Genomic DNA, 57,247 nt, shown 5'->3' on the forward strand with positions numbered 1-57,247 from the left:
AGGGAGCGAGAAGGCATTCGCGGCCGGCGCGGACATCGGCATGATGGCGACCTACTCCTATATGGATGTTTACCGGGGCGACTACATCACGCGCAACTGGGAGACGGTCCGCGAGATCCGCAAGCCGATCATTGCGGCGGTTTCGGGCTTTGCGCTGGGCGGCGGCTGCGAGCTCGCAATGATGTGCGACATCATCTTCGCGGCGGATACGGCCAAGTTCGGTCAGCCTGAGATCAAGCTGGGCATCATGCCGGGTGCTGGCGGCACGCAGCGGCTGCCGCGCGCGGTGTCGAAAGCGAAGGCGATGGACATGTGTCTGACCGCACGTTTCATGGATGCCGCCGAAGCCGAGCGTGCTGGGCTCGTGTCGCGCGTACTGCCGGCCGACAAGTTGCTCGACGAGGCGCTTGCTGCTGCGGCGACGATTGCCGAGTTCTCGCTGCCGGCGGTCATGATGGTCAAGGAGTCGGTGAACCGGGCATACGAGACGACGCTGGCCGAGGGTGTCCACTTCGAGCGCCGGCTGTTCCATTCGCTGTTCGCGACCGAAGACCAGAAGGAAGGGATGGCGGCATTCGTCGAGAAGCGCAAGCCGGAGTTCAAGAACCGCTGATCGGGCTGCGCCACGGCAGGTGTCCGAAGGCTGTTTGGCGCCTGCTGTAAGTACGGTCGCCCGGCCCGTCGAGCCCAAAGCCCTCGTGCGCGTCAGCGCACGAGGGCTTTTTCAAATATTTTTCACAAAGGGGCTTGCGTAGATCGGGGCAGATGCATAGAATCACGCCTCTTTCGCGCTAACGGAAACGCGGCGCGAGAGGAAGGGAAGCGGTGCTGTTGAGGCAGGTAGTACGGGCCTCGGCGGTGCAGGAAGTTGAGCCCCGCAGTCGCAACGATGTAGTAAAAAAGTTGTTGACGAACTGCGAAACACGGTTCATAATCTCGCTTCTCTGCTGCTGAAAACGCAGCGCTGCCGGGAAACACGAAGTTCCTCGCAGATTGCTCTTTAAAAATTAACAGCCGATAAGTGTGGGCGCTTGATGGAAGCGAGCTGATCCTCGGATCAGATAGCGAAAGTATCAAGAGTCTCACACTAAAGTAAGTCAGGTTTATGAAGTGATTCATATTCCTGTCAGCTTTGAGTGAGCGACCGGTTCTTAACTGAACCGAAAACAGTAACAGGTTTAAACTGAAGAGTTTGATCCTGGCTCAGATTGAACGCTGGCGGCATGCCTTACACATGCAAGTCGAACGGCAGCACGGGTGCTTGCACCTGGTGGCGAGTGGCGAACGGGTGAGTAATACATCGGAACATGTCCTGTAGTGGGGGATAGCCCGGCGAAAGCCGGATTAATACCGCATACGATCTACGGATGAAAGCGGGGGACCTTCGGGCCTCGCGCTATAGGGTTGGCCGATGGCTGATTAGCTAGTTGGTGGGGTAAAGGCCTACCAAGGCGACGATCAGTAGCTGGTCTGAGAGGACGACCAGCCACACTGGGACTGAGACACGGCCCAGACTCCTACGGGAGGCAGCAGTGGGGAATTTTGGACAATGGGCGAAAGCCTGATCCAGCAATGCCGCGTGTGTGAAGAAGGCCTTCGGGTTGTAAAGCACTTTTGTCCGGAAAGAAATCCTTGGCCCTAATACGGTCGGGGGATGACGGTACCGGAAGAATAAGCACCGGCTAACTACGTGCCAGCAGCCGCGGTAATACGTAGGGTGCGAGCGTTAATCGGAATTACTGGGCGTAAAGCGTGCGCAGGCGGTTTGCTAAGACCGATGTGAAATCCCCGGGCTCAACCTGGGAACTGCATTGGTGACTGGCAGGCTAGAGTATGGCAGAGGGGGGTAGAATTCCACGTGTAGCAGTGAAATGCGTAGAGATGTGGAGGAATACCGATGGCGAAGGCAGCCCCCTGGGCCAATACTGACGCTCATGCACGAAAGCGTGGGGAGCAAACAGGATTAGATACCCTGGTAGTCCACGCCCTAAACGATGTCAACTAGTTGTTGGGGATTCATTTCCTTAGTAACGTAGCTAACGCGTGAAGTTGACCGCCTGGGGAGTACGGTCGCAAGATTAAAACTCAAAGGAATTGACGGGGACCCGCACAAGCGGTGGATGATGTGGATTAATTCGATGCAACGCGAAAAACCTTACCTACCCTTGACATGGTCGGAATCCCGCTGAGAGGTGGGAGTGCTCGAAAGAGAACCGGCGCACAGGTGCTGCATGGCTGTCGTCAGCTCGTGTCGTGAGATGTTGGGTTAAGTCCCGCAACGAGCGCAACCCTTGTCCTTAGTTGCTACGCAAGAGCACTCTAAGGAGACTGCCGGTGACAAACCGGAGGAAGGTGGGGATGACGTCAAGTCCTCATGGCCCTTATGGGTAGGGCTTCACACGTCATACAATGGTCGGAACAGAGGGTTGCCAACCCGCGAGGGGGAGCTAATCCCAGAAAACCGATCGTAGTCCGGATTGCACTCTGCAACTCGAGTGCATGAAGCTGGAATCGCTAGTAATCGCGGATCAGCATGCCGCGGTGAATACGTTCCCGGGTCTTGTACACACCGCCCGTCACACCATGGGAGTGGGTTTTACCAGAAGTGGCTAGTCTAACCGCAAGGAGGACGGTCACCACGGTAGGATTCATGACTGGGGTGAAGTCGTAACAAGGTAGCCGTATCGGAAGGTGCGGCTGGATCACCTCCTTTCCAGAGCTCTCGCAAAGTTGAGCGCTCACGCTTATCGGCTGTAAATTAAAGACAGACTCAGGGGTCTGTAGCTCAGTCGGTTAGAGCACCGTCTTGATAAGGCGGGGGTCGTTGGTTCGAATCCAACCAGACCCACCACCGTCTTGTGTGGCGGTACACACCTGAGGAATATCTGTACATGGGGGCATAGCTCAGCTGGGAGAGCACCTGCTTTGCAAGCAGGGGGTCGTCGGTTCGATCCCGTCTGCCTCCACCAATCACCAATGACAAGCGTTCGACTTGGGTCGAATCTTTGTCATTGGCGATTGAGCCAGTCAGAGTGATATAACGTATCGGCTGTCGTTCTTTAACAATCTGGAAGAAGTAAGTAATTTGGATAGCGGAAGCGTCTTGAGATGGACGTGAAAACTATCCGGGTTGTGATTGTATCGATGTATCTCAAGATGATTCGAACTCTATGTTTGACTCAATTGGAATACGGCACAACGCGAGAACTCAACCTGTAGCGACTGTCGATGAGACAGACTCGTTATAGGGTCAAGCGAACAAGTGCATGTGGTGGATGCCTTGGCGATCACAGGCGATGAAGGACGCGGTAGCCTGCGAAAAGCTACGGGGAGCTGGCAAACAAGCTTTGATCCGTAGATGTCCGAATGGGGAAACCCACTCCTTTTGGAGTATCCATGGCTGAATACATAGGCCATGTGAAGCGAACGCGGTGAACTGAAACATCTAAGTAACCGCAGGAAAAGAAATCAACCGAGATTCCCAAAGTAGTGGCGAGCGAAATGGGATGAGCCTTGTACTCTTTATTTGTATTGTTAGCTGAACGCTCTGGAAAGTGCGGCCATAGCGGGTGATAGCCCCGTAAGCGAAAACAGTATGAAAGAACTAAGTGTACGACAAGTAGGGCGGGACACGTGAAATCCTGTCTGAAGATGGGGGGACCATCCTCCAAGGCTAAATACTCGTGATCGACCGATAGTGAACCAGTACCGTGAGGGAAAGGCGAAAAGAACCCCGGGAGGGGAGTGAAATAGATCCTGAAACCGCATGCATACAAACAGTCGGAGCCTCGTAAGGGGTGACGGCGTACCTTTTGTATAATGGGTCAGCGACTTACGTTCAGTAGCAAGCTTAACCGTATAGGGCAGGCGTAGCGAAAGCGAGTCCGAATAGGGCGTTCAGTTGCTGGGCGTAGACCCGAAACCAAGTGATCTATCCATGGCCAGGATGAAGGTGCGGTAACACGTACTGGAGGTCCGAACCCACTAACGTTGAAAAGTTAGGGGATGAGCTGTGGATAGGGGTGAAAGGCTAAACAAACTTGGAAATAGCTGGTTCTCTCCGAAAACTATTTAGGTAGTGCCTCGTGTCTCACCTTCGGGGGTAGAGCACTGTCATGGTTGGGGGGTCTATTGCAGATTACCCCGCCATAGCAAACTCCGAATACCGAAGAGTGCAATCACGGGAGACAGACATCGGGTGCTAACGTCCGGTGTCAAGAGGGAAACAACCCAGACCGCCAGCTAAGGTCCCCAAATATAGCTAAGTGGGAAACGAAGTGGGAAGGCTAAAACAGTCAGGAGGTTGGCTTAGAAGCAGCCACCCTTTAAAGAAAGCGTAATAGCTCACTGATCGAGTCGTCCTGCGCGGAAGATGTAACGGGGCTAAGCTATATACCGAAGCTGCGGATGCGTGCTTTGCACGCATGGTAGGAGAGCGTTCCGTAAGCCTGCGAAGGTGCGTTGAAAAGCGTGCTGGAGGTATCGGAAGTGCGAATGCTGACATGAGTAGCGATAAAGGGGGTGAAAGGCCCCCTCGCCGTAAGCCCAAGGTTTCCTACGCAACGTTCATCGGCGTAGGGTGAGTCGGCCCCTAAGGCGAGGCAGAAATGCGTAGCTGATGGGAAGCAGGTCAATATTCCTGCACCATTGTTAGATGCGATGGGGGGACGGATCGCGGAAGGTTGTCCGGGTGTTGGAAGTCCCGGTCGCTGCATTGGAGAAGGCGCTTAGGCAAATCCGGGCGCGTATTCAAGGGTGTGGCGCGAGCTCCTTAGGGAGCGAAGCAATTGGAAGTGGTTCCAAGAAAAGCCTCTAAGCTTCAGTCTAACGATGACCGTACCGCAAACCGACACAGGTGGGCGAGATGAGTATTCTAAGGCGCTTGAGAGAACTCGGGAGAAGGAACTCGGCAAATTGGTACCGTAACTTCGGGATAAGGTACGCCCTTGTAGCTTGATGCCCCTGCGGGCAGAGGGTGAAGGGGTTGCAATAAACTGGTGGCTGCGACTGTTTAATAAAAACACAGCACTCTGCAAACACGAAAGTGGACGTATAGGGTGTGACGCCTGCCCGGTGCCGGAAGATTAAATGATGGGGTGCAAGCTCTTGATTGAAGTCCCGGTAAACGGCGGCCGTAACTATAACGGTCCTAAGGTAGCGAAATTCCTTGTCGGGTAAGTTCCGACCTGCACGAATGGCGTAACGATGGCCACACTGTCTCCTCCCGAGACTCAGCGAAGTTGAAGTGTTTGTGATGATGCAATCTACCCGCGGCTAGACGGAAAGACCCCATGAACCTTTACTGTAGCTTTGCATTGGACTTTGAACCGATCTGTGTAGGATAGGTGGGAGGCTATGAAACCGGAACGCTAGTTTCGGTGGAGCCGTCCTTGAAATACCACCCTGGTTTGTTTGAGGTTCTAACCTTGGCCCGTGATCCGGGTCGGGGACAGTGCATGGTAGGCAGTTTGACTGGGGCGGTCTCCTCCCAAAGCGTAACGGAGGAGTACGAAGGTACGCTAGGTACGGTCGGAAATCGTGCTGATAGTGCAATGGCATAAGCGTGCTTAACTGCGAGACCGACAAGTCGAGCAGGTGCGAAAGCAGGTCATAGTGATCCGGTGGTTCTGTATGGAAGGGCCATCGCTCAACGGATAAAAGGTACTCTGGGGATAACAGGCTGATACCGCCCAAGAGTTCATATCGACGGCGGTGTTTGGCACCTCGATGTCGGCTCATCTCATCCTGGGGCTGTAGCCGGTCCCAAGGGTATGGCTGTTCGCCATTTAAAGAGGTACGTGAGCTGGGTTTAAAACGTCGTGAGACAGTTTGGTCCCTATCTGCCGTGGGCGTTGGATATTTGAAGGGGGCTGCTCCTAGTACGAGAGGACCGGAGTGGACGAACCTCTGGTGTACCGGTTGTCACGCCAGTGGCATCGCCGGGTAGCTATGTTCGGAAGAGATAACCGCTGAAAGCATCTAAGCGGGAAACTCGCCTTAAGATGAGATATCCCTGGGGACTAGATCCCCTTGAAGGGTCGTTCGAGACCAGGACGTTGATAGGTCAGGTGTGTAAGCGCAGTAATGCGTTCAGCTAACTGATACTAATTGCCCGTAAGGCTTGATCCTATAACAAGTCTGCCTTGTAGATCGGCGCCGTGCGCAAGCACTGGCTGCAAGATCCAAGCGACAAGTTGGATTCTCGTGTGTGATACACACAACTCAAAAATTACTGCTTCTTCCAAGATTGGTTGTGCTGCGAAGCAGCGCAACAACCCTCTTTGCCTGATGACCATAGCGAGTCGGTCCCACCCCTTCCCATCCCGAACAGGACCGTGAAACGACTCTACGCCGATGATAGTGCGGATTCCCGTGTGAAAGTAGGTAATCGTCAGGCTCCCTAAGCCAGAAACCCCCGCCCGAAAGGCGGGGGTTTTTGCATTTGAGCGGCAGAAATGTGCGCGGAGCCAAGAGACGCCATTGGAGCCGTCTAAGTCACCCCTCCAAAAAAACAGTGCGGTGCCAAATTCTCCCGCTGATCGATATCAGACGCGATTTATCAGCTTACTGAGCCCATCATCGATCAAAATTCGCGCTCCGTCCTCTCCGCTTCTCGCCAAGCACCGCAGTGTGTAATCGGCCTCCCGTTCTCCACGACTCCCCGAGTCATCAGTTGATCTTCGGTCAGATAACCCACGATCCGAACGAAATGAACGCTTTATTCGGCGTGTCCACGTAAAATTTGCGAATCCCCCTCTCTGCATTCAAAACGATGAACGCCGCCACACAGGTAGCCCGGGCCGTTTGCCCGCACGATTGTCCGGACACGTGCGCGATGCGCGTGACCGTCGAGAACGGCAAGGCGATCAAGGTCACGGGCGATCCCGACCATCCGCCGACGCAAGGCGTGCTGTGCACGAAAGTCAGTCGCTACGCCGACCGTGTTCATCATCCCGATCGCCTAACGGTTCCGCTCAAGCGAGTCGGCGTGAAGGGGGAGGGGCGCTTCGTGCCGATCAGCTGGAGCGAGGCGTTCGACGAGATCGGCCGTCGTCTCGGTGAAATCGCTGCACGTGCGCCGGAAGCGATCGTGCCGTACAGCTACGCGGGGACGATGGGGCTCGTGCAGGGCGAGGGCATCGCCCAGCGGTTCTTCCACAAGCTCGGCGCATCGCGGCTCGAGCGAACGATCTGCGCGGCAGCTGGCGCGGCGGGGCTGCGATACACGTATGGCGGCAGTCTCGGCATGCACCTCGAGCACTTCGAGGAAAGCGAGCTGATTCTTATCTGGGGCGCGAATCCGATCGCGTCGAGCCTGCACTTCTGGACGCGCGCGCAGGAGGCGAAGCGCCGCGGCGCCCGTCTCGTCGCGATCGACCCGTATCGTTCGCTGACTGCGGAGAAATGTCATCAGCACATCGCGCTGAAGCCCGGTACCGATGGCGCATTTGCGCTCGGCATGATGCATGTGCTGATGACCGAAAACCTGCTCGATCACGAATACATCGCCAGCCATACGCTTGGTTTCGATGCGCTCAAAGAGCGCGCAATGTCCTATCCGCCGGAACGCGTTGCGCAGATCTGCGGTATCGATGCGACCGAGTTGGTGGATCTTGCGCGTCGCTACGGCGCGACCCGCAAGGCGTCGATCCGCCTCAACTACGGCATGCAGCGCGTTCGTGGCGGCGGCAATGCCGTGCGCGCGATTGCAAGCCTGCCGGCGCTGACGGGCGCGTGGCGCGATCGGGCTGGCGGGCTGTTGCTTTCGTCGTCGGAATCCGCGCCGGTCAACCAGGCGGCGCTGCTGCGCCCCGATCTGATGCCTGGTTGGCCGCACAAGCTGCCGCGCATCATCAACATGAACGCGATCGGCGACGCGCTGCTGCACGCGGGTGATGCGACGTTCGGGCCGAAGGTCGAGGCGGTGATCGTGTACAACTCGAACCCGGTAGCGGTCGCGCCGGACTCTTCGAAGGTCGCCGAGGGTTTTGCTCGCGAGGACCTGTTCACGGTCGTTCTCGAACATTTCAAGACGGATACCGTCGATTTCGCCGACATTGTGTTGCCGGCGACCACGCAGCTCGAGCATCTCGATATTCACAAATCGTACGGCCATACGTACGTGATGGCGAACCTGCCGTCGATCCCGCCGGTGGGTGACGCGCGGCCGAACACGGAGATCTTCCGTGGCATCGCACGCAGCATGGGGCTCGACGAGCCGGCGCTGTATCACAGCGATGAAGAGGTCGCGCGCGTCGCGCTCCGCTGGGATGACCCGGCACTCGACAGCGACTGGGAAACGTTGAAGCGGGAAGGCTGGCTGAAGCTCAAGCTGCCGGATGCGCCCTTCGCGAATGGCGGTTTCCGCACCCCGTCAGGCAAGTGCGAGTTCTACAGCGCGCGGCTTGAGCAGATGGGCATGGACCCCGTTCCCGACTACCTGCCGCCGTTCGAATCGGCCGAAGCCGCGCCCGAGCTCGCTGCGCGTTATCCGCTTGCGATGATCTCGCCGCCGGCGCGGCACTTCCTGAACAGCACGTTCGTAAACGTCGACAGCCTGCGTACGACGGAGGGCGAGCCTCATCTCGACATCCATCCGTCCGACGCCGATGCGCGCGGCATCGCCGAGGGCGACGTCGTGCGCATCTTCAACGACCGCGGATCGATGCAGGCGCTCGCGCGAATTACCGATCGCGCGCGTGCGGGCCTCGTCGTCGGGCTGTCGATCTGGTGGAAGAAACTGTCGCCGGATGGCCGGAACGCAAACGAGGTGACGAGCCAGGCGCTGACCGATCTCGGCAATTCGGCGACCTTTTACGATTGTCTTGTCGAAGTTGAGCGAATTTGATCGAATATCGCTTTATGATCGGACGAATGTCCTCGGAAGTTCGAAGTGGACATCTAACTCTGTTGTCTCGGGGCGGGGGAGCCGTTACGATGCGTTTTAGCACGACCATTCGAAAATCTGTGAGGAGACGCGCAGTATGGATAAAATTTGGCTGAAATCGTACCCACCCGGCGTTCCAGCCGAAATTGACGCGTCCCCCTATCCTTCTGTCCCGGACCTGCTCGACGAAAGCTTCCGGCAATATCGCGATCGCACCGCGTTCGTCTGCATGGGCAAGGGCATCACGTACGGTGAACTCGACAAGCTGTCGCGGCAGTTCGGCGCGTGGCTGCAGTCCCGTGGTCTTGCGCGTGGCGCGCGCGTCGCGATCATGATGCCGAACGTGCTCCAGTATCCGGTGGCGATCGCCGCGGTACTGCGCGCCGGTTACGCCGTCGTCAACGTCAACCCGCTCTATACGCCGCGCGAGCTCGAGCATCAGTTGAAGGACAGCGGCGCGGAAGCGATCGTCATCCTCGAGAATTTCGCGTCGACGCTGCAGTCCGTCATCGCCAATACGGCCGTCAAGCACGTCGTCGTCGCATCGATGGGCGACCTGCTGGGCATCAAGGGATGGCTCGTCAATTACGTGGTGCGCAACGTGAAGAAGATGGTGCCTGCGTGGCATCTGCCATCGTTCACGCGCTTCAAGGCTGCGCTGTCGGAAGGCGCGCGGCAGGCATTCAAGCCGCAGAAGATCGGCCCCGACGACGTCGCGTTCCTGCAATACACGGGTGGGACAACCGGCGTTGCGAAGGGCGCAACGCTGTTGCACCGGAACATCGTGTCGAACGTGCTGCAGGCCGGCGCCTGGCACCATCCGGCTCACGCGAAGTACCCGGACGTGAAACAGTTCGTGACGGTCGTCGCGCTGCCGCTGTATCACGTGTTCGCCCTGACCGTCTGCGGTTTCCTGACGATGCGTACGGGCGGCATGGGCATCCTGATCCCGAACCCGCGCGACATCGCCGGCATGATCAAGGAACTGAAGGGCTATCAGATCTCGACGATTCCGGCGGTCAACACGTTGTACAACGCGCTGCTGAACCATCCCGAATTCAACCAGCTCGATCTGTCGAAGCTCGTGATCGCCAACGGCGGCGGCATGGCGATCCAGGAAGGTGTCGCGAAGCGCTGGTATGAAAAGACCCATACCGCGATCATCGAAGGATACGGGCTGTCCGAAACGTCGCCGGTGGCGACCTGCAACCCGGTGACGGCGACCGAATACAGCGGGACGATCGGCCTGCCGCTACCGTCGACCGAGGTGGCGATCCGCGACGATGCCGGCAACGACGTGGCGCTCGGCGAACCTGGCGAGATCTGCATCCGCGGGCCGCAGGTGATGGCAGGCTACTGGAACCGGCCGGACGAGACCGAGAAGGTCATGTTCCCGGACGGCTTCTTCAAGACGGGCGATGTCGGCGTGATGGACACGCGCGGTTACGTGAAGATCGTCGACCGGAAAAAGGACATGATCCTCGTCTCCGGCTTCAACGTGTATCCGAACGAAGTCGAGGACGTCGTGGCGTCGCATCCGGGCGTGTTCGAGGTGGCGGCGGTCGGCGTGCCTGACGAGCATTCCGGCGAAGCCGTGAAGCTGTTCGTCGTGAAGAAGGATCCGGCGCTCACCGACAAGGACATCCTGGCCTACTGCAAGGAACGGCTCACCGGCTACAAGCGGCCGAAGCTGGTCGAATTCCGCACGGAACTGCCGAAAACGAACGTCGGCAAGATCCTGCGGCGCGAACTGCGTGACGGACGCGCGTAAGTCGCCGCGAGGTTGAACGGAAAAGCCCGGCCGACGCCGGGCTTTTTTGTTTTCGTCTCGGGCGGATCGGGAGCGGCCGTGTTCCGCCGCGAGCCATGTGCGGCCGGTCGCGTGTCTCGACACGACGGACGCACACGGCGCACCGGTGGCGCTTCCGCCACGATCAGCCGGCCGATTCCCGGCGCTTCGGTCTTGCGTTGCAGCCGCACCGGAAAAGAAAAAGGCGCCCGAAGGCGCCTTCAATATGCTGCGGCTTGTCAGGCAAGCTGATTAGAACTTGTGACGGATACCGACGCGCGCTGCGACCTGGTTGGCGGAGCTCGAACCGGCGAGGCCGTTGATCGCTGCCGTTGCCTTCAGGACGTCGCCGTTCGCGTCGAGCACGCTGCCCGAAGCGTGTTGATACACGCCGATTGCGTAGACGTCCGTGCGCTTCGACAGGAAGTAGTCGACGCCCAGCGAGCCTTGGTGGTACTTGGCTGCCGAGTTGCCGTCGATCTTGCTGCCTTGCGTGTAGTCGTACGCTGCGCCGAGAATCAGCGCCGGGGTCAGCTGATACTTGAAGTTGATTTCGCCGTTGTTGAACGTCGCGGTCTGGTTCACGAACGGGCCTGCCGAGAAGCCCTTGAACTTCGTGTTCGAGTACGTCGCGCCAATCGTTGCTGCGCCGAACGTGTAGGCGCCGCCTGCACCGATGACCTGGTACGTGTTCGCGTTGTTCGCGTACGCGCCGTAGATCGGCGACGAAACCGACGACGATGCCGAACCGTTGTTGAACATGCCGCCGAACTGGTTCGGCGTACGTGCGTTCAAGTAACCGACGCCGAGGACCAGCGGGCCGTTGTTGTAGCCTGCGCCGAGCGACCAGACCTGGTTCTTCGAGAACTGGCCTGCCTGGCCGCCGAAGCTGTACAGGCCGCCGAACGTGAAGCCGCCGTAGCTCTGGCTCGTGAACTTGACTGCGTTGTTCACGCGATAGGCGTTGTTGAAGTTATCCAGGTCACCCGGGTGAGCGGCGATGTAGCCACCCCACTGGTCGCCTGCCTCGAGCGGGCCGACGAAGTCGACGACGGAGTCGTACTGACGACCCAGCGTGACCGTGCCGTACTGGCTCGACAGGCCGACGTAAGCCTGACGACCGAACATCAGGCCGCCCTGACCGAGCTTGCCGCTGTTCACGTCGAAACCGTTTTCGAGGGTGAAGATCGCCTTGAGGCCGCCACCGAGGTCTTCGGTGCCGCGCAGGCCGAACCGGCTGCCTTGCATCACGCCGCTGGCCATGCTGTACAGATGCTTGCCGCCTGCGTTGTTGTTGAAGAGCAGGCCTTCATCGATGATGCCGTAAAGCGTCACGCTGCTTTGCGCTTGGGCAGCGCCAGCGAACGCGCCCAGCGCGACGAGCGCGAGAAGCGACTTTTTCATTAACGGATCTCCAAGAATCACTGAATTTTTTTGGCGGGGCAGATAGTTATGTTCTGTTGACGGGCCCCATCAACTTCGCAAGAAGTCGGACGTAATGTAGCAAAACCGGTTTTTGCCACAAAGCGAAATGCCGTGGCGCAAGGCCGCCATGTTTCCTTTATGCAACAATGGTTAAAATCACGGGTTAACCGCAATTTCCGCTGAATAATCAAGTCGGTTACGCAGCGGACTCGTGCCCTTGCCGCTCGCGGCGGCACCTGCAGCCAGGAGAACAGGAACGTGTTGGATGAACTGATCAGCGAATTCGATCGCGGCTTGCGATCGCTGACCGGCATTAGCCGGATGAGCCGCCCGGTGCCCGCGCCGGCCGAGGCGCCGGACGTCGAGTTGACGCCCGCGGAACGGACGCATGCCGCCGGGCTGATGCGTGTGAACCACGTCGGTGAGGTCTGCGCGCAGGCGCTCTACCAGGCGCAGAAGCTCACCGCGCGCACGGCGTCGGCGAAGGCGATGTTCGAGGAAGCCGCGCGCGAGGAAGAGGATCACCTCGCGTGGACCGCGCACCGCCTGAAGGAGCTCGATTCGCGTCCGAGCCTGCTGAACCCGCTGTGGTATGCCGGCGCGCTCGCGATCGGCGTGGCGGCCGGCACGCTCGGCGACAAGGTCAGCCTCGGCTTCATGGCCGAGACGGAGCGGCAGGTCGAGAATCATCTCGAAGGCCATATGTCCGAGCTGCCGGCGGCCGACGTGGCGTCGCGCGCGATCGTCGACCAGATGCGGATCGACGAGGTGAAACACGGCAAGGCCGCGACCGACGCAGGCGGGATCGAACTGCCGCTGCCCGCGCGGATGCTGATGCGCGCCGCGTCGAAAGTCATGACGAGCACTGCGTACTATCTCTGAGATTTGCGCCGGGGCGACGCGTGACGTCGCCCCGGTTCGCCGCCCCCGATACTGCCCGCCGCCCCCTCGTTTTCCCACCCCCAAAAGCCCCGTCCGCACGCCAGTCTGGCCCGTCTTTCTCACGTATCACCTTCACAAGTTGCACTAGCTCTTTCATTTATAACGGTTTTTGGAATGAGGGGCCGCATGAGCATGTGCGCGTAAGTCCTTGTTCTAACTAACAAAATTCGTCAAAAAAGCGGGCCGCTCCCTTGACCGTGCCACACCCTTCCTCTAAAGTGGGAGACAGTGTGAGAAAGTGTATTTTTGTGTGATTTAGCAGGCTATTCCGGCTAAATTCTCAGCATTGAGCGGGTGCTTCGGTGCCCTGAACGGGAGAGCGGATCGTGTTCCAAGGGGCGTCGGCGCTGACGCTCGATGCGAAAGGGCGGATGTCGGTGCCGTCTCGCTATCGCGAAGCGCTGCAAGGACAGGCAGAAGGACGGGTGACTGTGACCAAGCACCCGGACGGCTGCCTGTTGCTGTTTCCGCGCCCCGAATGGGAAGTATTCCGCGCCAAGATCGCCGCGCTGCCGATGGACGCGCACTGGTGGCGGCGAATTTTTCTCGGCAATGCGATGGACGTCGATCTCGACAGCGCGGGCCGGATTCTTGTATCGCCCGAGCTGCGCATGGCAGCCGGACTGGAAAAGGAAGTCATGTTGTTGGGAATGGGTAGTCACTTCGAGCTGTGGGATTCGCAAACCTACAACGCGAAGGAGCAGGCAGCGATGGCGCAGGGCATGCCCGATGCGCTGAAGAATTTCACGTTCTGATTGCGGTGACGGAGACGCCCGCGATGGGAAATGAATTGCGGCATCGGACGGTGCTATTGGATGAAGCGGTCGAGTCGCTCGTGACGCGGCCGGACGGCGTGTACGTCGACGGTACGTTCGGGCGGGGCGGTCATAGCCGCGCGGTGCTCGCGCGGCTGGCGCCGGCCGGACGGCTGATCGCGTTCGACAAGGATCCGAGGGCGATCGAGACGGCGCAGGGCATCGAGGATGCGCGCTTCTCGATCGTGCATGACAGCTTTGCATCGATGCGCGACGCGCTTGCGGCGCGCGGCATCGAGAAGGTGTCGGGTGTGTTGCTGGACCTGGGCGTGTCCTCGCCGCAGGTGGACGATCCGGCGCGCGGCTTCAGCTTCCGCGCCGATGGTCCGCTGGACATGCGAATGGATCCGACGCGTGGCGAGTCGGCGGCCGAATGGCTCGCGCGGGCTTCGGTGCAGGAATTGACGGAGGTGATACGGGATTATGGGGAAGAACGGTTTGCTTTTCAGATTGCAAAGGCGCTTGTTGCTCGCCGGGCAGAGTCCGACCGTCTTGGGCCTCTCGACACCACGGGCGAGCTTGCCCAAATCGTGGGTCACGTCGTCAAAACCCGTGAGAAGGGCAAGGATCCGGCAACCCGCACCTTTCAGGCTATACGGATTCACGTCAATCAAGAGCTTGCGGACCTGCAAGTCGTACTAGACGCGGCACTGTCGTTGCTGGAGCAAGGGGGGCGGCTGGTGGTCATCAGCTTTCATTCACTCGAGGACCGGATCGTCAAGCGATTCATGCAGGCGCACGCGAGTGCGCCTGCGGTCGATCGTCGCCTGCCGATCCGCGCCGTCGACCTCCCGAGCCCGCCGCTCAAGATCATCAGCCGCCAGTTTCCGAGTGAAGCGGAAGTCGCCGCGAATCCGCGCGCGCGCTCGGCCGTGATGCGCATTGCGGAGCGCATCACGCCATGAGCCGCTTCAATATCTTCCTGCTGATCATCGTGATGGGTTGCGCGCTGTCGGTCGTCAACTCGACGAACCAGCAGCGGCAGATCTTCATCCAGTTGCAGCGCGCGCAGTCGCAGGAGCGTCAGCTCCAGCAGGACTACGCGCAGCTTCAATATCAGCAGAGCGCGCTGTCGAAGACGTCGCGCATCGAGCAGCTCGCGAACGATTCGCTGAAGATGCAGCCGATCTCGACCGGCCGCACGCAATACCTGACGCTGCCGCCGGGCGCCGCGAAGGCGATCGACGCGCCGATCCCGGCTTCGGCCGACACGGCAGGCAAGGGCAAGGGAGGCGCGCGATGAAGCCGTCCCAGAAGCGCCAGAACGTGAAGTTCTCGTCCAGCCCGGTGCTCGGCGTGCATCTGCCGATGTGGCGCTCGAAGTTCGTCGTGTTCCTGCTGTTCATGGCGTTCGTCGCGCTGGCCGCACGGGCGTTCTGGATCCAGGGGCCCGGCAACGCGTTCTATCAGAAGCAGGGCGAGAGCCGCTACCAGCGCACGCTCGAATTGCCCGCGACGCGCGGCAAGATCCTCGACCGTAACGGGCTCGTGCTCGCGACGAGCCTGCCCGTGCGCGCGATCTGGGCGATTCCCGACGCGGTGCCGGACGATCTCGACGCCGACAAGGTCAACCAGCTCGGCAAGCTCCTCGGCATGACGCCGAAGGAACTGCGCGTGAAGCTGTCGGAAGACAAGGGGTTCGTCTACGTGAAGCGCCAGGTGCCGCTCGACGTCGCGGACAAGGTCGCCGCGCTCGACATTCCCGGCATCTACCAGCGCAACGAATACAAGCGCTTCTATCCGGAAGGCGAGATCACCGCTCACCTGATCGGCTTCACGAACGTCGAGGACGAAGGGCAGGAAGGCGTCGAACTCGGCGACCAGAAGATGCTGTCCGGCACGTCGGGCGTGCGTCGCGTGATCAAGGACCGGATGGGGCACATCGTCGAGGACGTTGCCGAGCAGATCCCGCCGCACAACGGGACCGACGTCGACCTGTCGATCGACAGCAAGATCCAGTACATCGCGTACGCGAACCTGAAGGCGGCCGTCGAGAAGTTCAAGGCGAAGGCCGGCGCGGCGATGGTCGTCGACGTGCGTACCGGCGAAGTGCTCGCGCTCGTCAACTACCCGACGTACAACCCGAACGACCGCTCGCGCATGACGGGCGAGCAGCTGCGCAACCGGATCATGACCGACGTGTTCGAGCCGGGCTCGATCATGAAGCCGTTCACGGTGTCGCTCGCGCTCGACCTGCACCGCGTGACGCCGAACACGCTCGTCGAAACGGGCAACGGACATTTCGTGCTCGACGGCGCGCCGATCACCGACGATGCCGGTTTCGGCACGCTGACGGTTGGCGGCGTGATCCAGAAGTCGAGCAACATCGGCGCGACGAAGATCGCGATGACGATGCGGCCCGAAGAAATGTGGAATATGTATACGAGCATCGGCCTTGGCCAGGCGCCGAAGGTCGGGTTCCCGGGCGCGGTGGCCGGCCGCCTGCGTCCGTGGAAGAGCTGGCGCCGTATCGAGCAGGCGACGATGTCGTACGGCTACGGCCTGTCGGTGTCGCTGTTCCAGCTCGCACGCGCGTACACGGCGATCGCGCATGACGGCGAGCTGATGCCCGTGACCATTTTCAAGACCGACCCCAATCAGCCGATCGCGGGTACGCAGGTGTTCAACCCGACCACCGCGCGCGAAGTGCGTGCGATGCTCGAGACGGTGGTCGCGCCGGGCGGCACGTCGCCGGATGCGGCCGTGCCGGGCTATCGCGTCGGCGGCAAGAGCGGTACCGCATACAAGCATGAAGGTCACGGCTACACGCGCAAGTACCGCGCGTCGTTCGTCGGAATGGCGCCGATGCCGAATCCTCGCATCGTCGTCGCGGTGTCGGTCGACGAGCCGACCGCCGGCAGCCACTTCGGCGGCCAGGTGTCCGGCCCCGTATTCTCGGCGATCGCCGGCGACACGATGCGCGCGTTGAACGTCCCGCCGAACATGCCGATCAAGCAGCTCGTCGTGTCTGACGATTCGCCGGCAGCACCGGCTGCAACGGGGCCGCAAAAGCTGGCCGCGGGAAGCGGCGCGAAGCATATGATCGTGTCCAGCACGACGCGTAATTCACCAGGAGTTGTTCGATGAGCGCCGCCCGCAGTTCCCATCCGGCGCATCAGCAGATCGCAGCCGCGCTTGCGTGGCTGCGTCAGCATGTGGCCCCCGCGGCGCAACTGCATGCCGACACGCGCAGCCTCAAGGCTGGCGACGTGTTCGTTGCGTATGCGGTCGACGGGGCAGACAACCGCGCTTTCATCTCCGCCGCCGTCGCACAAGGCGCGGCCGCCGTGCTGTATCAGCCGGAAGGGCTGGCCGCAGCGCCGGCCGTACCCGTTGCGCTCGCGGTGCCGGCGCTCGATCAGCTCGCCGGCGAGATCGCCAGCGGCTGGTACGGTGATCCGAGCGACAGCCTGCTCGCGGTCGGCGTCACGGGGACGAACGGCAAGACGTCGTGCACGCAATGGATCGCCGCCGCGCTGACGGCGCTGCACCAGCCGTGCGCGGTAATCGGCACGCTCGGCACCGGGATGCCCGGCCAGCTCGTGCCGACCGGCTTCACGACACCCGATGCGCCGCAGCTTCAGCGCAGCCTTGCGCAATTGCGCGACGCGGGCGCGAAGGCCGTGGCGATGGAAGTGTCGTCGCACGCGCTGCATCAGGGCCGCGTGAACGGCACGGCCTTCGATATCGCGGTATTTACGAACCTCACGCAAGATCACCTCGACTATCACGGCACGTTCGATGCGTACGAAGCCGCGAAGGCGAAGCTGTTCGCGTGGCGCGGCCTGCGCACGGCGGTGATCAACCGCGACGACGTGGCCGGTCAACGTCTGCTCGAGAAGCTGGCCGGCCGCGTGCGCACGATCGCGTACGGGATCGGCGACGCGCCGGCGCCCGAGGCCGATCGCGAACTGGTCGCGCTCGACGTGCGCGCCACCGCGACCGGCACGGCATTCCGCCTGCGTTCGTCGTGGGGCGACGCGGACGTCGAGGTCGGCACGCTCGGCACGTTCAACGTCAGCAACCTGCTTGCCGTACTCGGCTCGCTGCTCTCGGCCGACGTGCCGTTCGATGCGGCGCTCGCCGAGATCGAGCGGCTCGAGTCCGTCAACGGCCGGATGCAGCGGCTCGGCGGCCGGCTGCAGAACGACGAACCGCTCGTCGTGATCGACTACGCACATACGCCCGATGCGCTCGAAAAGACGCTGGATGCGCTGCGCCCGATCGCCACGGCGCGCGGCGGCCGGCTCGTCTGCATGTTTGGCTGCGGCGGCGATCGCGACGCGACGAAGCGCCCGCTGATGGGCGCGATCGCGGAGCGGCTCGCCGACGAGGCGGTCGTCACGAGCGACAACCCGCGCAGCGAAGATCCGCGGCGCATCATCGACCAGATCGTCGCGGGCATGACCGCGCCCGATCACGCACGTCGCATCGAGGATCGCGCAAGCGCGATCCTGCAGGCCGTGCGCGGCGCCGCACGCGAGGACGTCGTCGTGCTGGCCGGCAAGGGCCACGAGGCCACGCAGGAAATCATGGGCAAGAAGCGTACGTTCTCCGACCAGGATCACGCGCGGCTCGCGCTGGCAGCGCGCGCGACGCACGGCAAGGGAGGCGGCGAATGACGATGCTCAGTCTCGGCGAAGCCGCCCGCCTGATTCCCGGCGCAACCGTCCACGGCGACGCGGGCGTCACGTTCGATCGCGTATCGACGGACAGCCGCACGGCCGGCCCCGGCGACCTGTTCGTCGCACTGAAAGGCGAGCGCTTCGACGCGCACGACTTCCTCGGTGACGTCGCCGCGCGCGGCGCTGCCGCGGCGCTCGTCGCGCAGGTGCCGGCCGGCGTCGCGATGCCGGCGATCGTCGGCGGCGAAACGCGCGCCGCGCTCGGCGCGCTCGCACACGGCTGGCGCAAACGATTCGCGTTGCCGCTCGTCGCGGTGACGGGCAGCAACGGCAAGACGACCGTCAAGGAAATGATCGCGTCGATCTTCGCGGCGGCGGTCGGCGCCGACGCACGGCTCGCGACGGCCGGCAACCTGAACAACGATGTCGGCCTGCCGCTGACGCTGCTGCGCCTGTCGGCCCAGCATCGTCTCGCGGTGATCGAGATCGGGATGAATCACCCGGGCGAGACTGAAGTCCTCGCGCGCCTCACGGCGCCGACGGTCGCGCTCGTCAACAACGCGCAGCGCGAGCACCAGGAATTCATGGCGACGGTGGAAGCCGTCGCGCTCGAACATGCGGCCGTGATTCATGCGCTGCCGCCGGACGGAGTCGCGGTGTTCCCGGCCGACGACGCGTACGCGGGCATCTGGCGCGTCGCGGCAACCGGCAACCGGATCCTCGATTTCGCGCTGCACGACGCCGAGCGGCAGAACGCCGCGCAGGTCGTCGGCCGTCTGCACGGCGGCGAACTCGCGATCGATACGCCGGCCGGCGCCGTCACGGTGCGGCTGCGCGCGCTCGGCGAGCACAACGCGCGCAATGCGCTGGCCGCGACGGCCGCTGCGCTCGGCGCCGGCGTCGCGCTGTCGGCGATCAGGCAGGGCCTCGAATCGTTCGAACCGGTCAAGGGCCGGCTGCAGGTGAAGCAGGCGATCGCCGGCAGCCTCGCGGGCGCGACGGTCGTCGACGATACGTACAACGCGAACCCCGATTCGATGCGTGCCGCGATCGACGTGCTCGCCGCGCATCCGGCGCCGCGCGTGCTGGTGATCGGCGACATGGGCGAGGTCGGCGACGAAGGGCCGGCCTTCCACCGCGAGATCGGCGCCTATGCGCGCGATCGCGGGATCGATGCGCTGTTCGCGCTCGGCGACGCATCGCGCGATGCGTGCACGGCGTACGGCGACACGGCACGCCACTTCGACGACGTCGGTGCGCTCGTGGCGGCGCTGCTCGCGGCCGGTTACGGCGCGCAGGCGACGGTGCTCGTGAAGGGCTCGCGGTACATGAAGATGGAGCGCGTGGTCGACGCGCTGACGAACCAACCCGCGGCGGGCACTGCGCCCGCGGCACACTGAGTAGAAGGAAGGAAGCATGCTGCTGGCGCTGGCGCAATGGCTGCAAGGAGACGCAAGCTTTTTGCGCTTGTTCACGTACCTCACGTTCCGGGCGGTGATGGCTACCATCACCGCGCTGGGGATCGGGCTCGTGTGCGGACCGTGGGTGATCCGCAAGCTGACGCAAATGAAGGTCGGGCAGGCCGTGCGCAAGGACGGCCCGCAGACCCACCTCGTCAAGTCCGGCACGCCGACGATGGGCGGTGTGCTGATCCTGATCGGCATCGCGGTCGCGACGCTGCTGTGGGGCGACCTGACGAACCGTTTCATCTGGATCGTGATGCTTGTCACGTTCGGCTTCGGCGTGATCGGCTGGGTCGACGACTACCGCAAGGTCGTCCACAAGGACCCGCGCGGGATGTCGTCGCGCGAGAAGTATTTCTGGCAATCGGTGATCGGGCTGTTTGCGGCCGTCTACCTCGCGTTCAGCGTGTCCGAGGCGAACAACGTGCGCGTGTTCGACCTGTTCATGGCCTGGGTGAGGAGCGGCCTGTCGATGGGGCTGCCGGCACGCGCCGACCTGATGCTGCCGTTCCTGAAGTCGATCAGCTATCCGCTCGGCGTGTGGGGCTTCATCGTGCTGACCTACTTCGTGATCGTCGGCGCGAGCAACGCGGTGAACCTGACGGACGGCCTCGACGGCCTCGTGATCATGCCGGTCGTGCTGGTTGGCGCGTCGCTGGGTGTGTTCGCGTACGTGATGGGCAGCGCGGTCTATTCAAAATACCTGCTGTTCCCGCACATCCCGGGCGCGGGCGAACTGCTGATCTTCTGTTCCGCGATGGGTGGGGCAGGGCTTGCGTTCCTCTGGTACAACACGCACCCCGCGCAGGTGTTCATGGGCGACGTCGGCGCGCTGGCGCTCGGCGGCGCGCTCGGCACGGTCGCGGTGATCGTGCGCCAGGAAATCGTGCTGTTCATCATGGGCGGCATCTTCGTCGCGGAAACGCTGTCGGTGATGCTGCAGGTTTCGTGGTTCAAGTACACGAAGAAGCGTTACGGCGAAGGGCGGCGCCTGCTGAAGATGGCGCCGCTGCATCACCATTTCGAATTGTCCGGCTGGAAGGAAACGCAGGTGGTCGTGCGTTTCTGGATCATCACGCTGATGCTGTGCCTGTTCGGTCTGACCACCCTCAAGCTGCGGTAAAGGAAAGGTAACAAGGATGTCTGGCGAGATGTTTGGAGATCGGCAACGGCCGATGGTGCTCGTACTGGGGCTCGGTGAATCGGGTCTCGCGATCGCGCGATGGTGCGCGAGGCACGGGTGCCGGCTGCGTATTGCCGATACCCGCGAGGCGCCGCCCAACCTTGCCGCGCTGCAGGCCGAAGGCATCGATGCGGAATTCGTCGGCGGCGCGTTCACGCCCGCGCTGCTCGACGGTGGCATCGAACTCGTCGGGCTGAGCCCCGGCCTGTCTCCGCTCGAACCGGCGCTCGCGGCGCTGGTCGCGGCCGCGCACGAGCGCGGGATCGCGGTGTGGGGCGAGCTGGAATTCTTCGCGCAGGCGCTGCGCGCGCTCGGCACGAGCGGCTACCAGCCGAAGGTGCTCGCGATCACCGGCACCAACGGCAAGACCACGACGACGAGCCTCACCGGCCTGCTGTGTCAGCGCGCGGGCAAGAAGGTCGCGGTCGCCGGCAACATCAGCCCGGCGATGCTCGACCGGCTCGCGAACGCGATCGACGAAACGGCGCTGCCCGACGTATGGGTACTCGAACTGTCGAGCTTCCAGCTCGAGACCGCGCGCTCGTTCGCGCCCGATGCGGCCACGATCCTCAACATCACGCAGGATCACCTCGACTGGCACGGCAGCTTCGACGCGTACGCGCAGGCCAAGGGCCGGATCTTCGGCGCGACGACGACGCGCGTGCTGAACCGCGACGATTCGGCCGTAATGAAGTTCGCACCGGCGGCCGGCACGGCCGACGCGCCGCGCACGGTCACGTTCGGCCTGAACGAACCGGTGCAGGACGGCGACTACGGGCTGTCGCGCGACAACGGTATCGCATGGCTGGTGGAAGCCGTCGATCGCGACGCGCCGGATGAAGTGGCGACGACCCGCCGGCGCAAGCGCGACGCGGCCCATACGCCCGACATTGCACAGAAGCGCCTGATGCCGGCCGACGCGCTGCGGATTCGCGGGTTGCACAACGCGGCGAACGCGCTGGCCGCATTCGCGCTCGCACGCGCGATCGACCTGCCGGCCGCGCCGCTGCTGCACGCGCTGCGCGAATACCGCGGCGAAGCGCATCGCGTTGAAGTGATCGCGACGATTGACGACGTCGACTACGTCGACGACAGCAAGGGCACGAACGTCGGCGCGACGGTCGCCGCGCTCGACGGGCTCGCACAGAAGATCGTGCTGATCGCGGGCGGTGACGGCAAGGGGCAGGATTTCGCGCCGCTGGTCGCGCCGGTCGCGCGCTGGTGCCGTGCGGTGATGCTGATCGGCCGCGATGCGCCGGCGATCCGCGACACGCTCGCCGAAACGGGCGTGCCGCTCGCCGACCACGCGACACTCGAAGGCGCCGTGCATGCGGCCGCCGATCTCGCGGAGCCGGGCGATGCGGTGTTGCTGTCGCCCGCGTGCGCGAGCCTCGACATGTTCAGGAACTACGCCCATCGCGCGGATGTGTTCCGCGCGGCGGTCGACGAAATCGCCATCGACAAAGGAGCGACGCCATGAGCTGGTCCGATCGCCTCGTCTCCCGTTTCAACGACCGGCGCGACACCGGCGGCAATGCCGCGGGCGGTCGCGTCGCGTCGGCCACGCGTGCCGCGACGGGCGGCCTCGCAAGCGTCGTCAACGGCGTGCGCCCGAGCCGTTCGCGGATGCTCGACTTCGACTACTCGCTGTTGTGGGTTGCGATCGCGCTGCTCGGGCTCGGCGTCGTGATGGTGTATTCGGCGTCGATCGCGATGCCCGATTCGCCGAAATACGCGTCGTATCACGATTACGCGTTCCTGATGCGCCACTGCATCTCGCTCGCCGTCGCGTTCATCGCGGCGGTGATCGCGTTCCGCGTGCCCGTCTCGACATGGGACAAGTACGCGCCGCATCTCTTCCTGATCGCGCTCGTCGGCCTCGTGATCGTGCTGATCCCGCACGTCGGCAAGGGCGTGAACGGCGCGCGCCGCTGGATTCCGCTCGGCATCACGAACATGCAGCCGTCGGAAATCATGAAGCTCGCGGTGACGATCTACGCGGCGAACTACACGGTGCGCAAGCAGGAATACATGCAGAGCTTCGCGAAAGGCTTCCTGCCGATGGCATTCGCGGTCGGCCTGGTCGGTGCGCTGCTGCTGCTCGAGCCTGACATGGGTGCGTTCATGGTGGTCGCCGCGATCGCGATGGGCGTGCTGTTCCTCGGCGGCGTGAACGGCAAGCTGTTCGGCGGCCTCGTCGCGACGGCAGTCGGCACCTTCACGATGCTCGTGTGGCTGTCGCCGTGGCGTCGCGAGCGGATCTTCGCGTATCTGGATCCGTGGGACGAGCGCTACGCGCAGGGCAAGGCGTACCAGCTCACGCACTCGCTGATCGCGTTCGGCCGCGGCGAGTGGTTCGGCGTCGGCCTCGGCGGCAGCGTCGAGAAGCTACCTGCCGGAAGCCCATACCGACTTCATCCTCGCGGTGATCGGCGAGGAACTCGGCTTCGTCGGCGTGCTGGTCGTGATCCTGCTGTTCTACTGGATCGTGCGCCGCGCGTTCGAGATCGGTCGCCAGGCGCTCGCGCTCGACCGCACGTTCGCGGGCCTGATGGCGAAAGGCATCGGCATCTGGTTCGGCGCGCAGACGTTCATCAACATGGGCGTGAACCTCGGGCTGCTGCCGACCAAGGGCCTGACGCTGCCCGCTGGTGAGCTACGGCGGCTCCGGCATCCTGCTGAACTGCGTCTCGCTCGCGGTGCTGCTGCGGGTCGACTACGAAAACCGGGTGCTGATGCGCGGAGGGAAGGTATGACCGCGTCGCAACGCACGCTGATGGTGATGGCAGGCGGCACCGGGGGCCACGTGTTCCCGGGGCTCGCGGTCGCGCACCGGATGGAAGCGGCGGGCTGGCGCGTCGTATGGCTCGGCAATCCGGCCGGGATGGAAGCGACGCTCGTGCCGAAGCACGGCATTCCGATGGAGTACGTGCGGTTCGGCGGGCTGCGCGGCAAGGGCCTGAAGACCAAGCTGACGCTGCCGGTCAACCTGCTGCGCGCATGCTGGCAGAGCCTCGGCGCGCTGCGCCGCGTGCGGCCGGACGTCGTGCTCGGGATGGGCGGCTACATCACGTTCCCGGCGGGCGTGATGACCGCGCTGTCGGGGCGTCCGCTCGTGCTGCATGAACAGAATTCGATCGCGGGCCTGACGAACAAGGTGCTCGCGAAACTCGCGAAGCGCGTGCTCGTCGCATTCCCCGGCGCGCTGCCGCACGCGGAATGGACGGGCAACCCGATTCGCGCGGAACTTACGCACACGGAACCGCCCAAAGCACGCTATGCGTCGCGCAGCGGCCCGCTGAACGTGCTGGTCGTCGGCGGCAGCCTCGGCGCGGCCGCGCTGAACGAAGTCGTGCCGCGCGCGCTGGCGCTGCTGACGCCGGGCGAACGCCCGCGCGTCGTGCACCAGGCCGGCGTGAAGCACATCGAAGCATTGAAGACGAATTACGAAGCGGCCGGTTTCGCGGCCGGCGAAGACGTGCGGCTCGTGCCGTTCATCGACGACATGGCGGCCGCGTATGCGGCGGCGGATCTCGTGATCTGCCGGTCGGGTGCGATGACGGTGTCGGAGATCGCGGCGGTGGGCGTGGCGGCGCTGTTCGTGCCGTTCCCGTACGCGGTCGACGATCACCAGACGACCAATGCCGCGTTCCTCGCCGATGCGGGCGCGGCCGTGCTGGTGCAACAACGCGACCTGTCGGCGGAACTGCTCGCCGACTGGCTGCGCGGCCAGTCGCGGGCATCGCTTGCGGACATGGCGGAACGTTCGCGCTCGCTGGCGAAGCCCGAGGCCACCGACGAAGTCGCGCGCGTGTGCGCGAAGGCGGCCGGCGCGAACCTGGAAGAACTGCAATGAAACACATCGTCAAACACATTCATTTCGTCGGGATCGGCGGCGCGGGCATGAGCGGCATCGCCGAAGTGCTCGTCAACCTCGGCTACGAGGTCAGCGGCTCGGATCTCTCGCGCAACGCGGTGACCGATCGCCTCCAGGCGCTCGGCGCACGGATCGCGATCGGCCACGACGCGGCGAACATCGAGGGCGCGAACGCGGTCGTCGTGTCGACGGCCGTGCGCTCCGACAACCCGGAAGTGCTGGCCGCGCGCAGCCAGCGCGTGCCGATCGTGCAGCGTGCGGTGATGCTCGCGGAGCTGATGCGCCTGAAGCAGGGGATCGCGATCGCCGGCACGCACGGCAAGACCACGACGACGAGCCTCGTCGCGAGCGTGCTCGCGGCAGGCGGCCTCGATCCGACCTTCGTGATCGGCGGCCGGCTGATCAGCGCCGGCGCGAATGCGCGGCTCGGCACGGGCGATTTCATCGTCGCCGAGGCCGACGAGTCGGATGCGTCGTTCCTGAACCTGTATCCGGTGATCGAAGTCATCACGAACATCGACGCCGACCACATGGACACCTACGGGCACGATTTCGCGCGGCTCAAGCAGGCGTTCATCGAATTCACGCAGCGCCTGCCGTTCTACGGCAGCGCGGTCGTGTGCGTCGACGATCCGAACGTGCGCCAGATCATCCCGTTCATCTCGAAGCCGGTCGTGCGCTACGGCCTGTCGCCGGACGCGCAGGTGCGTGCCGAGAACATCGACGCGCGCGATGGCCGCATGCATTTCACGGTGATCCGCGAAGGGCGCGCGCCGCTCGCGGTGGTACTGAACATGCCGGGCCTGCACAACGTGCAGAACGCACTCGCGGCGATCGCGATCGCGACCGACCTCGGCGTGACGGACGACGCGATCCAGCTGGCGCTCGCGGAATTCAACGGCGTCGGCCGGCGCTTCCAGCGTTACGGCAAGGTGCCGACCGCGGACGGCGGCCAGTACACGCTGATCGACGACTACGGCCATCACCCGGTCGAGATGGCCGCGACGATCGCGGCCGCGCGCGGCGCGTTCCCGGGGCGCCGCCTCGTGCTGGCGTTCCAGCCGCACCGCTACACGCGCACGCGTGACTGCTTCGACGATTTCGTCAACGTGCTGTCGACGGTCGATGCGCTGGTGCTGACGGAAGTCTACGCGGCCGGCGAGGCCGCGATCCCGACGGCCAACGGCGATGCGCTGTCGCGTGCGCTGCGCGCGGTCGGGAAGGTTGAACCGGTGTTCGTCGCGACGGTCGACGACGTGCCGGATGCATTGGCGAAGGTCGCGCAGAACGGCGACGTGGTGATCACGATGGGTGCGGGGTCGATCGGCGGCGTGCCGGCGAAGCTCGTGCAACACATTCAACAGAAGGCATGACATGAGCGGGATCGATCCGAAACGTTTCGGCAAGGTGGCGGTGTTGTTCGGCGGCGAATCCGCCGAGCGCGAGGTGTCGCTGACCTCGGGCCGTCTCGTGCTGCAGGGCCTGCGTGACGCGGGCGTCGATGCGCATCCGTTCGACCCGGCCGAGCGGCCGCTGTCGGCGCTGAAGGACGAAGGCTTCGTGCGCGCGTTCAACGCGCTGCACGGCGGCTACGGCGAGAACGGCCAGATCCAGGGCGCGCTCGATTTCTACGGCATTCGCTACACGGGCAGCGGCGTGCTCGGGTCGGCGCTCGGCCTCGACAAGTTCCGCACGAAGCTCGTGTGGCAGCAGACGGGCGTGCCGACGCCGCCGTTCGAGACGGTGATGCGCGGCGACGACCTGGCCGCGCGCGCGACCGACATCGTTGCGAAGCTCGGCCTGCCGCTGTTCGTGAAGCCGGCGAGCGAAGGCTCGAGCGTCGCGGTGCTGAAGGTGAAGACGGCCGACGCGCTGCCGGCCGCGCTCGAGGAAGCCGCGGCGCACGACAAGATCGTGATCGTCGAGAAGAGCATCGAAGGCGGCGGCGAATACACCGCGTGCATCGCCGGCGATCTCGACCTGCCGCTGATCAAGATCGTGCCGGCGGGCGAGTTCTACGACTACCACGCGAAGTACGTCGCCGACGACACGCAGTACCTGATCCCGTGCGGCCTGCCGGCCGAACAGGAAGCGGAACTGAAGCGCATCGCGCGCCGCGCGTTCGACGTGCTTGGCTGTACCGACTGGGGCCGGGCGGATTTCATGCTCGACGCGGCCGGCAATGCGTATTTCCTGGAAGTGAACACGGCCCCCGGGATGACCGACCACTCGCTGCCGCCGAAGGCCGCGCGCGCGGTCGGCATCAGCTATTCGGAGCTGGTCGTGAAGGTGCTGTCGCTCACGCTCAACGACTGACGCAGGAACGGAACGACGTATGTGGAACAACGTTCGCCAACTCAACCTTGCCGCCAGCGCGCTGTACGCGCTGCTGCTGCTCGTGTTGGCGGCGGCCGGTTGCTACTGGCTGATTCAGCGCCCGACGTTCGCGCTGCGGGAAATCCGGATCGACGGCGATACCGAGCACATCAACTCGCCGACGGTGCGCGCAGGCGTGGTCGGCCGGCTGAAGGGCAATTTCTTCACGGTCGATCTCGATACGGCGCGTGCCGCGTTCGAGCAGATGCCGTGGGTGCGCCACGCGAGCGTGCGCCGCGTGTGGCCGAATGCGCTGGCTGTCACGCTGGAGGAGTACAAACCGCTCGGGACCTGGGGCAGCGATCAGCTGGTGAGCGTCGACGGCGAGCTGTTCACCGCGAACCAGGGCGAGCTGGAGCAGGAGCTGCCGGCGTTCGACGGCCCGGAAGGCAGTGCGAAGGAAGTCGTCACGCGGTATCGCGACTTCGGGAAATGGTTTGCGCCGCTGAAGGCGGCGCCGGAAGAAGTGACGCTGTCGGCGCGGTACGCGTGGACGGTGAAGCTGTCGAACGGCATGCAGGTCGAGCTGGGCAAGGAACGCAACAGCGAATCGCTGCATGACCGAAGCCAGCGTCTGGTCGCGGCCTGGCCGGCGGTCACGGAGCGTTGGGGCAACGACATCGAGTACGCGGACCTGCGTTATCCGAACGGATTCGCGATTCGCGCGGCAGGCATGCGGTTCCTGACCGATACCGACAAGCGCAAGAAGTAACGAGAGATCACACGCAAGAGCACTTTATGAGCAAAGACTACAAGGATCTGCTGGTTTCCCTCGACATCGGCACGTCGAAGGTGGTGGCCATCGTCGCCGAGCTGAAGGGCGAGGGTCACTACGAGGTGATCGGTCTCGGCCAGAGCGAGTCGAAGGGTCTGAAGAAAGGTGTGGTGGTCAACATCGAGGCCACCGTGCAGTCGATCCAGCGCGCGCTCGAGGAAGCCGAGCTGATGGCCGACTGCAAGATCACCAACGTGTTCACGGGGATCGCGGGCAGCCACATCCGCAGCTTCAACTCGAGCGGGATGGTCGCGATCAAGGACAAGGAGGTCACGCAGACGGATGTCGCGCGCGTGATCGAGACCGCGAAGGCGATCAACATCCCGACCGACCAGCAGGTGCTGCACATCCTCACGCAGGAATTCATCATCGACGGCCAGGAAGACGTGCGCGAGCCGATCGGGATGAGCGGTATCCGCCTCGAGGTGAAGGTGCACATCGTGACGGGCGCGGTGAGCGCCGCGCAGAACATCGTCAAGTGCGTGCGCCGTTGCGGGCTGGAAGTGAACGACCTGATCCTGCAGCCGCTCGCGTCGTCGCTGGCCGTGCTGACGGAAGACGAGAAGGATCTCGGCGTGGTGCTGGTCGACATCGGCGGCGGCACGACGGACATCGCGATCTTCGCCGAAGGCGCGATCCGCCATACCGCGGTGATTCCAATCGCCGGCGACCAGATCACGAGCGATATCGCGATGGCGCTGCGCACGCCGACGCCGGATGCGGAAGACATCAAGGTCGGCTACGGGATCGCGAAGCAGGCGCTCGCCGATCCGGACGAAATGGTCGAAGTGCCGGGCCTCGGCGAACGCGGCCCGCGCACGCTGTCGCGCCAGGCGCTCGCGGCCGTGATCGAGCCGCGCGTCGAGGAACTGTTCTCGCTCGTGCAGCAGGTCGTGCGCGAATCGGGTTACGAAGAACTGCTGAGCTCCGGCGTGGTCATTACTGGCGGTGCATCGATGATGCCCGGCATGGTCGAGCTCGGCGAAGACATTTTCCTGAAACCGGTGCGCATCGGCGCGCCGGAATATGCAGGCGGCCTCTCCGACGTCGTGCGCAATCCGCGCTACTCGACGGCGATGGGGCTGCTCGTCGAAGGCAGTGCCCAGCGCATGCGCGGCCGCAAGGTCGCCGTGCAGTCCGGCAACGCGGGGCAGGTGTTCTCGCGGATGAAGGAATGGTTCCTGAGCAACTTCTGACGAACTGAACCGAATTGAAATTCGCGCCGGTGCCGGCGGCTGGCGCGCGACAGGGGGTTGCCCGATCTCCTGCCGAATAACGGCCGATTAGCAGTCATTCTCTTGACGGAGGCAACATGGAATTCGAAATGCTGGAAACCGAGACCAACGGCACCATCATCAAGGTGGTCGGCGTTGGCGGCGCTGGCGGCAATGCCGTCCAGCACATGATCAACCGCGGCGTGCAGGGCGTCGACTTCATCGTGATGAACACGGACGCTCAGGCGCTGTCGCGTTCGCGTGCATCGTCGGTGATCCAGCTTGGCAACACGGGCCTCGGCGCCGGTGCGAAGCCGGAAATGGGTCGTGCGGCAGCGGAAGAAGCGCGTGAGCGCATCGCCGACGCACTGCGCGGCGCGCACATGGTGTTCATCACCGCCGGCATGGGTGGCGGCACGGGCACGGGCGCGGCACCGGTGGTCGCGCAGATCGCGAAGGAGATGGGCATCCTGACGGTTGGTGTCGTCAGCAAGCCGTTCGAGTTCGAAGGTGGCAAGCGCATGCGCGTCGCCGAAGCAGGTTCGCAGCAACTGGAGGATCACGTCGACTCGCTGATCGTCGTTCTGAACGACAAGCTGTTCGACGTGATGGGCGACGACGCCGAGATGGACAAGTGCTTCCAGTGCGCGGACGACGTGTTGAACAACGCGGTCGCAGGCATCGCTGAAATCATCAACGTCGATGGTCTCGTGAACGTCGACTTCGAAGACGTGAAGACGGTGATGGGCGAGCAGGGCAAGGCGATGATGGGCACGGCGACGGTTGCCGGCGTCGATCGCGCACGCCTCGCGGCGGAACAGGCCGTGGCGAGCCCGCTGCTCGAAGGTGTCGATCTGTCGGGCGCGCGCGGCGTGCTGGTCAACATCACGTCGAGCCGTTCGCTGCGCCTGTCGGAAACGCGCGAAGTGATGAACACGATCAAGAGCTACGCGGCGGAAGATGCGACGGTGATCTTCGGTGCGGTGTACGACGACGCAATGGGCGATGCACTGCGCGTGACGGTCGTGGCAACGGGTCTGGGCCGTGCGGCGAAGAAGCAGCAATCGGCACCGATGACGCTGCTGCGCACGGGTACGGACAACCAGCCGGTCAGCGCGGTGTCGCACGGCTATGCACCGGCCCATCACGTCAGCACGGCAGACTACGGCGCGCTGGATACGCCGGCAGTGTGGCGCAATTCGCGCGAAACCGCGGCATCGCACGTGCAGGCGCTGCAGGAGAAGGGGGTCGACACGTACGACATCCCGGCTTTCCTGCGCAAGCAGGCTGACTGACGCAAACACAGGCGAAGCCGCGGCGAAACTGCCGCGGTATCGCCGGCGTGACGGATGCTACGGACCACGACAGGCCGCGTCGACTGCGACGCCGGGCCGGGAAACGTGCCCTCTTCGCTCAAGCGAGGCGGGATGGGCCGTGCTGTCCGCAACACGCTGAAAAACCGTATCGCTATGAGGGACCAGCCATGATTCAAGTGGGCGACGCGCTGCCCGACGCGCAGTTGTTCGAGTTCATCGACGACGCGCGCGACGGGTGCACGCTGGGGCCGAACGCCTACAGCGTGCACGACCAGGTTGCGGGAAAGCGGGTGGTGATCTTCGGATTGCCGGGCGCTTTCACGCCGACCTGCTCGGCGCAGCATGTACCGGGCTACGTCGAACACGCCGAGCAACTGCGCGCGGCGGGTATCGACGAGATCTGGTGCGTGTCCGTCAACGACGCATTCGTGATGGGCGCATGGGGACGTGATCTGCACACCGCGGGCAAGGTGCGCATGATGGCGGACGGCAGCGCGGCTTTCACTCATGCGCTGGGGCTGACGCAGGATTTGTCCGCGCGTGGCATGGGAATTCGTTCCCTGCGCTACGCGATGGTGATTGACGGCGGTGTGGTCAAGACGCTGGCCGTCGAGGCGCCGGGCAAATTCGAAGTGAGCGATGCGGCGAGTGTTCTCGCGACGTTGACGTCCTGATCGTGCGGTGCGCCGTTGCCTGCCGGCAACGCTGCTCACCGGCCTCAGGGCAGTTGTAACACGGGCTGATGACCGGAAACGCCTCCGTTCCGGGCATCGGCCCGTCCCGTATCGGCGCGGGTAAACTGTCGAAACAGATTGATACGCAGTTTCAAACAGCGTTGAATAGGGAATTACGCTATAATCCCGTCTATCGAATATAACTCCTGATTGATGTTTTCAATCACGACGAAGAACACCATGTTGAAGCAGCGCACCATCAAATCCATCGTCAAGACCGTGGGTATCGGTGTCCACTCGGGCCACAAGATCGAGTTGACGCTCCGTCCCGCCGCACCGGGCACGGGCATCGTCTTTTCACGTGTCGACCTGCCCACGCCGGTCGACATTCCCGCGTCGGCGATGTCGATCGGCGACACGCGGCTCGCGTCGGTGTTGCAGAAGGATGGCGTGCGCGTGTCGACCGTCGAGCACCTGATGTCCGCGTGTGCTGGTCTCGGCATCGACAACCTGTACGTCGACGTGACGGCCGAGGAAATCCCGATCATGGACGGCAGCGCGGCTACGTTCGTGTTCCTGATCCAGTCCGCCGGCATCGAGGAGCAGAACGCGCCGAAGCGCTTCATCAAGGTGAAGAAGCCGGTCGAAATCCGGGATGGTGACAAGTTCGCGCGTCTCGATCCGTATTTCGGCTTCAAGCTGAAGTTCTCGATCGATTTCCGTCACCCGGCCGTCGACAAGACGGGCCAGGAGCTCGAAGTCGATTTCGCGACCACGTCGTACGTGCGCGAGATCGCGCGTGCGCGCACGTTCGGCTTCGCGCACGAAGCCGAGATGCTGCGTGAGATCGGCCTGGCGCGCGGCGGCAGCATGGACAACGCGATCGTGCTCGACGAGTACCGCATCCTGAACAACGACGGGCTGCGCTATGACGACGAATTCGTGAAGCACAAGATGCTCGACGCGATCGGCGACCTGTACGTGATCGGTCATCCGCTGCTGGCGTCGTACACCGCGTACAAGTCGGGTCATGGCCTGAACAACGCGTTGCTGCGCGAGCTGCTCGCGCACGAAGATGCGTACGAGATCGTGACGTTCGAGGATCCGCAGGCTGCGCCGAAGGGTTTCGCGTTCGACGCGCAGACGGCCTTCGCGTAACCGGCGTTCAGCACAAGTGACAAAAAAAGCGGCCTTCGGGCCGCTTTTTTGTTGGCCGGCCGCTGCCGGCGAGCGGTGCCGTCAACGCGGCTTTGCGCCGTGCCGGGCGGCCATTCGCGCAAGCGCGTCCTGCAGCGGCGACGGTTCGAGATGATCGGCGAGATCGCGCAACGCGGCGGCGCCGACCGAGGTCATTCGCGCTTGCTTCACGTGCGGCGGCTCCGGCGCGTCCTTCGGCCGCACGCGCACGCGCAGCGTCGATACGGCCCAGCCGCGCTTCTGGAGATCGCCGAGCAGCCGCGGCTCGACTTGCCGCAACCGGGCAGCCAGCGCATTGTGCGCGGCAAAGAGGGTCAGGGTGCCGTCCTTGATAAAGCCCGGTTCGACATGATTCGCGAGGTATTCGGGCAGGAGCGCGGCGAGGTCGCGCTGCAGCGACGCGATCTGCTCGACACCGGCGCGCAGCGCCGTAAATGCGTCGGTGCGGCCGAGCACTTCCGACACGGGTTGCGGGCGATAGGCGGCGAGCGGGCCGAAACGCTTGGAAAATCGGTTCATCGAGGCATTCTTCGGGCGCGCACGCGCGCGGAGGTTGCTGCCGATTGTACCCGCGCCGGCCCGTACCCGGGCGGCTTTCGCCCCGCCAGCCCGGCCGTCGGCGTGTAGTACCCGTCCCGCCGAGACACGGGCGCACGCCTCCCCGCGTGCTAAAATTCGACGTTTGAGTCCACTAATTCGCTAAGCCGCCGAGGCTCGGGCGTCGGGGCGCGCAACACGCGCCGGGCGCCGGTGCTGCGACGCAGGATCCGATCCGATGACAACCGGTTTTCTCCAGAAAATTTTTGGCAGCCGCAACCAGCGGCTCGTCAAGCAATACCAAAAGACCGTCACGACGATCAATGCGCTCGAAACGCAGATCGAGAAGCTGACGGACGACCAGTTGCGCGGCAAGACGGACGAATTCCGCCAGCGGGTCGCGGCCGGCGAGTCGCTCGACAAGCTGTTGCCCGAGGCGTTCGCGGTCTGTCGCGAGGCCAGCCGTCGCGTGCTGAAGATGCGGCACTTCGACGTGCAGATGATCGGCGGCATGGTGCTCCACTACGGCAAGATCGCGGAAATGCGTACCGGCGAAGGCAAGACGCTCGTCGCGACGCTGCCCGTGTACCTGAATGCACTGGCCGGCCGCGGCGTGCACGTCGTGACCGTCAACGATTATCTTGCGCAGCGCGACGCCGAATGGATGGCGCGCCTCTACAACTTCCTCGGTCTGTCGGTCGGCATCAACCTGTCCGGCATGGAGCACGACCAGAAGCAGCAGGCGTATGCCGCGGACATCACGTACGGCACGAACAACGAGTTCGGCTTCGACTACCTGCGCGACAACATGGTCTACGAGACCGACGCGCGCGTGCAGCGGGCCCTGAACTTTGCGGTCGTTGACGAAGTGGACTCGATCCTGATCGACGAAGCGCGTACGCCGCTGATCATTTCGGGCCAGGCCGAGGATCACACCGAGCTGTACGTGCGGATGAACGCACTGCCGCCGCTGCTCGAGCGCCAGATCGGCGAAGAGAAGGCCGACGGCACGGGCGTCGAGAAGCCGGGCGACTATACGCTCGATGAAAAGGCGCGCCAGGTGTTCCTGACGGAATCGGGCCACGAGAAGGCCGAGCGCCTGCTCGCCGAATGGGGCCTGATCGGCGAGGGCGAGAGCCTGTACGCGCCGCAGAACATCACGCTGATGCACCACGTGTACGCGGCGCTGCGTGCACACACGCTGTTCCACAAGGATCAGCACTACGTCGTGCAGAACGGCGAAGTGGTCATCGTCGACGAATTCACGGGCCGCCTGATGGCCGGCCGCCGCTGGTCCGACGGCCTGCACCAGGCCGTCGAGGCGAAGGAACACGTGAAGATTCAGAGCGAGAACCAGACGCTCGCCTCGATCACGTTCCAGAACTACTTCCGGATGTACGCGAAGCTGGCCGGCATGACCGGTACCGCGGACACCGAGGCATACGAATTCAACGAGATCTACGGTCTCGAGACGGTCGTGATTCCGACCAACCGTCCGCCGAAGCGGATCGACAAGCAGGACCAGATCTACAAGACGGCCAAGGAGCGCTACGACGCGGTGATTCGCGACATCCGCGACTGCTACGAGCGCGGCCAGCCGGTGCTGGTCGGCACGACGTCGATCGAGAACTCCGAGCTGCTGTCGCACCTGCTGAAGCAGGCCGGGCTGCCGCACGAAGTGCTGAACGCGAAGCAGCACGAGCGTGAAGCGGCGATCGTCGCGGAAGCCGGCCGTCCGAACCGCGTGACGATCGCGACCAACATGGCCGGTCGCGGTACCGACATCGTGCTCGGCGGCAATGCCGAGAAGCAGGCTGCATTCATCGAGGCCGACGACGCGATCCCGGCCGACGAAAAGGCACGCCGCATCCAGCAACTGCACGACGAGTGGGAAACGCTGCACGAGCAGGTGAAGGCCGCGGGCGGCCTGCACATCATCGGCACCGAGCGCCACGAATCGCGCCGGATCGACAACCAGCTGCGCGGCCGTGCGGGCCGTCAGGGCGATCCGGGCTCGTCGCGCTTCTACCTGTCGCTCGACGATCCGTTGCTGCGCATCTTCGCGGGCGACCGCGTGCGCTCGATCATGGATCGCCTGAAGATGCCGGAAGGCGAGGCGATCGAGGCCGGCATCGTCACGCGGTCGATCGAATCCGCGCAGCGCAAGGTCGAAGCGCGCAACTTCGACATCCGCAAGCAGCTGCTCGAATACGACGACGTGTCGAACGACCAGCGCAAGGTGATCTACCAGCAGCGCAACGAACTGCTCGAAGCGCACGACATCACCGAGACGATCACCGCGATGCGTCATGGCGTGGTCACTGAAGTCGTTCGCCAGTTCGTACCGGAAGGCAGCATCGAAGAGCAGTGGGACGTGCCCGAGCTCGAGGAAGCGCTGCGCAACGACTGGCAGCTCGACCTCGCGATTCAGGAAATGGTGAACGAGTCGTCGTCGATCACGGCCGAGGAAATTCTCGACGCCGTGATGACGGCCGCCGACGAGCAGTACGAGAGCAAGGTCGCGATGGTCGGCCGCGAATCGTTCAGCGCGTTCGAACGCTCGGTGATGCTGCAAACGGTCGACCGCCTGTGGCGCGAACACCTCGCAGCGCTCGACCACTTGCGCCAGGGCATCCACCTGCGCGGCTATGCGCAGAAGAATCCGAAGCAGGAATACAAGCGCGAAGCGTTCGAACTGTTCGCCGCGATGCTCGAGGCGATCAAGCAGGAAGTCACGCGCGTCGTGATGAACGTGCAGATCCAGTCGCCGGAACAGCTCGAGGAAGCCGCCGAGCAGATCGAGGAGCGCGCCGGTCATCTCGAGAATGTCGAGTACCAGCACGCCGACTACGCGGAAGCCGGTGCGCCGGTGGCGAACGTCGCGGCTGCCGCGGCGGCCACCGCTACGGCCGACATGGTCGGCAGCGCGATGACGCACAGCGGCCCCGGCGGCGAAATGCCGAAGGTCGGCCGCAACGACCCGTGCCCGTGTGGCAGCGGCAAGAAGTACAAGCAATGTCACGGGAAGCTGTCATGATCGACGGCGGCGCGCGTCACGCGTGCCGCTTCGTTCCAGCTTCGAGTAACTGATGTGAGTTGCGGCGGCCCGCGCGTGCGGCCGCCGGTTCTTCCAATCGATGCCGGCGCATGCCGGCATTTTCCATCCGGCAGGTGTGCCCCATGGCTGTCAATTTTCCGTCGATCGATCCCGCCCAACTGCATCCCGTCGCCGGCGTCACGCTCGGCTGGGCGGAAGCGAATATCCGCAAGCCGAATCGCAAGGACGTGCTGGTCATCTCCGTCGACGAAAGCGCGACGGTCGCGGGCGTGTTCACCGAAAACCGTTTCTGCGCCGCGCCGGTCACCGTTTGCCGCGAGCATCTGGCGAAGGTGCGCGCGGGCGGTGCGGGCATCCGCGCGCTCGTCGTGAATACAGGCAATGCGAACGCCGGCACCGGCGAGCCGGGCCTCGTGAACGCCCGTGAAACCTGCACGGAACTTGCCCGTCTCGCGGGCATCGAGCCGGCGCAGGTGCTGCCGTTCTCGACCGGCGTGATCCTCGAGCCGCTGCCGATCGATCGCCTGAAGGCCGGCCTGCCGGCCGCGCTCGCGAACCGCAAGGCCACGAACTGGTTCGACGCCGCGCAGGCGATCATGACGACCGACACGCTGCCGAAGGCCACGTCGCGCCAGGTGGCGATCGACGGCCATACGGTCACGCTGACGGGCATCAGCAAGGGCGCGGGCATGATCAAGCCGAACATGGCGACGATGCTCGGTTTCCTCGCATTCGACGCGAACGTCGCGCAGCCGGTGCTCGACACGCTCGTGAAGGAAGTCGCCGATCGCTCGTTCAACTGCATCACGATCGACGGCGATACGTCGACGAACGACTCGTTCATCCTGATCGCATCGGGCAAGAGCACGCTGCCGGCCATCACGTCGACCGATTCGCCGGCCTACGCGGCGCTGCGCGATGCGGTGACGGAAGTCGCGCAGGTGCTGTCGCAACTGATCGTGCGCGACGGCGAAGGCGCGACGAAATTCATGACGGTGCAGGTCGAGGGCGGCAAGAACGTCGCCGAATGCCGCCAGATCGCCTATGCGATCGGCCATTCGCCGCTCGTGAAGACGGCCTTCTACGCATCCGACCCCAACCTTGGCCGGATTCTCGCGGCGATCGGCTACGCGGGCGTCGCGGATCTCGACGTCGGCAAGATCGACCTCTATCTCGACGACGTGCTCGTCGCGAAGGCAGGCGGCCGTAACCCGGCCTACCAGGAAGAGGACGGCCAGCGCGTGATGAAGCAGAGCGAAATCACGATCCGCGTGCTGCTCGGCCGTGGCGACGCGCAGGCCACCGTCTGGACGTGCGACCTGTCGCACGATTACGTGAGCATCAACGCGGATTACCGCTCCTGATCGGGAGCGTTCGAACGACATGGACAAGCTTGAACAGTTTCTGACGCGCGCCGAAGCGCTGCTCGCCCGCCTCGAGGGGGTGCTGCCGCCCGCGCCGGCGGCCGTCGACTGGAACGCCGCCCACGCATTCCGCTGGCGCAAGCGCCAGGGGCGCGGTTACCTGCAGCCGGTGCCGGCCGTGTCGTCGATCACGCTCGACGATCTGCACAACATCGATCGCCAGAAAGGGTTGATCGAGCAGAACACGCGGCAGTTCGTGCAGCAGAAGCCAGCCAACAACGTGCTGCTGACCGGCGCACGCGGTACCGGCAAGTCGTCGCTGATCAAGGCGTGCCTGAACGCGTATGCGCAGGACGGGCTGCGCCTGATCGAAGTCGACAAGGACGACCTGCACGATCTCGGCGACATTGTCGACCTGATCTCGCAGCGTCCCGAGCGGTTCATCGTGTTCTGCGACGACCTGTCGTTCGAGGAAGGCGAATCGGGCTACAAGGCGCTGAAGGTTGCGCTCGACGGCTCGATCGCCGCGCAGTCGGACAACGTGCTGATCTACGCGACGTCGAACCGCCGCCATCTGCTGCCCGAGTACATGAGCGACAACGAGTCGTACAAGCATCTCCCGGATGGCGAGATTCACCCCGGCGAAGTCGTCGAGGAAAAGATCTCGCTGTCGGAGCGCTTCGGCCTGTGGGTCAGCTTCTATCCGTTCAAGCAGGACGACTATCTCGACATCGTCGCGCACTGGCTGCGCCACTTCGGCTGCCCGGACGCGGAGATCGAGTCCGCGCGCGGTGATGCGCTCGTGTGGGCGCTCGAGCGCGGTTCGCGGTCGGGGCGCGTCGCATGGCAGTTCGCGCGTGACTGGTCGGGCCGCAAGGAGCAGGCATGAGCGCGGATCTCGCACAAGGCGCCGTGCGCGCACCGGATGGCCGCAAGGTGACGGAAGTCGCGGTCGGCGTGATGGTCCAGCCGGACGGTAGCTACCTGCTCGCGCAGCGGCTGCAGGGCAAGCCGTATGAAGGTTACTGGGAGTTTCCGGGCGGCAAGCTGGAGGCCGGCGAAAGCGTCGAGGACGCGCTCGCGCGCGAACTCCATGAAGAGCTCGGCATCGAGGTCACTGCCAGCCATCGCTGGCACACGCTCGAGCACGACTATCCCCATGCCTACGTGCGGCTTTATTTCTGCAAGGTGACGGGCTGGACGGGCGAGCCGCACAGCAAGGAAGGGCAGGCGTTCGTATGGCAGCAACTGCCGGTCGCCGTTGCGCCGCTGTTGCCGGCGGCGCTGCCGGTGCTCGAACTGCTCGAGAAGGAAGCAGCGTCGAACTGACGCCGTGACGGCCTGCCGGAAAGGCGGGCCATATCGCCGGCGGGCGGTGCCGCCCGCCGCTCAGCTGTCGCGACGGCCGTCCGTGCCGTCTTCTTCCGACGAGGGGCCCTCGTCGGAAGCGCCGCCGATCCGGTACTTTTCCGCGGCCCATGCGCCGAGATCGAGCTGCTTGCAGCGGGCCGAACAGAACGGGCGGAACTGATTTTCAGGCGTCCAGCGCACTTGGGCGCCGCACGACGGGCATTTCACAACGGTAGTCATACGAAAGCGATCCGGCACGCGGCCGTTACAGATTGCACAGTGTCAGATGGAACGGCACGTCGATGTCCACCGCGCGCGGCCGCACATCGCCGTCCTGCATGGTGAACCGTACCCACAGCATGTATTTGTTGGCGCTCGCTTCGGGAATGACGCGCAGCTCCGGCGGCACGCGTACCTGCATCAGCTGGTAGGTGCGGCCCGACAGCATTTGCTGATAGCTGCCCTGCATCGCCATCACCTTCGACGCCTGGCCCGATTCGCGCGCGAGCCGCAGCACGATCGTCACGGCGTCGCGCAGCGGCAGCATCGGCAGGATCCACTTCGCGATGTCCTGGCGCCGCTGCTCGGCGGGCCATTGCTGCCACGCATAGTACGACGGCAGGTCGAACTTGCACGTGCCGCCGGGAATCACCGCGCGGCTGCGGATGCTGGCGAGCCATTCGTTGTCGACGAGGTGCTGGCCGGTCTTGCCCTGCATCTGCGCGAGATTGGCCAGCGTCTGCTCGATTTCGCCGAGCACGGCCTCGAGCGCGTTCTGCTCGATGCCCGGATTGCCGCGAAAGGGGGCGAGCGTCTGGCGTTGACGTTCGAGCTCCTTCATCAGATCCGATTTCAGGTCCGCGCGGCCCGTTACCTCGGCGATTTCGAACAGCGTCGTCAGCGCGACGTGGTGTTCACGCGGGTCCTCCTGAGCCAAAAAGAACGCGAAGCGCTCGAAGAGATCTTCGAGGCGCAACAGCGTGCGAATTCGCTCGTTGAACGGATACTCGTAAAGAATCAAGCGCGCTCGCCTCTTGGGTAGGGATTGAAACAATGCAGGACATTCTAATGCTCACTCTCTACCCTAGCAACGCGCCAATTTCGTACACCATCACGATCGCGCGCGATGCTCAGTGCGCGGCGGCCGCCAACGCGACATAGCGTTGGTGCAGTGCGTCGACCTGCGCGGCGAGTGCATCGGGCGTAACCGCGTCGTTGACGATCACGTCGTCGGCCGCCGCGAGACGGGCTTCGCGCGTTGCCTGTCGTGCGATGATCGCTTCGACCTGCTCGCGCGTGAAGCCGTTGCGCCGCATCACGCGCGCGATCTGCGTTTCGACCGGGCAATCGACGACAAGCACACGATCGCTGCGCGTCTTCCAGTTGCCTGACTCGACGAGCAGCGGCACGACGAACATCACGTACGGGCCCTGCGCTTCGCGTGCCTCGCGATCGGTCTCCGCGCGAATCAACGGATGCGTGATCGCTTCGAGGCGCCGGCGCGCATCGTCGTCGCTGAAGATCAGCGTGCGCATCTTCGCGCGATCGAGCGAGCCGTCGGCGGCAACGAAGCCGCGGCCGAACGCCTGTTCGATCGCGGGCATCGCAAGGCCGCCGGGAGCGGTGATGCGGTGGGCGATCAGATCGGTATCGACGAGCGCCGCGCCGTGAGCGCCGAACAGGTCGGCGACGGTCGTCTTGCCGCTGCCGATGCCGCCCGTGAGTCCTACTGCGAACATGTCAGCCTCCGAGCGCGAAATAGAATGGCGTGCCGAAAAACAGCGTCGCGACGCCGCCGGCCGCGAGGAACGGGCCGAACGGAATCGGCTCCTCGAAGCGCATGCGGCCGCGCCAGGTCGCGACGAGCCCGACGATCGCGCCCGTCACCGCGGCGAACAGCACGACCTGCGGCAGCGCGGCCCAGCCCATCCACGCGCCGAGTGCGGCAAGCAGTTTCAGGTCGCCGAAGCCGATGCCCTCGATGCCGCGCAACCATTTGAACAGCCAGTAGATCGACCACAGGAACAGATAGCCGGCCATCGCACCGATCACGGCCGAGCGCAGCGACGTGAACGTGCCGCCGAGATTCAGCGCAAGCCCGGCCCAGAGCAGCGGCAGCGTCATCGAATCGGGCAGGTAGCCGGTGCGGATGTCGATCGCGCTCATCGCGAGTAGTGCGGCGCACAGTGCGAACGCGGCGAGCGCGGCGAGCGTCGGGCCGAACGCGGCGAGCGAGGCGGCGGCGAGCAGTGCGCACGCGAGCTCGACGAGCGGATAACGGATGCCGATCGCGTGGCCGCAGCGGCGGCAGCGCCCGCGCAGCATCAGATAGCTGACGAGCGGGATGTTCTCCCATGCGCGCAGCACATGGCCGCAATGTGGGCAGGCACTGCGCGGGCGCCACAGGTCGTAGCGCGGCGGATAACCGTCGTCGGGTGCGGCGCTGGCGTTGCCGGTTGCCTCGTCGATCTCGGCCTGCCACGCGCGTTGCATCATCACGGGCAGCCGGTGCACGACCACGTTCAGGAAGCTGCCGATGCAAAGGCCGATGACGACCGCGAACGCGTACTGCAGCGCGGGCGGCAGCATCGCCAGCGCGAGCAGTGTGCTCTCGGGCGAATCGGGAACGGCGGACAGGGGCACGGGCGTCATGTGGCTCAAGGTTCGGACTTAAAAGGCGACAGAATCGGTTGCGATGCTACACCACGTTGCCGAGCTGAAGGATGGGCAGGTACATCGCGATCACGAGGCCGCCGACGAGCGCGCCCAGGACGATCACGATCAGTGGTTCGCCGAGCGCGGCGAGCGCATCGAGACGCGCGTCGAGCTGGCGTTCGCACAGCGCGGCGATGTCGGCGAGCATCGTGTCGAGCGCGCCGGTTTCCTCGGCGACGGCGATCGGCTGGACGACGTCGTCCGGAAAGCAGCCGGCCGACTGCATCGCATCGGCGAGACGTGCGCCGCGCAACACGCGTGCCGCGATGTGCGCGGTGGCGTGCGCGAACACAGGATGGCCGGCCGTGCGTTCGAGCGTGGCGAAGGTGTCGGCGAGCGGCACACCGGCGCCGAGCAGCGTCGCGAGCGAACGGCACCAGCGGGCGGCCGCGTAACGCTCGAGCGCGCTGCCTGCGAGCGGAGCGCGCAGCAGGTGCCGCGCGACTGCATGGCGCAACGGCGCAGACCGCCGAAGCGCGTGATGCGCGGCGAGCGCCGATGCCGCAGCGCCGGCCGCGAGCATGCCGCCCCACGTCGACAGCGCGGCGGAGAGCGCGAGCAGTGCGCGGGTCGGCGCGGGCAGGGCCGCGCCGAAACCGTCGAAGATCTGCCGGAATGTCGGCACGACCCATACCATCAACGCGACCGAGATCGCGAGCGCGAACAGGATGACGGCAGCCGGATACGCGAGGGCGGCCCGCAGCTTGCGCCATTGCGCGTCGGCGCGCTCGCGGTGTTCCGCGACGCGCGTCAGCACGATGCCGAGCGAGCCCGACGCTTCGCCGACTTCGATCAACTGGCGATACAGCGTGCCGAACTGCGACGGATAGCGTGCGAGCGCATCGGCGAAGCGCCGGCCGCCGACGATCTCGCGGGCGAGGCCCGCCGCAATGCGCGGCAGGCCGTCGCGCGATCGTGTATGCGCGAGCATCTCGAGCGACGGTGCGAGCGGCAGCCCGGCCTGCAACAGGCTCGCGAGCTGGCGCGTGAAACGCGTGACCTCGCGGGCACCGGCTGTCGGCGGCCGGGCCGGCCCGCGGACGTCGAGCGACAGCACCGCGATGCCGTCGCGCGCGAGCGTGGCGCGCGCGGCTGCGGCGTCGAAGGCGACGACGGTTCCGTGGCGCAGCGTGCCGTTACGACGGCGGCCGCGCCAGGCGAAGCGGGTTTCGCGCGGCGGCGTGCGCATGTTCATACCGCGGGGGTGGCGGAGACGGCTTCCGCGATGCTCGTCGTGCCGTCCCGTACGCGGGCGAATGCCGCGTCGCGCAGGTTGCGCACGCCTTCGGCCGCCGCGCATTGCGCGAGCTCGCCGACGCTTGCCCGTGCGACGATGCGTTCCGCCAAGTCAGGTGAGACCGGCATCGTCTGATGCAGCCCGATGCGGCCGCGATAGCCGATCCCGTGACAGGCGGCGCAGCCGCGCGCGACGAACGGCCGCCATCCGTCTGCCAGCGCCGCCGGGTCGCAGCCGGCTTCCCGCAGCACGTGCGCCGGTGCATCCGACGGGGTTCGGCATGCGACGCACAGCCGCCGGACGAGGCGCTGCGCGGTGACGAGCTGCAGCGCGGCGGCGAGGTTGTACGGTGCGACGCCGATATCGAGCATGCGTGCGATCGCGGCCGGCGCGTCGTTCGTATGCAGCGTCGACAGCACGAGATGGCCGGTCTGCGCGGCCTTGATCGCGACGTCGGCCGTTTCCGCATCGCGGATCTCGCCGACCATGATGATGTCCGGATCCTGCCGCAACAGCGCACGCAGCGCCGTCGCGAACGTGAGCCCGGCCTTGTCGGCGACACCGACCTGGTTGATCCCGTCGAGCTGGATTTCAGCGGGATCCTCGACCGTGCAGACGTTGTGCGCGTCGCGATCGAGCATCTGCAGTGCGCAATACAGCGACAGCGTCTTGCCGCTGCCGGTCGGGCCCGTGACGAGCACGAGGCCGTGCGGTGCGCGTATCGCGGCCTCCATTGCGGCGGCCTGCTGTGTGTCGAAGCCGAGGCGGGTGAGCGTGAGATCGGGCGGCAGTGTTTCGAGGCGCCGCAGCACGAGCTTTTCGCCGAACAGCGTCGGCAGCGAACTGACGCGGTAGTCGCCGCGCGTACCGCCGTCGATCGCGATGCGCAGCCTGCCGTCCTGCGGGAGCCGCCGCTCGGCGATATCCATGCGCGCGAGCACCTTGATCCGAGTGACGAGCGCGTCGCGCAGGTGCACGGGCGGCTGCGCATGGTCGTGCAGCACGCCATCGATGCGCAGGCGGATGCGCCAGCCGGTTTCGAACGGTTCGACGTGGATGTCGGATGCGTCGCGCACGCGTGCCGCGTGCAGCGTGTCCGTCAGCAGCCGCACTGCCGGTGCATCGTCGAGCTGGGCCGCATCGAGTGCGCGAGGCGCGGCGACAGGCGGCGCGTCGGAGCGGGTGGGCGACGGCTGCGTGCGCAGCGGCGCCCCGGGAGGAGGGAAGGGCATGTGAGCCGGCACGCTGGCCGCCTGTTGACGTGACCTGCAAATGGTCGCGCGTCGCGGGCGGCGCCGGCAGTCAGCCGTTCGGCTAGCGGCCGGTGGTGCGTGCGGTGCGCGAGCCGCGTGGCTTGAAGAGCTTGACGGTGCGCACGGCCTGATCGTCGCTGCGCATCACCTCGAGCATCACGTCGCCGATTTTCAGGCACACGTCGTCTTCCGGAATTTCCTCGAGGATTTCGAGCACCAGTCCGTTCAGCGTCTTCGGCCCGTCGGTCGGCAGCTTCAGGTGCAGCCAGCGGTTCAGTTCGCGCAGCGGCATGCTGGCCGAGACGATGCATTCGCCGTTCTCGTCCCAGCCGCCCGCGCGTTCGCTGCGCGGCATCGACGTCGTGAATTCGCCGATCAGTTCCTCGATGATGTCCTCGGGCGTGACGAGCCCTTCGAGCTCGCCGTACTCGTTGACGACGAGCGCGGTCCGCTGCCGCGTTTCCTGGAAAAACTGGAGCTGCTGGACCACCGGCGTGCCCGACGGCACGTAGTACGGCTCGGAGAGCAGCGTGCGCAGCGTCTCGCGGTCGAACTCCTGGTTGTGCAGCGCGGTGAGCGTCTTGCGTACGTGCAGCACGCCGAGCACCTTGTCGATGTCGCCTTCGTAGACGACGAGCCGGTTGTGATAGCAGGTCTCGAGCTGGTGCAGGACGTCGTCGAGCGGCGCGTAGAAGTTGAGCGACTCGATCTGGCGGCGCGGCACCATCACGTCGTCGACCGTGATGTTCTCGAGGTCGAACAGGTTGAGCAGGATGCTGCGGTGCTTGGTCGGCATGAAACTGCTCGACTCGAGCACGATGGCCCGGAGCTCGTCGGCCGACATCCGCTGGTCGCGGCCCTTCTTCGTGTTGATGCGCAGCACCCACAACACGCCGTTCGCGAGCGCGTTGACGAACCAGACGACCGGCTTGAACACGCGCATCAGCGGCGCGATCACGAGGCTCGCGGGCAGTGCGATGCGTTCGGGGAAGGTCGCGCCGACGATCTTCGGCGCGATTTCCGCGAACACGATGATCAGGAACGCGACAATGCCGGTCGCGATCGACAGCGCGAGGTTGTTGCGGCCGAACGTATGCAGCGCGAGCGACGTCGTCAGGACCGGGATGATCGTGTTGAACAGGTTGTTGCCGATCAGGATCACGCTGAGCAGCAGGTCAGTGCGCGTGAGCAGGCCTTGCGTGGTCTTCGCGCCGAGCGCGCCCTGGCCGGCGAGATGCTTCAGCCGATGGCGGTTGAGCGCCATCATCGCGGTCTCGGAAATCGAAAAGAAGCTGGAACAGAGGAGAAGCAGGAAGACGGCGCCGATTTGCGCCCATAAGGGAATTTGGTCCACGCGTCGGAATGGGCAGTGAAGGACAGGGATGGAGGGAATATAGCAGAGGCTGGCGACCGCGATGTGTCGTGCGCGACACGAGGGGCCCGTGGCCGCCGGGCAAAAAAAAACCGTGCACATGGTGCACGGTTTTTTACAAATCTGGTCGGGGTGAGAGGATTCGAACCTCCGGCCTCTACGTCCCGAACGTAGCGCTCTACCAGGCTAAGCTACACCCCGATTTGGACTCTTCCGATTTCGCAGTCTTCTTCAAGACCGCTGCGTCGTCGAGCAAGAACATAACTATAACGACGTTTCTTCAGAAAGGGAAGGCCTTGAAGAAGAAAATTTTCGAGACAGGTGATTTCCCCGTGTCGAACGGGCGTCGTCGCAACCGTGGCGACGACGCACGCGATTGACTTACGACTGTCGCGACGTCGAATACGAGCACAGCGCGAGCAGGCTTTCCTTGTAGATCGAATCGGGGAACGCCGCGATCGCTGCAGCGGCGGCCTGTGCTTCCTGACGTGCGCATTCGAGCGTGTGATCGAGCGCACCCGAGCGCGTGATCGCTTCGAAGATCGTGTCGAAGCGATCGGTGCCGCCTTGTTCGATCGCCTCGCGCGCCAGCGCCGATTGCTCGGGCGTGCCGCGTTCGATCAGATAGATGAGCGGCAGCGTCGGCTTGCCTTCGCGCAGGTCGTCGCCGGCGTTCTTGCCCATGGCCTCGACGGTGCCTGCGTAGTCGAGCCAGTCGTCCATGATCTGGAATGCGGTGCCGATCCGGCGCCCGTATTCGGCGGCGGCGGCTTCGGTCGGCGCATCGGCGCCCGCGAGTACCGCACCCAGGCGGGCCGACGCCTCGAACAGCTTGGCCGTCTTGTAGCGGATCACCTGCATGTAGCGCGTTTCGTCGACGTCGGCGTCGTGCATGTTGAGCAGCTGCAGCACCTCGCCTTCGGAAATGATCGTCGTCGCTTCGGACAGGATCTCCATCACGCGCATCTTGCCGACGCCGACCATCATCTCGAACGAGCGCGAGTAGAGGTAATCGCCTACCAGCACGCTCGCCGCGTTGCCGAACAGCGCATTGGCGGTCTGCCGGCCGCGGCGCAGCTCGGATTCGTCGACGACGTCGTCATGCAGCAGCGTGGCCGTGTGGATGAACTCGACGACGGCGGCCAGCACGTGCCGCTGGTGCGACGTTTCGCCGAGCGCGCCGGCGACGAGCAGCAGCAACGCCGGACGCAGCCGCTTGCCGCCCGCGCCGATGATGTACTCGGCGATCTGGTTGATCAGCAGCACGTCGGACGCGAGGCTTTGCCGGATAACGCGATTCACCTGCTCCATGTCGCTGGTGATCGGGGCGAGCAGGTGGGCGGCGCTGAGGGTGGGGGAGGCGGTGGACGACGACATGATGATGGAATTGGGTGATGCGGCGGATTATAAGTCGAATCCGCGAAATCCCGGTCTGTCAGACGTGCCGCAGCCGTGATTTTGGCCGTTCGGCCAGGGCTTGCGCGCGGCAATCGTCGATCGGTTTTGACTTCGGTGCTAAGCCCATGTATAATCACGTGTTTTCCGCGCGTGGTGTGCGGAAAAATTGGATCCAGAGTGAGGTTCTCAATGTACGCGGTCATAAAAACCGGCGGCAAGCAGTACAAGGTTGCCGTTGGCGAAAAACTCAAAGTAGAACAGATACCGGCTGACATTGACGCTGAAATCACGCTCGACCAGGTTCTCGCAGTGGGCGAAGGCGAATCGATTAAGTTCGGTACGCCGCTGGTCAGTGGGGCTTCCGTCAAGGCCACCGTTGTGTCGCACGGTCGTCATGCCAAGGTCACCATCTTCAAGATGCGTCGCCGGAAGCACTACCAAAAGCACGGCGGCCACCGCCAGAACTACACTGAGCTGCGCATCGACGCGATCAACGCGTAAGCGCCTCGGTAAAGGAGCAATCAGATGGCACACAAAAAGGCAGGCGGCTCTTCCCGGAACGGCCGCGACTCCGAGTCGAAGCGTCTCGGCGTGAAGGTGTACGGCGGCCAGGCAATCAATGCCGGCGGCATCATCGTGCGTCAGCGCGGTACGCGCATGCACGCAGGCGAGAACGTCGGCATGGGCAAGGATCACACCCTGTTCGCGCTGGTTGACGGTCACGTCAAGTTCGCGACGAAGGGCGCGGACAAGAAGCATCTGGTCATCGTTGTCCCGGCGGCTGCCTAAGTCAGGCACCTACGGGCTTCGTAGCCGAAAGGCCCCGCAGTCTTCGCGGGGCCTTTTTTTATTTGGTCGCCGGGCGCAGGTGCGTGCCGGCGGCCCTCGCGCAACCGGCGTACGATCGGCCGAATGGCAGATTGTTCAAGCGTGCCGGCGCGCGGCACAATAGCGGAAATACTGGGCGGAGTGACGAATGAAGTTCATTGACGAAGCACGAATCGAAGTCATCGCCGGCGACGGAGGCGATGGCAGCGCTTCGATGCGCCGCGAGAAATTCGTCCCGTTCGGCGGGCCGGACGGCGGCGACGGCGGCCGGGGCGGTAGCGTCTACGCGATCGCAGACCGTAACATCAACACGCTGATCGACTACCGATACGCGAAGAAGCACCTCGCGCGCAACGGCGAAAACGGCCGCGGCTCGGATTGCTACGGCAAGGGCGGCGATGACGTCACGCTGCGCATGCCGGTCGGCACGATCATCAACGACATGGATACCGGCGAGCTGATTGCCGACCTGACCGAGCACGACCAGCAGGTGATGCTTGCCCAGGGCGGCTCCGGCGGCCTCGGCAACCTGCATTTCAAGTCGAGCACGAACCGTGCGCCGCGCCAGAAGACGGACGGAAAGCCGGGCGAGCGGCGCATGCTGAGGCTTGAGCTGAAGGTGCTCGCCGACGTTGGCCTGCTCGGCATGCCGAACGCAGGCAAGTCGACGTTCATCTCGTCGGTGTCGAACGCGCGGCCGAAGATCGCCGACTACCCGTTCACGACGCTTGCGCCGAATCTCGGCGTGGTGCGCGTCGGCCCGAGCAAGAGCTTCGTGATCGCCGACATCCCGGGGCTGATCGAGGGTGCGGCGGAAGGCGCGGGCCTCGGGCATCAGTTCCTGCGCCACCTGCAGCGCACCGGCGTGCTGCTGCATCTGGTCGATCTCGCGCCGTTCGACGAAAGCGTCGATCCGGTCGCGGAAGCGACTGCGATCGTCGGCGAGCTGCGCAAGTACGACGAAGCGCTGTACGAGAAACCGCGCTGGCTCGTGCTCAACAAGCTGGACATGGTGCCGGAAGACGAGCGCGAAGCGCGCGTCGCCGATTTCCTCGAACGTTTCGGCTGGAGCGGCCCCGTGTTCGAGATTTCGGCATTGACGGGCCAGGGCTGCGAAGCGCTGTGCTACGCGATCTACGATTACCTGTCTGAACATTCGGACGCGCACCGCGCGGCAGAGGCGGAAGATCTTGCGGCGGACGTGCGTTTCCGCGATGCGCCGCCGGCAGACGGCGGTGCAGTGCCGGGCGACGACGCCTGAGCGGTTCCGGAACGCGCCGGGCGTGCCGCCCGGCGTCGGCGTTCAATCGCGCCCGGCCGGGCAGGCATCAGATACAGGAGACAGTGCAGGATGCGTTCGATCATCGCGGATTCGAAGCGATTGGTGGTGAAGGTGGGTTCCAGCCTCGTGACCAACGACGGCAAGGGGCTCGATCATGCTGCAATCGGCCGTTGGGCAGCCCAGATCGCTGCGTTGCGTGCGCAGGGCAAGGAAGTCGTGCTCGTCAGTTCGGGTGCGATTGCCGAAGGGATGCAGCGGCTCGGCTGGAGCAAGCGGCCGCGGGAAATCGACGAGTTGCAGGCCGCCGCGGCGGTCGGCCAGATGGGGCTCGCGCAGGTCTATGAGAGCCGCTTCACCGAGCACGACATCCGCACCGCGCAGATCCTGCTCACGCACGCCGACCTGGCCGATCGCGAGCGCTACCTGAATGCGCGTTCGACGCTGCTCACGCTGCTGCGGCTCGGCGTCGTGCCGATCATCAACGAGAACGACACGGTCGTCACCGACGAAATCAAGTTCGGCGACAACGACACGCTCGGCGCGCTCGTCGCGAACCTGATCGAAGGCGATGCGCTGATCATCCTGACCGACCAGACCGGGCTGTTCACGGCCGATCCGCGCAAGGACCCGAACGCGACGCTCGTCGCCGAGGCCAATGCGGGCGCGCCGGAGCTCGAGGCGATGGCTGGTGGCGCCGGTTCGAGCCTCGGTCGCGGCGGGATGCTGACGAAGATCCTCGCGGCGAAGCGTGCGGCACACAGCGGCGCCAACACCGTGATCGCGAGCGGCCGGGAGACCGACGTGCTCGTGCGCCTGGCGGCCGGCGAGGCGATCGGCACGCAGCTGATCGCGCGTACCGCGCGGATGGCGGCGCGCAAGCAATGGATGGCCGACCATCTACAGGTGCGCGGTCATGTCGTGATCGACGCCGGCGCAGTCGAAAAGCTGACGGCCGGCGGCAAGAGCCTGCTGCCGATCGGCGTGATCGACGTGCAGGGCGCGTTCGCGCGCGGCGAGGTGATCGCGTGTGTCGGCCCTGACGGGCGCGAAGTGGCGCGCGGGCTCACGAACTACAGCAGCGCGGAAACGAAGCTGATTCACCGTAAGCCGAGCGGCGAGATCGAGACGGTGCTCGGCTACATGCTGGAGCCCGAACTGATCCATCGCGACAACCTCGTGCTGGTGTGATCGCCGGCCACGATTTCGGCAGTCCAGGCAGTCCAATGAAAAAGCCCGCGCGATGCGGGCTTTTTCATGCGGCATGGTGACTGGTGACGCGGATGGCCCGCGCCACGCGCCGTCAGCGCAACTGCGTCATCGCGGTGCGGTGGAACCGGATGTTTTCCAGGATCTGCCGGGTCGAGCCTTGCGGCATCTTGTTCGCGCAGAAGTAGTCCTGATAGAGCGCGGAGTGGTAGGCGTTCAGCTCGCCGTTCTCGATGCGCCGCCAGTCGTTCTCGACGGTGCGATCCCAGCCGTTGTGGTCGGAGTTCAGGCCGGCGTACTGGCGCCATTCGTAGGTGTCGCAGCGGATGCCTTCATAGTTCACGTTGCGCGCGCCGGCCGGGCTCGTGATGACGACCGCGTAGCGCACGACGCCATCGGTGCCGACGTCGAGCGACTTCGCATCGACGAAGAACTTGAGCGGCGTGTTCTGCGAGACGTTGAACGGCAGCAGGTCGCCCGTTTGCGGCAGCGGCGGCAGCGTGTCGACCGTGTTTTCCTTCCAGTTCCCCTGACGGTCCAGCAGATAGACGAACTCGCTGTCATCCTTGTTGGACGGCGCTTTCGAATTCGCGCAGCCAGCCAGGGCAGCCATCGCGGCGATCGATGCGAGCGCGAGAGCAATCGCTTTCAATATGCATTCCTCGTAAAAAAAGGGCGCGACACCAAGGTCGCGCCCGGTCATGCAGTCCGACTCGTCATTTGCCGACGATCACGTGGGGCGGCATCTCGATCTCGTCGAGCGTGCTCGCTTCCACTTCGATCTCCGAACAGACTACCGATGTGTCGACAATCGTCAGCGTCTGCTGGGCCTGTATGCCAATGACGCGCGGATAGCGCGACATTCGCGGCCCACGCGGCTTCTCGGCTCGCTGCGCCGGGCGGCGCAGGAAGCGCGACAGTTCCGTCAGCGCCAACTGATAGACATCCCGCTTGAACTCGATCACCGCATCGAGCGGTACCCAGTACTCGTTCCAGCGCCACGCATCGAACTCCGGGTGGTCGGTCGCGCGCAAGCAAATGTCGCAATCGCGTCCAACCATCCGCAGCAGGAACCAGATCTGCTTCTGGCCGCGGTAATGACCGCGTACTTCGCGTTTGATGAACTTGTCAGGCACCTCGTAACGCAACCAGTCGCGCGTGCGACCGATTATCTTGACGTGTTCCGGATGCAAGCCCGTTTCCTCGTGCAGTTCCCGGTACATCGCCTGCATGGGGGTCTCGCCATACTTGATCCCACCTTGAGGAAACTGCCAGGAATGCTCGCGGAGCCGCTTGCCCCAAAACACCTCGTTGCGCGCGTTCAAGAGGATGATGCCGACGTTCGGGCGAAAGCCTTCACGATCCAGCATACAACCACCTTCGAATCCTTTAAAATTGCTTTGATTATAAACAGATAACGGGCGCTGCGCACCGTGACGGAGCGAATCCGCACGGGGTACACCGGCTGAATTGTCCCTGATTAGTCTGCTACGTCATCTGCGCCATCGTCGTTCGTCGCGCGCAGCTTTTTCACCTTGAAACTTTTTCGGGCGCCCCGCCTGGGGGCGCCGTTTTTGGAACCGTCCGCATGAAAGCTTCCCGTTTCTTTATCGGCACCCTGAAAGAAGCTCCCGCCGACGCAGAGATCGTCAGCCACAAGCTGATGGTCCGCGCCGGCATGATCCGTCGCGTCGCCGGCGGCATCTATAACTACCTGCCGGTCGGCCTGCGTTCGATTCGCAAGGTCGAAGCGATCGTGCGCGAGGAAATGAACCGGGCGGGCGCCATCGAGCTGCTGATGCCGGCCGTGCAGCCGGCCGAGCTGTGGCAGGAATCGGGCCGCTGGGAACAGTACGGCCCCGAGCTGCTGCGCTTCAAGGACCGCAAGGACAACGACTTCGTGATCGGGCCGACGCACGAGGAAGTCGTCACCGACATCGCGCGCAACCAGATCAAGAGCTACCGGCAGATGCCGGTGAATTTCTACCAGATCCAGACGAAGTTCCGCGACGAGATCCGCCCGCGCTTCGGCGTGATGCGCGGCCGCGAATTCATCATGAAGGACGCGTACTCGTTCGACAAGGACGCGGCCGGCCTGAACGAGTCGTATCGCAAGATGTACGACGCGTACGTGCGCATCTTCACGCGCCTCGGCCTCGAGTTCCGTGCGGTCGCGGCCGACAGCGGCTCGATCGGCGGCAACTTCTCGCACGAATTCCACGTGATCGCCGATACCGGCGAGGACGCGATCGCCTACTGCCCGACCTCCGAGTTCGCGGCGAACATCGAGGCGGCCGAGGCGCTGCCGCTGATCGCCGAACGCGCGGCGCCGGCCGAGGCGATGGCGAAGGTCGCGACGCCCGGCAAGGCGAAGTGTGAAGCCGTCGCCGAACTGCTGGCGATCCCGCTCGAGCGCACGATCAAGTCGATCGTGCTCGCGACCGACAACGAAGGCGCCGAGCCGACCATCTGGCTGGTGATGCTGCGTGGCGACCACGACCTGAACGAGATCAAGGTGTCGAAGCTGCCGGGCCTGAAGAACCACCGCTTCGCGACCGAGCAGGAAATCGTCGAGTGGTTCGGCACGCCGCCGGGCTATCTCGGCCCGGTCGGCACGAAGAAGCCCGTGAAGGTGATCGCTGACCGCACGGTCGCGAACATGAGCGACTTTGTCGTCGGCGCGAACGAGGTCGACTATCACATCGCCGGCGTGAACTGGGGCCGCGACCTGCCGGAACCGGACGTCGCCGACGTGCGCAACGTGAAGAAGGGCGACGCGTCGCCGGACGGCAAGGGTGTGATCGACATCTGCCGTGGCATCGAAGTCGGCCACGTGTTCCAGCTCGGCACCAAGTACTCGGAAGCGATGGGTGCGACGTTCCTCGACGAGTCGGGCAAGCCGCAGCCGATGCTGATGGGCTGCTACGGCGTTGGCGTCACGCGCATTCTCGGCGCGGCGATCGAACAGAACTTCGACGACCGCGGCATCATCTGGCCCGAGTCGATCGCGCCGTTCGAAGTCGTGCTGTGCCCGATGGGTTATGACCGCAGCGAGATGGTGCGCGAAACGGCCGACAAGCTGTACGCGGAACTCGTCGCGGCCGGCATCGACGTGATCCTCGACGATCGCGGCGAGCGCCCGGGCGTGATGTTTGCCGACTGGGAACTGATCGGCGTGCCGCACCGCCTCGTGATCGGCGAGCGCGGCCTGAAGGAAGGCAAGGTCGAGTACCAGGGCCGCCGCGACGCCGAAGCGACGCTGCTGCCGGCCGACGCGGCTGCGGCGACGGTCGCGGAGAAGATCCGCGCCGCGCTCGCACGCTAAGCACGGCGACCGGGGGACACGATGGAATACACGTTCCTGTCGGCCACCGTACTCCTGGTGCTGATCACCGATCCGCTCGGCAACATCCCGCTTTTCATTTCGGCGATGCGGGACGTGCCGCGCGAGCGGCGCGTGAAGCTGATCCTGCGTGAAGTGGGGATCGCGTTCGTGATCCTGCTGTTCTTCATGGTGGTCGGTGACCGCTTCCTGCGGATGATGAGCCTCACCGACCTGTCGCTGCGGCTCGGCGGCGGGATCGTGCTGTTCCTGATCGCACTGCGGATGATCTTCCCGCATCCGGACGGCGCGCTCGGCAGCGATCCGCGCGCGGGCGGCGAGCCGTTCATCGTGCCGCTGGCGATTCCGGCGCTGGCCGGGCCGTCCGCGCTGGCGACGGTGATGCTGCTGACGTCGCAGGCGCCCGGCAAGATGCTCGAGTGGGTCGGTGCGCTGACGGTCACGATGATCGTCTGCGCGATCACGCTGGTACTGGCCGAACGGATCCAGCAATGGCTCGGCGAGCGGACGGTCGCGGCGTTCGAGCGGCTGATGGGCCTCGTGCTCGTCGCAATCTCGGTCGAGATGCTGCTGGCCGGCATCCGCGCGTTCGTGCACCAGTTATAAGGCGGCGGCACGCGCACGAAAAAAAGCGGCGCTCCGGGAAACCGGAGCGCCGCTTTTCTTATAGGGCGGGCAGGGCGGCGATCAGACGTTGGTGGTCAGCGCGCGGATCGTCGGCAGGTTGCGCCAGTAGCCCTTCGCGTCCATCCCGCAGCCGAACACGTAGCGGTCCGGCACCGGGAAGCCACAGAAGTCGGGGTGCAGCGGCTTCGCTTTCGCGAGCGTCTTCTCGCACAGCACGGCCGACATGAAGCGCTGCGCGCCCATGTCGAGGATCCGGTCGCGGATCGCGGCCATCGTCTCGCCTTCGTCGAGGATGTCGTCGAGCACGAGCACGATGCGGTCCTTCACCGATTCGCGCGGCGCGACGCGCCAGTGCATCTCCGGGCTGCCCTGCGTCGTGTTGCGGTAGCGGGTCAGGTGGATGTAGTCGAATTCGAGCGGGAAATCGAGATGCGGCAGCAGCATCCCGGTAAACACCGCGGCGCCGCCCATCACCGAGAGAACGAGCGGGAACGCGTCGCCGATCTCGGCGCGGATCGCGTCGGCCATCTTGGAGATCGACGCGTTGACGGCATCGGCCGACACGATCTCTTCGGAGTGGTTGAAAATGTGGAGGGCTTCTTCGCGGTTCATGTGTTCTGGCGGGCAGTCGGTATACAAATAAGAATGAAGCAGAACGGCGGGCGCGCGCTACAGCAAAAACCCGCGCGCCGGCCGACGGGCGGAATCAGCGCATGCCGGGCATCATGCCCTTCAGGCCGCGCATCATCTTCTGCATGTTGCCGCCCTTCAGCTTCTTCATCATCGTACGCATCTGGTCGTACTGGTTCAGCATCCGGTTGACTTCCTGCACCGGCACGCCCGCGCCGGCTGCAATGCGGCGCTTGCGAGTCGCCTTGATGATTTCGGGCTTCGCGCGCTCGGCGGGCGTCATCGAGCTGATGATGCCTTCCATCCGGCGGATCGACTTCTCGGCCTGGCCCATGTCGGCGCCGGCGGCCGCCTGCTGGAATTGCGCGGGGAGTTTATCCATCAGCGACGACAGGCCGCCCATGTTCTTCATCTGCGAGATCTGCGCGCGGAAATCGTTCAGGTCGAAATCGCCGCCTTTCTTGACCTTGTCGGCGAGCTTCTGCGCGGCCTGCACGTCGACGCCGCGTTGCGCCTCCTCGACGAGCGCGAGGATGTCGCCCATGCCGAGGATCCGGTTCGCCATCCGGTCGGGGTGGAACACTTCCAGGCCGTCGAGCTTCTCGGCGACGCCGACGAACTTGATCGGCTTGCCCGTGATGTGACGCACCGACAGCGCGGCACCGCCGCGCGAGTCGCCGTCGAGCTTGGTCAGCACGACGCCGGTGAGCGGCAGCGTGTCGTTGAACGCCTTCGCGGTGTTGACCGCGTCCTGGCCGAGCATCGCGTCGACGACGAACAGCGTTTCGGCCGGCTTCAGCGTGCCGTGCAGCGCGGCGATTTCCTGCATCATCGCCTCGTCGATACCGAGGCGGCCGGCCGTATCGACGATCAGCACGTCATGGTAGTGGCGCTTCGCCCAGTCGACGGCCGCGACCGCGATGTCGACGGGCTTCTGGTCCGGCGTGGACGGGAAGAAGTCGGCGCCGACCTGTTCGCTCACCGTTTTCAGCTGCATGATTGCGGCCGGGCGATATACGTCGCACGACACGGTCAGCACCTTCTTCTTGTACTTCTCGCGCAGCAGCTTCGCGAGCTTGCCGACGGTCGTGGTCTTGCCCGCGCCCTGCAGGCCGGCCATCAGGATCACGGCGGGCGGCGTGACAGCCAGGTTCAGCTCGGCGGCCTTGCCTTCGTAGTCGCCGCCGATCACGGCGGTCAGTTCCTTCTGGACCACGCCGACGAGCGCCTGGCCCGGCGACAGGCTGCTGATCACTTCTTCGCCGAGCGCCTTTTCCTTGACCTTGGCGATGAATTCGCGGACGACGGGCAGCGAGACGTCAGCCTCCAGCAGCGCGAGACGCACCTCGCGGAGCATCTCCTGCGTGTTCGCCTCGGTAAGCCGGGCTTCGCCGCGCAGCGTCTTGACGACGCGCGCCATCCGTTGAGTGAGATTGTCGAGCATGGGGAGCGATGGACAGTGGGGCCCGAAGGCGCGGCGGAACCGAACAAAGGGAGCCGTCGCGGGAAGGGGGCCTAGTGTAAACTTCGAACATGGATATTGTACTGTATGCCCTCACCGCATTCCTGTACGGCGGCCTCGCCGTCGCAGGCTGGCGCACGCACCGCCAGGGCGCGACGCCGCTCGTCGCGAGCGTGCCGGCCGTGCCGGTTCCCGCGTCCGCCGCGTCCGGGATGAGCGGGGCCGGCCGCGCGCTGCTATTCGCCGCGCTCGTCGCGCACGGCGTACTGCTCCATATGACGATCTTTCCGAACGACTCGATGGTGTTCGGCTTCGCGTTCGCGCTGTCCGCGATGTTCTGGCTCGGCGCCGGCATCTACTGGATCGAGAGCTTCTTCTTCCCGCTCGACAGCCTGCGCCTGCTGGTCTTGCCGCTCGCGTGCGGCGCGTCGCTGCTGCCGCTCGTGTTCGGCGGCGTGCGGGTGCTTCCTTATGCCGCAGCGCCGCTGTTCAAGCTGCACTTCCTGATCGCGAACATCGCGTACGGCCTGTTCGCGATCGCCGCGCTGCACGCGATCCTGATGCTGATGGTCGAGCGGCGGCTGCAGTCGCTGAGGAGCGGCGGGCGCGACGGCTCGACGGGCTGGATCGCGAGCTGGCTCGAAACGCTGCCGCCGCTGCTCACGCTCGAGAAGCTGCTGTTCCGCCTGATCGGCGCCGGCTTCGTGCTGCTCACGCTGACGCTCGCGTCGGGCATCCTGTTCAGCGAGCAGGTTGACGCGCGCGCACTGCGGCTCGACCACAAGACCGTGTTCGCGATCCTGTCGTGGCTGATGTTCGGCGGCCTGCTGGTTGCGCGCAAGACGTCGGGCTGGCGCGGCCGTGGCGCCGCGCGCTGGGTGCTCGTGTCGTTCGCCGCGCTGCTGCTCGCGTATGTCGGCAGCCGGTTCGTTTTCGAGGTGCTGCTGCACCGTTCCGTGGTTTGAACGCAGGTTTCCGATGCGACAGATTCTTCTCCTGATTCTTCTCTTCTTCGCGGGTTCCTGGC

46 protein-coding genes, 3 tRNA genes, 3 rRNA genes and 1 pseudogene (2 of these 53 cut by a window edge) are annotated in these 57,247 nt (G+C 64.5%); 38 read left to right on the forward strand and 15 right to left on the reverse strand.

Annotated features, from left to right (window positions below):
• The 8 genes from KEC55_RS02390 to KEC55_RS02425 all read left to right on the forward strand — a co-directional run.
• Nucleotides 1-613, forward strand: partial view of an enoyl-CoA hydratase gene (locus KEC55_RS02390; RefSeq protein WP_176051135.1) — the 3' portion only. It extends 164 nt beyond the left edge of the window; only the last 613 of its 777 coding nucleotides appear in the window; its start codon lies beyond the left edge, outside the window; its stop codon occupies nt 611-613.
• Nucleotides 614-1,180: 567 nt separating this feature from the next.
• Nucleotides 1,181-2,713, forward strand: a 16S ribosomal RNA gene (locus KEC55_RS02395).
• Nucleotides 2,714-2,774: 61 nt separating this feature from the next.
• Nucleotides 2,775-2,851: transfer RNA gene (locus KEC55_RS02400), tRNA-Ile, on the forward strand.
• Between the two features lie 42 nt (nt 2,852-2,893).
• Nucleotides 2,894-2,969, forward strand: a tRNA-Ala gene (locus KEC55_RS02405).
• 279 nt (nt 2,970-3,248) lie between these two features.
• Nucleotides 3,249-6,129: ribosomal RNA gene (locus KEC55_RS02410) — 23S ribosomal RNA — on the forward strand.
• 155 nt (nt 6,130-6,284) lie between these two features.
• Nucleotides 6,285-6,397: ribosomal RNA gene (rrf, locus tag KEC55_RS02415) — 5S ribosomal RNA — on the forward strand.
• The 16S, 23S and 5S rRNA genes sit together here with 2 tRNA genes alongside, the layout of an rRNA operon.
• Before the next feature lie 375 nt (nt 6,398-6,772).
• Complete coding sequence (locus KEC55_RS02420) at nt 6,773-8,848, forward strand: molybdopterin-containing oxidoreductase family protein (RefSeq protein ID WP_282506589.1); 2,076 nt, start codon at nt 6,773-6,775, stop codon at nt 8,846-8,848.
• Between the two features lie 136 nt (nt 8,849-8,984).
• A complete protein-coding gene (locus KEC55_RS02425) occupies nt 8,985-10,658 on the forward strand; it encodes a long-chain fatty acid--CoA ligase (protein WP_282506590.1) in 1,674 nt (557 codons plus the stop codon).
• Between the two features lie 270 nt (nt 10,659-10,928).
• On the opposite strand, the gene KEC55_RS02430 is transcribed toward KEC55_RS02425, so the two are convergent.
• A complete protein-coding gene (locus KEC55_RS02430; RefSeq protein WP_176050948.1) occupies nt 10,929-12,080 on the reverse strand; it encodes a porin in 1,152 nt (383 codons plus the stop codon).
• 279 nt (nt 12,081-12,359) lie between these two features.
• Between KEC55_RS02430 and coq7 the strand changes: the two genes are divergently transcribed.
• From coq7 to lpxC, 18 genes and pseudogenes are all read left to right on the forward strand, one after another.
• A complete protein-coding gene (gene coq7 / locus KEC55_RS02435) occupies nt 12,360-12,983 on the forward strand; it encodes a 2-polyprenyl-3-methyl-6-methoxy-1,4-benzoquinone monooxygenase (RefSeq protein ID WP_282506591.1) in 624 nt (207 codons plus the stop codon).
• Between the two features lie 386 nt (nt 12,984-13,369).
• A complete protein-coding gene (gene mraZ, locus KEC55_RS02440) occupies nt 13,370-13,798 on the forward strand; it encodes a division/cell wall cluster transcriptional repressor MraZ (RefSeq protein ID WP_006477025.1) in 429 nt (142 codons plus the stop codon).
• 23 nt (nt 13,799-13,821) lie between these two features.
• Complete coding sequence (gene rsmH, locus KEC55_RS02445; protein WP_282506592.1) at nt 13,822-14,763, forward strand: 16S rRNA (cytosine(1402)-N(4))-methyltransferase RsmH; 942 nt, start codon at nt 13,822-13,824, stop codon at nt 14,761-14,763.
• A complete protein-coding gene (gene ftsL, locus KEC55_RS02450) occupies nt 14,760-15,101 on the forward strand; it encodes a cell division protein FtsL (RefSeq protein ID WP_021159919.1) in 342 nt (113 codons plus the stop codon). Before rsmH ends, ftsL begins: the two co-directional genes overlap by 4 nt.
• Nucleotides 15,098-16,945, forward strand: a complete 1,848-nt coding sequence (locus KEC55_RS02455) for a peptidoglycan D,D-transpeptidase FtsI family protein (RefSeq protein ID WP_176050945.1) — start codon at nt 15,098-15,100, stop codon at nt 16,943-16,945. Before ftsL ends, KEC55_RS02455 begins: the two co-directional genes overlap by 4 nt.
• Nucleotides 16,942-18,480 carry a UDP-N-acetylmuramoyl-L-alanyl-D-glutamate--2,6-diaminopimelate ligase gene (locus KEC55_RS02460; RefSeq protein ID WP_282506593.1) on the forward strand — a complete coding sequence of 513 codons (1,539 nt, stop codon included), beginning with the start codon at nt 16,942-16,944 and terminating at the stop codon, nt 18,478-18,480. The genes KEC55_RS02455 and KEC55_RS02460 overlap by 4 nt, the downstream gene beginning before the upstream one ends.
• A complete protein-coding gene (locus KEC55_RS02465) occupies nt 18,477-19,883 on the forward strand; it encodes a UDP-N-acetylmuramoyl-tripeptide--D-alanyl-D-alanine ligase (RefSeq protein WP_282506594.1) in 1,407 nt (468 codons plus the stop codon). The genes KEC55_RS02460 and KEC55_RS02465 overlap by 4 nt, the downstream gene beginning before the upstream one ends.
• Nucleotides 19,884-19,899: 16 nt before the next feature.
• Entirely contained in the window at nt 19,900-21,069 is a 1,170-nt protein-coding gene (gene mraY / locus KEC55_RS02470; protein ID WP_006477019.1) for a phospho-N-acetylmuramoyl-pentapeptide-transferase, read from the forward strand.
• A 28-nt stretch (nt 21,070-21,097) separates the two neighbouring features.
• A complete protein-coding gene (murD, locus tag KEC55_RS02475; protein ID WP_282506595.1) occupies nt 21,098-22,609 on the forward strand; it encodes a UDP-N-acetylmuramoyl-L-alanine--D-glutamate ligase in 1,512 nt (503 codons plus the stop codon).
• Nucleotides 22,606-23,885, forward strand: a pseudogene (gene ftsW, locus KEC55_RS02480) (putative lipid II flippase FtsW). Before murD ends, ftsW begins: the two are co-directional and overlap by 4 nt.
• Nucleotides 23,882-24,985 carry an undecaprenyldiphospho-muramoylpentapeptide beta-N-acetylglucosaminyltransferase gene (gene murG / locus KEC55_RS02485; RefSeq protein ID WP_282506596.1) on the forward strand — a complete coding sequence of 368 codons (1,104 nt, stop codon included), beginning with the start codon at nt 23,882-23,884 and terminating at the stop codon, nt 24,983-24,985. Before ftsW ends, murG begins: the two are co-directional and overlap by 4 nt.
• Nucleotides 24,982-26,379, forward strand: a complete 1,398-nt coding sequence (gene murC / locus KEC55_RS02490; protein WP_282506597.1) for a UDP-N-acetylmuramate--L-alanine ligase — start codon at nt 24,982-24,984, stop codon at nt 26,377-26,379. Before murG ends, murC begins: the two co-directional genes overlap by 4 nt.
• A 1-nt stretch (nt 26,380) precedes the next feature.
• Nucleotides 26,381-27,322: a D-alanine--D-alanine ligase gene (locus KEC55_RS02495; RefSeq protein ID WP_282506598.1), complete on the forward strand. Its 942-nt coding sequence runs from the start codon at nt 26,381-26,383 to the stop codon at nt 27,320-27,322.
• Nucleotides 27,323-27,341: 19 nt separating this feature from the next.
• Nucleotides 27,342-28,094 carry a cell division protein FtsQ/DivIB gene (locus KEC55_RS02500; protein WP_205786305.1) on the forward strand — a complete coding sequence of 251 codons (753 nt, stop codon included), beginning with the start codon at nt 27,342-27,344 and terminating at the stop codon, nt 28,092-28,094.
• Between the two features lie 26 nt (nt 28,095-28,120).
• On the forward strand, nt 28,121-29,353 hold the full coding sequence (gene ftsA / locus KEC55_RS02505) for a cell division protein FtsA (RefSeq protein ID WP_006487138.1): 1,233 nt from the start codon (nt 28,121-28,123) through the stop codon (nt 29,351-29,353).
• 116 nt (nt 29,354-29,469) lie between these two features.
• Nucleotides 29,470-30,666, forward strand: a complete 1,197-nt coding sequence (ftsZ, locus tag KEC55_RS02510) for a cell division protein FtsZ (RefSeq protein ID WP_021159911.1) — start codon at nt 29,470-29,472, stop codon at nt 30,664-30,666.
• Between the two features lie 188 nt (nt 30,667-30,854).
• Complete coding sequence (locus KEC55_RS02515) at nt 30,855-31,361, forward strand: peroxiredoxin (protein ID WP_282506599.1); 507 nt, start codon at nt 30,855-30,857, stop codon at nt 31,359-31,361.
• A 240-nt stretch (nt 31,362-31,601) separates the two neighbouring features.
• Complete coding sequence (lpxC, locus tag KEC55_RS02520) at nt 31,602-32,519, forward strand: UDP-3-O-acyl-N-acetylglucosamine deacetylase (RefSeq protein ID WP_176050935.1); 918 nt, start codon at nt 31,602-31,604, stop codon at nt 32,517-32,519.
• An 81-nt stretch (nt 32,520-32,600) separates the two neighbouring features.
• On the opposite strand, the gene KEC55_RS02525 is transcribed toward lpxC, so the two are convergent.
• Nucleotides 32,601-33,077 (reverse strand): DUF721 domain-containing protein, encoded by a 477-nt coding sequence (locus tag KEC55_RS02525; RefSeq protein ID WP_282506600.1) that lies wholly within the window; start codon nt 33,075-33,077, stop codon nt 32,601-32,603.
• Nucleotides 33,078-33,333: 256 nt separating this feature from the next.
• Between KEC55_RS02525 and secA the strand changes: the two genes are divergently transcribed.
• From secA to KEC55_RS02545, 4 genes are all read left to right on the forward strand, one after another.
• The gene (secA, locus tag KEC55_RS02530) at nt 33,334-36,132 is read left to right on the forward strand and encodes a preprotein translocase subunit SecA (RefSeq protein ID WP_282506602.1); all 2,799 of its coding nucleotides are present in this window, start codon (nt 33,334-33,336) and stop codon (nt 36,130-36,132) included.
• Nucleotides 36,133-36,275: 143 nt separating this feature from the next.
• Nucleotides 36,276-37,517, forward strand: coding sequence for a bifunctional glutamate N-acetyltransferase/amino-acid acetyltransferase ArgJ (argJ, locus tag KEC55_RS02535; protein WP_282506604.1), 1,242 nt, complete (start codon nt 36,276-36,278; stop codon nt 37,515-37,517).
• A gap of 19 nt (nt 37,518-37,536) precedes the next feature.
• Entirely contained in the window at nt 37,537-38,406 is an 870-nt protein-coding gene (locus KEC55_RS02540) for an ATP-binding protein (RefSeq protein WP_282506605.1), read from the forward strand.
• On the forward strand, nt 38,403-38,846 hold the full coding sequence (locus KEC55_RS02545) for an NUDIX domain-containing protein (RefSeq protein ID WP_039353126.1): 444 nt from the start codon (nt 38,403-38,405) through the stop codon (nt 38,844-38,846). The genes KEC55_RS02540 and KEC55_RS02545 overlap by 4 nt, the downstream gene beginning before the upstream one ends.
• A 60-nt stretch (nt 38,847-38,906) precedes the next feature.
• Here KEC55_RS02545 and KEC55_RS02550 read toward each other — a convergent pair whose 3' ends face one another.
• The 9 genes from KEC55_RS02550 to KEC55_RS02590 form a co-directional block, all read right to left on the reverse strand.
• On the reverse strand, nt 38,907-39,107 hold the full coding sequence (locus KEC55_RS02550) for a DNA gyrase inhibitor YacG (RefSeq protein WP_174429978.1): 201 nt from the start codon (nt 39,105-39,107) through the stop codon (nt 38,907-38,909).
• Nucleotides 39,108-39,132: 25 nt separating this feature from the next.
• Nucleotides 39,133-39,888, reverse strand: coding sequence for a cell division protein ZapD (gene zapD / locus KEC55_RS02555; RefSeq protein ID WP_039353119.1), 756 nt, complete (start codon nt 39,886-39,888; stop codon nt 39,133-39,135).
• Between the two features lie 109 nt (nt 39,889-39,997).
• Entirely contained in the window at nt 39,998-40,606 is a 609-nt protein-coding gene (gene coaE, locus KEC55_RS02560) for a dephospho-CoA kinase (RefSeq protein ID WP_282506609.1), read from the reverse strand.
• A gap of 1 nt (nt 40,607) precedes the next feature.
• On the reverse strand, nt 40,608-41,519 hold the full coding sequence (locus KEC55_RS02565; protein WP_282506610.1) for a prepilin peptidase: 912 nt from the start codon (nt 41,517-41,519) through the stop codon (nt 40,608-40,610).
• Between the two features lie 46 nt (nt 41,520-41,565).
• Entirely contained in the window at nt 41,566-42,777 is a 1,212-nt protein-coding gene (locus tag KEC55_RS02570; RefSeq protein WP_282506611.1) for a type II secretion system F family protein, read from the reverse strand.
• On the reverse strand, nt 42,774-44,051 hold the full coding sequence (locus KEC55_RS02575) for a GspE/PulE family protein (protein ID WP_282506612.1): 1,278 nt from the start codon (nt 44,049-44,051) through the stop codon (nt 42,774-42,776). Before KEC55_RS02575 ends, KEC55_RS02570 begins: the two co-directional genes overlap by 4 nt.
• An 82-nt stretch (nt 44,052-44,133) precedes the next feature.
• The gene (locus tag KEC55_RS02580; RefSeq protein ID WP_282506613.1) at nt 44,134-45,426 is read right to left on the reverse strand and encodes an HlyC/CorC family transporter; all 1,293 of its coding nucleotides are present in this window, start codon (nt 45,424-45,426) and stop codon (nt 44,134-44,136) included.
• A gap of 142 nt (nt 45,427-45,568) precedes the next feature.
• A tRNA-Pro gene (locus KEC55_RS02585) sits at nt 45,569-45,645 on the reverse strand.
• A 180-nt stretch (nt 45,646-45,825) separates the two neighbouring features.
• Entirely contained in the window at nt 45,826-46,821 is a 996-nt protein-coding gene (locus KEC55_RS02590) for a polyprenyl synthetase family protein (protein ID WP_034182656.1), read from the reverse strand.
• Nucleotides 46,822-47,031: 210 nt separating this feature from the next.
• Between KEC55_RS02590 and rplU the strand changes: the two genes are divergently transcribed.
• The 4 genes from rplU (at nt 47,032) to proB (ending at nt 50,140) form a co-directional block, all read left to right on the forward strand.
• Nucleotides 47,032-47,343: a 50S ribosomal protein L21 gene (gene rplU, locus KEC55_RS02595; RefSeq protein WP_006025184.1), complete on the forward strand. Its 312-nt coding sequence runs from the start codon at nt 47,032-47,034 to the stop codon at nt 47,341-47,343.
• 24 nt (nt 47,344-47,367) lie between these two features.
• Nucleotides 47,368-47,631, forward strand: a complete 264-nt coding sequence (gene rpmA, locus KEC55_RS02600) for a 50S ribosomal protein L27 (RefSeq protein ID WP_006476999.1) — start codon at nt 47,368-47,370, stop codon at nt 47,629-47,631.
• 187 nt (nt 47,632-47,818) lie between these two features.
• On the forward strand, nt 47,819-48,931 hold the full coding sequence (gene obgE / locus KEC55_RS02605; RefSeq protein ID WP_282506615.1) for a GTPase ObgE: 1,113 nt from the start codon (nt 47,819-47,821) through the stop codon (nt 48,929-48,931).
• Between the two features lie 90 nt (nt 48,932-49,021).
• The gene (gene proB, locus KEC55_RS02610; RefSeq protein WP_282506617.1) at nt 49,022-50,140 is read left to right on the forward strand and encodes a glutamate 5-kinase; all 1,119 of its coding nucleotides are present in this window, start codon (nt 49,022-49,024) and stop codon (nt 50,138-50,140) included.
• A 112-nt stretch (nt 50,141-50,252) separates the two neighbouring features.
• Here the strand turns inward: proB and KEC55_RS02615 are convergent, their stop codons facing one another.
• The gene (locus tag KEC55_RS02615) at nt 50,253-50,861 is read right to left on the reverse strand and encodes a CNP1-like family protein (protein WP_282506619.1); all 609 of its coding nucleotides are present in this window, start codon (nt 50,859-50,861) and stop codon (nt 50,253-50,255) included.
• A 13-nt stretch (nt 50,862-50,874) separates the two neighbouring features.
• On the reverse strand, nt 50,875-51,528 hold the full coding sequence (locus tag KEC55_RS02620) for an RNA pyrophosphohydrolase (RefSeq protein ID WP_282506621.1): 654 nt from the start codon (nt 51,526-51,528) through the stop codon (nt 50,875-50,877).
• 218 nt (nt 51,529-51,746) lie between these two features.
• On the opposite strand from KEC55_RS02620, the gene KEC55_RS02625 reads away from it, so the two are divergent.
• On the forward strand, nt 51,747-53,483 hold the full coding sequence (locus KEC55_RS02625) for a proline--tRNA ligase (RefSeq protein ID WP_282506622.1): 1,737 nt from the start codon (nt 51,747-51,749) through the stop codon (nt 53,481-53,483).
• A 21-nt stretch (nt 53,484-53,504) separates the two neighbouring features.
• Nucleotides 53,505-54,107 (forward strand): MarC family protein, encoded by a 603-nt coding sequence (locus KEC55_RS02630; RefSeq protein WP_048251148.1) that lies wholly within the window; start codon nt 53,505-53,507, stop codon nt 54,105-54,107.
• Between the two features lie 81 nt (nt 54,108-54,188).
• Here the strand turns inward: KEC55_RS02630 and KEC55_RS02635 are convergent, their stop codons facing one another.
• Nucleotides 54,189-54,740, reverse strand: coding sequence for a hypoxanthine-guanine phosphoribosyltransferase (locus KEC55_RS02635; protein WP_282506623.1), 552 nt, complete (start codon nt 54,738-54,740; stop codon nt 54,189-54,191).
• A gap of 94 nt (nt 54,741-54,834) precedes the next feature.
• A complete protein-coding gene (gene ffh / locus KEC55_RS02640; RefSeq protein ID WP_282506624.1) occupies nt 54,835-56,202 on the reverse strand; it encodes a signal recognition particle protein in 1,368 nt (455 codons plus the stop codon).
• 89 nt (nt 56,203-56,291) lie between these two features.
• Between ffh and KEC55_RS02645 the strand changes: the two genes are divergently transcribed.
• Nucleotides 56,292-57,185, forward strand: coding sequence for a cytochrome C assembly family protein (locus KEC55_RS02645; RefSeq protein WP_046544887.1), 894 nt, complete (start codon nt 56,292-56,294; stop codon nt 57,183-57,185).
• A 13-nt stretch (nt 57,186-57,198) separates the two neighbouring features.
• On the forward strand, nt 57,199-57,247 hold the start of the coding sequence (locus KEC55_RS02650) for a PP0621 family protein (RefSeq protein WP_282506625.1). Its footprint extends 269 nt past the window's final position; the window shows 49 of its 318 coding nt (coding positions 1-49); it begins with the start codon at nt 57,199-57,201; the stop codon falls past the right edge of the window.

It is taken from the genome of Burkholderia cepacia (genome assembly GCF_029962485.1).
In the GTDB taxonomy this organism is placed as follows: Bacteria; Pseudomonadota; Gammaproteobacteria; order Burkholderiales; family Burkholderiaceae; genus Burkholderia.

What these genes read in the sequence shown, in the direction of transcription:
- KEC55_RS02540 (WP_282506605.1), top strand. Translation starts at nt 37,537, where the DNA reads ATGGACAAGCTTGAACAGTTTCTGACGCGCGCCGAAGCGCTGCTCGCC.
- KEC55_RS02625 (WP_282506622.1), top strand. Translation starts at nt 51,747, where the DNA reads ATGAAAGCTTCCCGTTTCTTTATCGGCACCCTGAAAGAAGCTCCCGCC.
- KEC55_RS02495 (WP_282506598.1), top strand. Translation starts at nt 26,381, where the DNA reads ATGAGCGGGATCGATCCGAAACGTTTCGGCAAGGTGGCGGTGTTGTTC.
- KEC55_RS02455 (WP_176050945.1), top strand. Translation starts at nt 15,098, where the DNA reads ATGAAGCCGTCCCAGAAGCGCCAGAACGTGAAGTTCTCGTCCAGCCCG.
- ffh (WP_282506624.1), bottom strand. Translation starts at nt 56,202, where the DNA reads ATGCTCGACAATCTCACTCAACGGATGGCGCGCGTCGTCAAGACGCTG.
- obgE (WP_282506615.1), top strand. Translation starts at nt 47,819, where the DNA reads ATGAAGTTCATTGACGAAGCACGAATCGAAGTCATCGCCGGCGACGGA.
- KEC55_RS02630 (WP_048251148.1), top strand. Translation starts at nt 53,505, where the DNA reads ATGGAATACACGTTCCTGTCGGCCACCGTACTCCTGGTGCTGATCACC.
- KEC55_RS02635 (WP_282506623.1), bottom strand. Translation starts at nt 54,740, where the DNA reads ATGAACCGCGAAGAAGCCCTCCACATTTTCAACCACTCCGAAGAGATC.
- KEC55_RS02545 (WP_039353126.1), top strand. Translation starts at nt 38,403, where the DNA reads ATGAGCGCGGATCTCGCACAAGGCGCCGTGCGCGCACCGGATGGCCGC.
- KEC55_RS02570 (WP_282506611.1), bottom strand. Translation starts at nt 42,777, where the DNA reads ATGAACATGCGCACGCCGCCGCGCGAAACCCGCTTCGCCTGGCGCGGC.
- KEC55_RS02420 (WP_282506589.1), top strand. Translation starts at nt 6,773, where the DNA reads ATGAACGCCGCCACACAGGTAGCCCGGGCCGTTTGCCCGCACGATTGT.
- KEC55_RS02615 (WP_282506619.1), bottom strand. Translation starts at nt 50,861, where the DNA reads ATGACCGGGCGCGACCTTGGTGTCGCGCCCTTTTTTTACGAGGAATGC.
- KEC55_RS02590 (WP_034182656.1), bottom strand. Translation starts at nt 46,821, where the DNA reads ATGTCGTCGTCCACCGCCTCCCCCACCCTCAGCGCCGCCCACCTGCTC.
- rsmH (WP_282506592.1), top strand. Translation starts at nt 13,822, where the DNA reads ATGGGAAATGAATTGCGGCATCGGACGGTGCTATTGGATGAAGCGGTC.
- KEC55_RS02550 (WP_174429978.1), bottom strand. Translation starts at nt 39,107, where the DNA reads ATGACTACCGTTGTGAAATGCCCGTCGTGCGGCGCCCAAGTGCGCTGG.
- KEC55_RS02500 (WP_205786305.1), top strand. Translation starts at nt 27,342, where the DNA reads ATGTGGAACAACGTTCGCCAACTCAACCTTGCCGCCAGCGCGCTGTAC.
- rpmA (WP_006476999.1), top strand. Translation starts at nt 47,368, where the DNA reads ATGGCACACAAAAAGGCAGGCGGCTCTTCCCGGAACGGCCGCGACTCC.
- KEC55_RS02515 (WP_282506599.1), top strand. Translation starts at nt 30,855, where the DNA reads ATGATTCAAGTGGGCGACGCGCTGCCCGACGCGCAGTTGTTCGAGTTC.
- lpxC (WP_176050935.1), top strand. Translation starts at nt 31,602, where the DNA reads ATGTTGAAGCAGCGCACCATCAAATCCATCGTCAAGACCGTGGGTATC.
- KEC55_RS02425 (WP_282506590.1), top strand. Translation starts at nt 8,985, where the DNA reads ATGGATAAAATTTGGCTGAAATCGTACCCACCCGGCGTTCCAGCCGAA.
- secA (WP_282506602.1), top strand. Translation starts at nt 33,334, where the DNA reads ATGACAACCGGTTTTCTCCAGAAAATTTTTGGCAGCCGCAACCAGCGG.
- proB (WP_282506617.1), top strand. Translation starts at nt 49,022, where the DNA reads ATGCGTTCGATCATCGCGGATTCGAAGCGATTGGTGGTGAAGGTGGGT.
- ftsL (WP_021159919.1), top strand. Translation starts at nt 14,760, where the DNA reads ATGAGCCGCTTCAATATCTTCCTGCTGATCATCGTGATGGGTTGCGCG.
- KEC55_RS02575 (WP_282506612.1), bottom strand. Translation starts at nt 44,051, where the DNA reads ATGCCCTTCCCTCCTCCCGGGGCGCCGCTGCGCACGCAGCCGTCGCCC.
- mraY (WP_006477019.1), top strand. Translation starts at nt 19,900, where the DNA reads ATGCTGCTGGCGCTGGCGCAATGGCTGCAAGGAGACGCAAGCTTTTTG.
- KEC55_RS02565 (WP_282506610.1), bottom strand. Translation starts at nt 41,519, where the DNA reads ATGACGCCCGTGCCCCTGTCCGCCGTTCCCGATTCGCCCGAGAGCACA.
- KEC55_RS02620 (WP_282506621.1), bottom strand. Translation starts at nt 51,528, where the DNA reads ATGCTGGATCGTGAAGGCTTTCGCCCGAACGTCGGCATCATCCTCTTG.
- KEC55_RS02430 (WP_176050948.1), bottom strand. Translation starts at nt 12,080, where the DNA reads ATGAAAAAGTCGCTTCTCGCGCTCGTCGCGCTGGGCGCGTTCGCTGGC.
- KEC55_RS02645 (WP_046544887.1), top strand. Translation starts at nt 56,292, where the DNA reads ATGGATATTGTACTGTATGCCCTCACCGCATTCCTGTACGGCGGCCTC.
- KEC55_RS02460 (WP_282506593.1), top strand. Translation starts at nt 16,942, where the DNA reads ATGAGCGCCGCCCGCAGTTCCCATCCGGCGCATCAGCAGATCGCAGCC.
- ftsZ (WP_021159911.1), top strand. Translation starts at nt 29,470, where the DNA reads ATGGAATTCGAAATGCTGGAAACCGAGACCAACGGCACCATCATCAAG.
- ftsA (WP_006487138.1), top strand. Translation starts at nt 28,121, where the DNA reads ATGAGCAAAGACTACAAGGATCTGCTGGTTTCCCTCGACATCGGCACG.
- KEC55_RS02525 (WP_282506600.1), bottom strand. Translation starts at nt 33,077, where the DNA reads ATGAACCGATTTTCCAAGCGTTTCGGCCCGCTCGCCGCCTATCGCCCG.
- argJ (WP_282506604.1), top strand. Translation starts at nt 36,276, where the DNA reads ATGGCTGTCAATTTTCCGTCGATCGATCCCGCCCAACTGCATCCCGTC.
- coaE (WP_282506609.1), bottom strand. Translation starts at nt 40,606, where the DNA reads ATGTTCGCAGTAGGACTCACGGGCGGCATCGGCAGCGGCAAGACGACC.
- KEC55_RS02465 (WP_282506594.1), top strand. Translation starts at nt 18,477, where the DNA reads ATGACGATGCTCAGTCTCGGCGAAGCCGCCCGCCTGATTCCCGGCGCA.
- murD (WP_282506595.1), top strand. Translation starts at nt 21,098, where the DNA reads ATGTTTGGAGATCGGCAACGGCCGATGGTGCTCGTACTGGGGCTCGGT.
- rplU (WP_006025184.1), top strand. Translation starts at nt 47,032, where the DNA reads ATGTACGCGGTCATAAAAACCGGCGGCAAGCAGTACAAGGTTGCCGTT.
- murG (WP_282506596.1), top strand. Translation starts at nt 23,882, where the DNA reads ATGACCGCGTCGCAACGCACGCTGATGGTGATGGCAGGCGGCACCGGG.
- murC (WP_282506597.1), top strand. Translation starts at nt 24,982, where the DNA reads ATGAAACACATCGTCAAACACATTCATTTCGTCGGGATCGGCGGCGCG.